The organism is Streptomyces odontomachi (assembly GCF_024435355.1).
Classification (GTDB): Bacteria; Actinomycetota; Actinomycetes; order Streptomycetales; family Streptomycetaceae; genus Streptomyces; species Streptomyces odontomachi.
Genome location: NZ_JAMJWG010000015.1, coordinates 229,911 through 282,060 on the forward strand (window position 1 = coordinate 229,911; position 52,150 = coordinate 282,060).

Consider the following 52,150-nt stretch of genomic DNA (forward strand, 5'->3'; position numbering starts at 1 on the left):
GTCAAGGGCGACGTCGCACGCATGATCCTCTACATGGACGTCCGCTACGACGGCGGCGACGGCTTCCCCGACCTGGAGGTCAACGACAGCGTCGACAACGGCACGAACCCGAACATCGGGAAGATCTCCGTGCTGAAGAAGTGGAGCGACGAGGACCCGCCCGACGCGTTCGAGAAGAACCGCAACGACGTCATCTACAACGACTACCAGCACAACCGCAACCCGTTCATCGACCACCCGGAGTGGGTCGACAGCATCTGGTGACCCAGCACGGCGACGTGAGGTGAGCCCGCGGTTCCGTTCCCCGGGCTCACCCCGTCCGTCGGGTCCACCCCGTCCGCGGGGCTCACCCCAACGGGCCCAGCACACCGGCCAGAACCCTTGACGTCACCGGCGCTCCGCCGTTGAATGCACGTCAGGCCCGTTGGAGAAATCGATTTCATGCCACGGGTTCTCGGGTATTCGGGATTTCGTACCGCCCGCATCGCACACGCACCCCATCCGCCCCGCCAACGGAGAGGGCCCCGCTGATGGCCGGCCGCATCATGGAAGGGGACTCCGCCGACTGCTGCGGCGGATCCGCCTGCTGTACGCCCCAGTCGACCGCACTGCCGTTGCCGAGCCCGACGGCGCCGAGCCGGCGGGGCTTCCTCGCGCTCGGCACCGCCACCGCCGTTGCCGCCGCTGCCGCCAGTCTCGGCATTCCGGCGCAGGGTGCCGTCGCGGTCCCCGCGGAGAAGGGGCTGACCCGGGGGCGGCGGGCCGCGCTCGCCGCCCGGGGTGCCGCCACCCGGTACCGTTCGGCCGCCGCGCAGGCGAACATCGGGATGCCGGTCGGCGGGGCGAACGCAGGGCAGGTCTACCTGTCGGGGGACGGGCGGCCGTGGTTGTGGGAGGTGTTCAACCCGGACGGGTTCCCGTACGGGGGCGCCGACTGGCAGGGGCTGCACTACGCCGACCCGCTCGGGCTCGCCGCGCCCTTCCGTACCGGGTTCGCGCTGCGCTGGAGCGGCGGGACGCGCAGCCTGGACGGCGACGGCTTCCCCGACGTCACCTTCACGGGGCGGTATCCGGTCGGCACCGTCGATTTCGCCGACGGCGACGCCGACCTGCCGGTGTCGGTGCGGCTCGACGCGTTCTCGCCGTTCGTGCCCACCGCCGCGGACGACTCCTCGCTGCCGGCCACCGTCTTCGAGTACACCCTGACCAACACCTCGGACCGCACCGTCGACGTCCAGCTGGTCGGGCTGGCCGAGAACCCGGTCTGCGTGAGCAGCCGTATGACGCAGCCGATCACGCTGTCCGCGGCGGCGTTCGACACCGAGGGTGCCGTCGGGATCCAGCATTCCGCACGCGCCGGTGACCCGCCGGAGCAGCCGCGGGAGGAAATCGTTTTCGAGGATTGGGAGCGCACGGACTACGCGGGCTGGACGGCCTCCGGCACCGCCTTCGGGTCCGGGCCGGTCACCGAGGCCGAGTGCCCGGACTACTTCCGGCGCGAAGGTCCCCTCCAGATCACCGGCAGCCGCTTCGTCACCTCGCACGACTTCCGGGCGTCGAACGGCGACAGCGGCGCCGCCGACGACTACCAGGGCAAGCTGGTCAGCAACCCCTTCACCATCGAGCGGCGCTACGTCGTGGTCAACGTCGGCGGTGGCTCGCAGGCCGGGCGTGCCTGCGTGAACGTCGTCGTCGACGGGACGGCGGTCGCGTCGTTCACCGGCCGCAACTCGGAGACGCTGGCCGAGCGTGCCTGGGACGTCGGCCCCTACCAGGGCAAACAGGCCACCATCGAGATCGTCGACACGGCCACCGGCGGCTGGGGCCACATCAACGTCGACCGCATCCGCTTCACCGACACCCCACCCGCCGCCAAGCCCGTCGACGAACTGACCGACCACGGCACCTTCGCCCTGGCCGCATGCCACCCGGACGCCGTCGCCCGCCCCTCCATCGCCGCCTGGGACACCCCCGACGACTGGTTCGACGCGGCCGACGGGCCCGCGGACGCCGACGGGGTGGCACGGCGGCTGGCCGGCACCGTCACCGTCCCCGTGCGGCTGGCGCCCGGCGCGGCGCAGACCGTGCGCTACGTCCTGGCCTGGCACTTCGACCTCGTCAACCGGGAGAAGTTCAGCCTGCTGGACGGTGCGAGCGAGCTGCGGCGGCACTACGGGACCCGGTTCGCCGACGCGCAGGCCGTCGCCGCGCTGCTCGGTCGGCGTGGCGCGGAACTCTCCGAGGCGACCCGGACGTTCGTGACCACCTGGTACGACGACTCGACGCTGCCGCACTGGTTCCTGGAGCGCACCCTGGTCCCGGCGTCGACGCTCGCCACCAGCACCTGCCACCGCTTCCAGGACGGCCGTTTCTACGCCTGGGAAGGCGTCTACTGCTGCGACGGCACCTGCACCCACGTGTGGAACTACGCCCAGTCCGTCGCCCGGCTCTTCCCCGAGCTGGAGCGCGACACCCGCGAGCGGGTCGACTTCGGCCTGGCGTTCCACGCGGACACCGGCGCCATCGACTACCGCGGCGAGTACGCACGCGAGGTCGCGCACGACGGGCAGGCCGGCACCATCCTGCGGGCCTGCCGCGAGCACCAGATGGCCCCCGACGACGCGTTCCTCACCCGCGTCTGGCCGCGCGTCAAGAAGGCCACCGAATTCCTCATCGGGGAGGACGGCGCGAACGGGCAGGCTGCCGACGGCATCCTGGAGGGCCGCCAGTACAACACCCTGGACTCCGCCTGGTACGGCGAGATCCCCTGGATCAGCGGCCTGTACGTGGCCGCGCTGCACGCCGCCGCGCTGATGGCCGACGACATGGCCGACGCGGACTTCGCCGCCCGCTGCCGCGGCCTCGCCGCCGCCGGCACCAGCCAGCTCGGCGAGCAGCTCTGGAACGCCACGTACGGCTACTTCGAGCAGCACCTCGACCCGGCGCACACCGACGCGATCAACTCCAACCGCGGCTGCCACCTTGACCAGATGTACGGGCAGACGTACGCCTTCCAGCTCGGGCTGCCCCGGGTCTTCCCCGAGGACAGGGCGCACACCGCGCTGAAGAACATGTTCACCAACAACTTCCTGCCGGACGCCCAGTCCTACAAGGACGTCTCCGGGATCCCCGGCGGGCGCGTCTACAGCACCGAAGGGGAGGCCGGGGCGCTGCTGTGCACCTGGCCGTTCGGCGGCTCCGACATCGCGCCGGGCACCGGCGAGGCGTTCGCGATCGGCTACTTCAACGAGGTGTGGACCGGCATCGAGTACCAGTTCGCGGCCCAGCTGATGGCCGAGGGCATGGTCGACGAGGCGCTCGCGGTGACCCGCGCCGTGCACGACCGCTACGCGGCGGACAAGCGCAACCCGTACAACGAGATCGAGTGCTCCGACCACTACGCACGCGCGATGATGAGCCACGCCGTCTACCTGGCCGCCACCGGCTACGCCTACCACGGCCCGCGCGGCCACCTCGGATTCGCGCCCAGGCTCACGCCGGACGACTTCGCCGCCGCGTTCACCACCGCGGAGGGCTGGGGCCGCTACCGGCAGCGGCTGACCGCAGCCGGCGGCACCGCCGCGCTGGAGCTCCGGCACGGCAGGCTACGGCTGGCCTCGTTCGCCACCGGGATCACCGTCGGCGGCGGGGAGCACGGTGAGAGCGCGGCGCGGCTCGCCGCTGCGACGGTGCGGCGGGTCACCTCCGGGGGCCGTGAGGTGACGTTGAGCGGGCACCGGGTCACCGTGTCGGAGGGCCGGGCGCTGGTCACCCTGGCCGAGCGGATCACCCTGGAGAAGGGGGACACGCTGGTGGTGACGGTGGGGTGAGCGGGGCGGTCCTGCCCTCCCGCTCCTGACGGCGCCCGGCGGTCGCCGCGATGGCCAGGCTTGCCGAGGCCCGCCGCCGCCCGCCACGGAGAGCGCCGCCCCGTTGCCGGCACCGACCCGTCGCCGGCACCGACCCGTCGCCGGCCGCGACCGGATGCGTCCGCACGTCCAGGTGCGTCTGCACGTCCAGGGCACCGCCCCATCACCTCGTCGCGCGTCGCGAGCCAGTCGAAGCCCCGCGATTCGTCACCGGACCCGTGCCGCAGCGGCAACCCAACGCCGGCGAGACCGACTGTCGGTGGCGTCCACTAGCGTTCCTGCAACTGCCGCGCAGGTGTCCGCACACGGATCTCCTCCCGGCGGTTCCTGGCTGCGCCGGATTCCTGAATTCCGGCGCGTTGCCACCAATCGAGGAACGGTACGAGAGGCGGGGGCCGATGGGTTGGCTACCGGCGGGTGACGGGTACGAAGTCACCCTCGTGGAGGGGCGGGTGGCCGCCAGGAGCACGGCGGGGCGCTCAGCGGGGCGGCAGTTGAAGACGCTGCCGAAGAAGGTGCGCGAGCATCCCGAGGTGGACCGGCTGCGCCGGCTCGCCGAGTGGCTGGACCGGCACGTCGCGTCCTGCCTGGCGCAGGTGGACGCCTGGATGGTGTCCTCGTTGCCCGTGCCCACCGGGCTGCTCGCCCGGGTGTGGCCGGACGAGGCCTGGCAGTCCGTGCTGCGTGACATGGCCGTCGTCGGGGACGACCCCGACGAGGTCGGCTTCCTCCGGGACGCGACGGAATCGGGCGAGTTGCGGGTGGTCAACCTCGACGGGGAGACGGTCAGGCTGTCGCCGCACACCGTGACTCTGCCGCATCCGGTGCTGCTGCCGGACCTGGACGACCTGCGGGAGTTCGCCGCCGAACTCGGCATCACCCAGCGGGTCGAGCAGATCCACCGGGCCACGTGGGCGAAGCCCGCGGAGGCGGAGCTGAAGAAGAACGCCACGGACGTCGACGAGTTCGCCGGGGGCCGCTTCGCGTCCCGCTTCGGCCTGGCGGCGCGCGCCACCTCGCTCGGCTACCGGGTCTCCGGTGGCTATGCGTCCTGCCAGATCCGGGAGACGGGCACCGCGGGCACGGTCGAGGCGTCGGTGTGGATCGGCGAGCCGTACTGGGACGACGAGGTGGAGACCGGCTCGCTGACCTGGCGCGACCAGGACGGGCGGGCGCTGCGGCTCCGGGCGGTCGGCCCCGTCGCCTGGTCGGAGGGGATGCGGATGGCCGCGGCGCTGTACGCCGGCCGCACGGTCGAGGAGGGGAAGGACGCATGAGCACGGAAACGGGCGGCGGCACCGAAGCCGAGGAACTGCTGAAGGCCGGGGCGGTCCTGCCGCCCGGCACCGACGGCGGCGACCGGGCGGTTCCCCTCACCGCCCGCACCTACCGCCATCCCGCGCTCGACGGCCGCCTGGTCGTGCGGCTGGTCGCGGGCGAGCTGGGCATGGCCGAGGACCTGGCCGCCGGCTTCCTCGGCCTGGAGCCGGACGGCGAGCCCGCCGAGGTCGGGCTCGGGCTGCGCCAGGCCCTGGGCTTCCCCGAGTGGGTCCTCGTGCACCATCCGAAGGACGGGCACCACGCGCTGGCGATGGTGCCCGAGCTGAAGAAGGCCACCCGCCAGATCAAGTCCAAGCCCAAGAACGCCATGGACGCCTGCCAGGCACTCGCCGACCGGCTGGCCGTGGCGGTGCCGCACTTCCTGCCCACGTTCTACGAGGAGGTGGGCCGGGCCTTCCTGGGCGCCGACAACGCCACGTACGCGGCACAGGTGTTCGGCAAGGCACGGGCGGCCGAGGCGTCCCACGGCCTGGCGATCGACGAGGAGCGCCTCGACGCGGTCTTCCTGGAGTTCGCGCTGGCCGGGGCGCTGCCTGTGAAGACGCTTTCGGGATACGCGAAGGAGTTGGCGCGCCGGGTCCCTGCGGACGAGGCGCTGCGCAGGTTCCGCAGGCTGTGCGTGCGCCGTACCGCGGGAGGGCTTCAGCCGTCCGCGCAGATGGCGACCGACCTGCGCCGGCTGGCCAAGGCCGCGGGGACCGACGGCGACACGGAGGAGCAGGGCTACCTCGCCGAGCTGCTGGAGCTGCCGCCGACGATGAGCGCGGCGCTCGGCTGGTGGAAGGCACACCGCGCGGCGCTGGTGGCGCTGGCCCGCCGGGAACCGGGGATCCGCGGGAAACTGCTGGACCTGATGCCCGAGGCCAACGACAGCGATCTGTGCGCCCTGTGGCTGGAGATCCTGGAGGAGTCCGGCGCCACCGAGGGACTGGGCTCCGGCGACATCGCCGCGGAACTGCGGCCCGCGGACGGCACGGCGGGCTGGCTCCGGCGCTTCCACCGGGCCAGGCTCCTCGGATGGCGTGGCTCGGCGGCGCGGCTGCCCGCCCTGTACCCGCTGGTGGAGCGGGTGGCGGACCGGCTGCGTGCCGAGCTGACCCAGGCCGGGGAGGAGCTCGACGTCATCTCCGACCTGGACCTGCTGGACCTGCTGCTCGCCCTGGACGTCCCCGTCCGCACCCCCGGCAGGAACGAGTACCTGCCGCTGGAGCGCTGGGCGGACGGCGAGGGCCAGCGCGACCTGCTGGCGGTCTCGAAGGACGAGCGGTTCGGGCCCGCGTTCCACGGCGCCGCCGAACGGTTCGGCAACGACCGCGACGGCCAGCGGGCCATCCACCGCCTGGTCGGTTCCCCCGGCGGGCGGCCCATGCTGGCGGCGTGGGTGCGCGACGTCGCCGCGCGGCCCCTGGCGGCCGGGCTGCCGGCGCTGCCCGCCGCGATCAGCAGGCTGACCTGGCTGCCCGGCGAGGCGCTCGCGCTGGCGGAGCAGGAGGTCACCGCCGCGGCCTCCGCCGACCTCGCCACCGAGCTGGCCAGGACCCTGCGCGGCGGCCTGTTCGACGAGCTGGGCTGGCCCGAGTGGGACCAGGCGGTCGCCGACCTGGCGCCCGTACGCCACCACCACGGCCAGCGTGTCACCACCGCCGAGGCCTGGCCCCACCTGGTCGTCGCCGGTGACACCCGGGTCCGCGTGCTCGGCCCCGAGGGCGTCGCCCTGGAACACGACCTGCGCGTCAACCGCAGGGAGCTGTCCGGCCAGCCCGGCTTCCACTACGTGGACGGCGAGCTGCTCGTCTTCTGGCGGTACAACTACTACGGCGATCTGCACGGTTACTGGCACACCGCGGCCGGCGAGCCGCAGCGGCTGGAGGGCAGCCACGTCAACGTGTGGCAGCCCCGGGGCAACGACACGATCTCCCTGGCGCTGCCCGGCGGCGGGCGCACCACCGGCGGTGGGGTCCTGCACCGCGGCGACACCGCCCTGCCCGCGGAGCGGCCGGTGGCCACCGACGGGACCTCGTACTGGGTGTGGCTGACGTCCTCGGAATCCGGCGCTGACCGCTCCGGCTGGCACGAGTACGACCCGGCCACCGGCAGCCACGGCCGGCCCGCAGGGCCGAGCTTCCTGGCCGACGCGGTGTCCGGCTGGCTGCGGCCCGCCCCCTCCGACACGCCGTCACCGTTCGGCGTCCCGGTGAACGGGCTGGTCGGCTGGCGTGTCACCCACCTGCCCGACAGATCCGTCGGGGAGGACCTGTCCGGGCGCACGGTCACGGTCGGCAACGCCGAACACGGCCGCTGCACCCTCCGCGCCGCACTGACCTTCCCCGGCGACGACCGGCCCCGTGCGCTCGCCCACTCCTGGCGCAGCCTCAGCATCATCGACCCCGACGGGGTGATCACCGCCGTCGCCGACGAGGGGTCCGACGGTCCCGGCGACTTCAGCGCGGGCACACCCCTGCTGCCGCCCACGGAGTACTGGCACTACCTGCGCCCTCGCGACCCGGATGGCTCCACCGCGCTGCGCCGTGCCGACCGCGACACCGCAGCCGCCCTGCTCAAGGGGGCCGCGGCCGTCAGGGACGACAAGGAGACCGGCCGGGACGGCGCACGCGAGATGCGCGAGCTGATCGCGGTCGTCCGTGACGTGCTGCCGCAGATCGGCGACGCAGCACTGGCGGCGGGCATCGCCGGCGTCGTGCGCTACACAGCCACCGAGCAGGACCACCTGGACCAGACGGCGGTCCGGCTGCGCCGGGCCCTGTCCGGCGAGCAGGACGAGGACGAGCAGGAGACCGGGCCCCGTGACGTGCTGCTCCAGGACGCGCTGGACGGGCTGAGCGGGCAGTACAACCGCTACCAGCGGCAGGGCGAATCCCGGACCGCAGCCGCCCAGTTGCGGATGATCGGCGCGGCGGTGCGCGAGCCCGCCGCGCTGCGCCCCGAAGGCCGCGTTCCGCGCTCCCACTTCGAAGGCCGCGGGCTGCCTTCGGCGCAGGCGGACTGGTCGAAGGCGGCCGGCGGGTGCGCCGCCGTCGCGTTCCGCGCCGCCTCGCAGCTCACCTCCGAGGAGCATCGCGCCGCGCTGACGGAGCTGCTGGGCGAGCTGGACGCGCTGGGCATGACGACGAACACCTCGCGGTGGCGCCGCTGCACGTTCAACCTGGACCACACCCAGATCAGCACCCTCAACGACAACGGCAACTGGTGCGCGCTGTGGCCCACGCAGGGCGCTGACGACACCGCGTTCCTCGCCGTCATCGACACCTACTGGGAGAACGGCGGGCGGGGTTTCACCGCGGTCCACCACGATCCGTCCGGCCGGTTCGACGTGCCGGAGCCGTACCGGATACAGACCGCCGCGCCCCTCGGCGAGGACCGGGCCGAGGGCTGGTGCGAGGCGTTCCTGAACGCGGCCGCCGAGCGCGGTCCCGCGCCCTGGCGCCCCGCGGCGGCGGAGCGGTTCGCCGAGCTGACCGGGGTGACAGCCACCATGGCGCGGCTGGTCGTGGCCGGGCTGCCGTTCGTGGACAGCTACGAGCGCAACTTCCTGCCGCCCGAGGTACGCACCGCCCTCGGGGTCAAGGCGGCCGACGCCGCCGTGGCCCGCGGCGAGCTGCGGGACCTGGCCGTCGAGGTCCGCAGGGCCCTGGTCGGCGCGTTGCTGCCGGCCGACCCGGTCCGGCTCTGGACGGAGGGGCCGGACGTGGACGCCGCGGCGGCCCTGTGGATCGAGAAGGTGGGGCGGCGCGTTCCCGTTCCCGAGGCGCTGCTCGGCGACGCGAGCCGGACGCTGCGGATCGGCTGGCACCCGTCCCACGCGCTGCCCGCCCTGCTGGAGCCCGCGGCGTCCGCGCCGCTCAGCCGGGACCTGAACTGGGGCGTGCGGGGCGACCGGGTGGTCCCGCTGGGCGAGGACACGCGCGGCTTCACCGCGGACACGCTGGTCAGCGTCGTCGCGCTGGCCGCCTGGACGGCGCACCGGCTGCCCGCCGGCGACCCGATCCGGGCCGCCCTCGCGCCGGCCCTCGCCGTGGTGCGCGAGCGCCTGGCCAACCCGACGCTGGCGCTCGACCTCAACCGGTACGTGTCGCTGCCCGAGTTCCGCAAGGCGGCGGGCACCCCCACCGAGACCGGCGACGGCTTCGAGCGGTACGGCGCCGTGCTCATGGCCACCCACGACGACCAGCCGTCCCCCGCGCTGCTCGTCCGCCATCTCGACCCCACCGGCTCCGACCCGTTCCTGCCCGCGCTGCGCGGGGCGGCCCAGCAGCCGTTCCCCGCGGAGGTGGCGCTGCGTGTCGCCCTCGATCCCGGCTTCGCCGAGCTGCTGGGGGACCCTGGCGACCCGGTCGCCGGGGAGCGCGGCAAGGACGGTTCGTGGTGGCCGCAGGACCCGTCCCGTTCGGTGCCCGGCCTGGTCGCCGAGGCGGCGGCCCGGCACCAGCTCGGCGCGGACGCGGCAGCGGTCTACCTGATGCTGCTGGCCATGCCGGACCCGGTGGACCGCAGCGTCGCCCGCTGGACCGGCTGGAAGCCGGCACGCCTCAAGGCCGCCCGCGCCGAACTGGCCGCCACCGACCTCGTCGTCGAGGCCACCCGGACGAGGGCGGGGCGCTCCCTGTTCCTGCCGGGCGGCTGGACGGACCAGGCGAGGGGGCTGCTGCCGCTCGAGCAGTGGAAGCTGCCCCTGTTCGGGCTGACGGCCGGCCAGCCGGCTCCGCTGGGCGTGGTCGTCCCCTTCGAGCCCGCCGCCGCGCTGTACCGGCGGGCCTGGCAGCGCGTCCTCGACGGCGACCCGCCGCGCTACGCGGAGCTGAAGGTGCGCGCCGGCCGCGGGCGCGGCAGGCGCCGCTGAACCACGGGTGGTGCGGCACCGGTCCCGCCGGTGCCGCACCCCCGGCAGCGCACCACCAGGGCCACCACCACCCCCTATGACGATCACGACGGCCCATGACGGCCCATGACGGCCCATGACGGCCCATGACGGCCCACGACGGGCCGTGACGGCCCGTGACGATCACGACGATCCTGACGACGGATCGAGAAGAGAGAGACACCGCATGACCATCGCTGAGCAGGCACCGGCACCGCCGGCTCCCCGGCAGGTGCTGCCGGCAGAGGAACGCCACGCCACCGAGCTCGCCTTCCTCGCCGCCCACGACGACGGGGCCCGCCCGCCCGGCTGGGTGCTCACGCCGCGCGCCGTGGTGACGTTCGTGTGCGGCAGCGACGGCGAGACCCTGGAACTGCCCAGGTCCCGGGCGAAGGCCGCGGGCGCCGACCTGCCCGCCAAGCTGGCGATCACACCGAAGTTCGTCGGTGAGCGTGCCCTCGTCGAACGCTGCGTGGTCACCCTCGCCGGCGAGCGCGGCCTGCTGCTCGTCGGCGAGCCCGGCACCGCCAAGTCGATGCTGTCCGAGCTGCTGTCCGCCGGCGTCTGCGGCACCAGCGCGCTGACCGTCCAGGGCACCGCGGGCACCACCGAGGACGCCTTCCGCTACGGCTGGAACTACGCGCTGCTGCTCGCCCAGGGCCCCACCAGCCAGGCGCTCGTCGACTCACCCGTGCTCACCGCCATGCGCACCGGCCGCGTCGCCCGTATCGAGGAGATCACCCGCTGCCTGCCCGAGGTGCAGGACGCACTGGTCTCCATCCTCTCCGACCGGCGCGTCAGCGTGCCGGAGCTGGCGGGCGGGGACGACGCGACGGTCTCCGCCGCCGCCGGCTTCACCGTGATCGCCACGGCCAACCTGCGCGACCGGGGTGTCTCCGAGATGTCCGCCGCCCTCAAGCGGCGCTTCAACTTCGAGACGGTGCACCCCATCGCCGACGTCGACGCCGAGATGGCGCTGGTCCAGCGGCAGGCCACGGCCACCGTGGAGCGGGCCGGCGCGGCCTTCAGCGTGGACGACGCGGTGCTGGACGCACTGGTCACCGTCTTCCGCGACCTGCGCTCCGGCCGCTCGGCCGAGGGCTGGGACGTGGAGCGCCCCGGCACGGTGATGTCCACGGCGGAGGCCGTCCACGTCGCCGCCTCCCTCGGGGTCGCCGCGGCCTACCTCCCGGGCGGCGACGTTCTCGACCTCGTTCCCGGGCATCTGCTGGGCGCCGTCCGCAAGGACGACGCCGCCGACCACGAGCGGCTGCTCGGCTACTGGGACGGCCCGGTGCGGCGCCGCGCCGAGAGCGGCTCAGCGATGTGGCGGCGGCTGTGGGACCTGCGGGAGAGCCTGCGGTGACGACCAGCCAGGCGACGGAGCCAGCACCGGGGGACGCGGCCGACATCGGCCTGGACCCCCGGGCCGTGGTGGACGCCCTCGCCGGTGCGCAACGGCCCTTCCTGCTCGGCGTGCGCCATCACAGCCCCGCACTGGCCGCCGTGGTGCCGGCGCTGCTCGACGCGGCCGGGGCCGAGACGGTGTGCGTGGAGCTGCCCGCCGACTTCCAGCCGTGGATCGAGCACCTGGGCGACCCCGCCACCCTCGCTCCGGTGGCGCTCGCCGGGTCGGGCAACGACGGACGGCTCGGCTTCTACCCGTTCGCCGACTTCTCCCCGGAGCTGGCCGCGATCCGCTGGGCCAGGGCGCACGGGGCGGAGGTGATCTGCTGCGACCTGCCGCTGTCCGACCCTGGGTGGTCCCCGCCCGAGGCGCCCGGCGGTGCAGGGCCGGACGGTGCAGCCCCGGACGGTGCGACCGCGGGGCCGCACCGCCGGGCGCCCCGTTTCGGCGACGCGCTCGCCGCCGCGGGCACCGGCCGTGCGGGTGACGACATGTGGGACCGCTCCGTCGAGGCGCTGGCCCCCGGCTGCCCGCCGGAAGCGGTGCGGCGGGCGGCACTGGGCGTGGGCTGGGCCCTGCGCCGCGACGCCGAGACCGGCGGCGGCGTCCCCGCCACGGACCGGGCGCGTGAGGCGCACATGCGCCGCACCGTGGCCGCGGCCGCAGCCGCGGGCAGGCAGGTCGTCGCGGTGATCGGCGCGTTCCACGCGGCCGCGCTGGTCGAGCCCGCAGGGGCTGGCGGCGGATCGGCTGGCTCCGCGTCGGATGCCGCCGCGTCGGACGCCGCCGCGCGGGCCGGCGTCTCCTCGGCCGCCGGCGCGCCCGCACGGACCGGGGCGGGCCAGGGCAGCGGTTCCGAGCCGCCCGTCACCTCCCTCGTGCCGTACACGTTCGACCTGCTCGACTCCCGGTCCGGCTACCCGGCGGGCATCCGTGACCCGCGCTGGCAGCAGGCGGTGTTCACGGCGGGCGGCGACCCGGATCGAGTCCACTCGGCCGCCGCCCGGTCGGTCACCGACATCTGCCGGGAGCTGCGGGCCGCCGGGCACACCGCGGGCACCGGGGAGGCCGCCGAGACGGTCCGCCTCGCCAACGACCTGGCCCGGCTGCGCGGGCTGCCCGCCCCCGGCCGCGGCGAACTCCTGGAAGCGGTCGGCACCGTCCTCGGCCAGGGTGAGCCGCTGGGCCGCGGCCGAGCGCTCGCCCGCGCCCTGGAAACGGTCATGGTCGGCACCGTGCGCGGCCGGACCGCGCCCGGCACCCCGCGCTCCGGGCTCGGCCCGGCCGTGGAGGCCGAGCTGGCCGAATTGCGCATGCCCGATCCGCACGCCCCCGACCCCCGCGAGATGCGCCTCGACCCGCTACGCTCCGACCTGGACCGGCGCCGCGAGACCCTGCTGCGCCGCCTGCTGATCTGCGGCGTCGGCTACGGGCAACCGACGCAGGTCGCCGGAACGGGCGACGGCGCCGCGCTGACCACCCGCTGGCAGATGGCATGGACCCCGTCCGTGCCCGCGCTGCTCGACCTCGCGGGCGTGCGGGGGGTCACTCCGGCCCTGGCCGCCGAGGGGACGCTGCGCGAGACGTTCCGCCGCGAGGTCGCGGAGGGCGGCCCCACCAGCCCGCAGCTCATCGGCGGGCTGCGCGCCGCCGCCGAGTGCGACCTGCCCGACCTGGTCGACGACCGGCTCGGCAGAGCCGCCGACGTGCTGCCCGCCGAGGCGTCCCTGCCCGAACTGCTCGACGCCCTCGACCTGCTGGAGTCGCTGCGCCGGCAGCACCTGCCCGGCACCACGCCGGAGAGCCGCGAGGGCACCCTCGCGCTCTCGGAGACGTTGCTGGACGCCGCAACCCGGGCCCTGCCGGGACTCGCGGGCAGCGAGGACCCGCAGGACGCCGCCGCCCTGGTCGCCTTCGCGACCCGGGCCGCCGAACAGCGGCTCGGCCTGAGCATGGACCACGTCCTCGGGCAACTCGTGCGCACCGGCTCCCCGCTCATCCAGGGCGCGGCCTCGGCGGCCCGGGTGCTCCTCGACCTCGACGGCCCCGACACCCTCGGCGCCCGCGCCGCGGGCTGGATCGACACGGCCACGCACGCCGACGCCAGGCTGCGCCTGTGCCGCCTGCTCACCGGGCTGCTGTCCGCCGCCGGCCCGCTGCTCCAGGCGACCCCCGCGATACTCGACCCGGTCCTGGACCGTATCGACCACCTCACCGACCAGGACTTCCTGGACCGGCTGCCCGCGCTGCGCGGTGGCTTCGACACATTGTCGCCGGCCGGGCGCGACCGGCTGCTGGCGACCGTCGACGAACGTCTCGGCGACCGCCTCGACCTCACCCTGAGCGCCCCGCCGGAACTTCTCGCCCTGTGGACCGCCGCCGACGCGGCCGGCCTCGCCGCCCTGGAGGCCATCCGGCGCGCGGCTCCGGAACCGGTCACCGTCGACGGCCATCCGGTGGCCGATGTCGCGACAGGACGGGGGACGGACGAGGCGGACGAGGCAGGCGAGGCAGGCGGGACGGACGAGGCAGGCGGGACGGACGGGACGGACGCGAAGCCGCAGACCGAGTCGCGTGCCGGGTTCCGGCGGCTCGCCCCGGTCGACCGCTGGCGGCTGCTCCTCGGCCGCGAGAGCCAGCAGCTGCCCTCCGGCTGCCGCCGCTACGCGAGCGCGCTCGACGAGCTCTACGGCAGAGGCAGGGGCGAGGGTGCCGCCGACTTCGCCGGTGGCCACGGCGACGGCGGTGGCCGGGAGGCGTCGTTCCCCACCGCGCGCGAGTGGGGCGAGGAACTCCAGGCCCTGTTCGGCTCGGAGATCAGGGAGGAGGTGCTCGCCCGCGCCGCCGACGCCGGGCGCACAGACGTCCTGTACGAGCTGGACCCGGGCGCGGTGCGGCCGTCCGTCGAGCTGCTCACCTCGGTGCTGTCGCTCGCGGGCGGCATGCCCGAACAGCAGCTGGCCAAGCTGCGACCGCTCGTGCGCCGCCTGGTCGACGAGCTGACCAAGGAGCTGGCCACCAAGCTGCGGCCCGCGATGACGGGCCTCAACACCCCCGTGCCGACCCGTCGCCCCGGAGGGCGGCTCAACCTGCCACGCACCCTGCGGGAGAACCTCGCCCACGCCCAGCGGCTGGACGACGGCCGCACCGTCGTCGTCCCGGAACGGCCGATCTTCCACACCCGCACCAGACGGCAGGCCGACTGGCGGCTGATCCTCGTGGTCGACGTCTCCGGATCCATGGAAGCGTCGGTGATCTGGTCGGCGTTGACCGCCGCCGTCCTGGGCGGGGTGCCCACCCTGTCCACCCACTTCCTCGCCTTCTCCACGGAGGTGATCGACCTCACGGACCGCGTCGAGGACCCGCTGTCCCTGCTGCTGGAAGTGCGGGTGGGCGGCGGCACACACATCGCCGCGGGTCTGGCGCACGCCCGTGGCCTGGTGACGGTGCCGAGCCGCACGCTCGTCGTGACGGTCAGCGACTTCGAGGAGGGCTACCCGCTCGCCGGTCTGCTGGGCGAGGTACGCGCGCTGGCCGGGTCCGGGGTGCACCTCCTGGGCTGTGCGGCGCTGGACGACGCCGGTGCCCCGCGCTACTCGGTGCCCGTCGCCCAGCAGCTCACCGCGGCCGGGATGCCCGTCGCCGCACTCAGCCCCCTCGCCCTCGCCCGCTGGGTGGGCGAACGCCTGCGAGGAGACTCCCGTTGAGCACACCGATCACACCGCAGGCATCGACGACGTCAGCCCATCTGCCGCCCGCGGCGCCGCACGTGGTCGCCGCCGCCGTGGAGGCGCTCACGTCCCGGCTCCGCAAGAAGCTGGACGCGGCGGTCGAGAGCTACGCAGCGGCGCCCACCGAGACCGGCGCCGACGGCGACGGCGTCGTCCGCGTCACCTGTGGCGCCGACGCCGTGGTCACCCTCTCCCCGGGGCCCTCGGGTGCGGTCACCGGCGAGGACGAGGCGACGTGCAGCTGCCTGCTGGCGCCGCGGTGCCTGCACCGGGCGGCCGTCCTCAGCGCCTGCCCGGTGGCCGACGCCGATGAACTCCCGCGGCCGGACGAGGGCCCAGGGCCGGAGACGACCGCCGGGGCGGGCGGCGAGCGGCAGCCCGCATCCGGCGCCGAAGCGACCACCACGTCCGAGTCCGAAGCCACCACCACGTCCGAGTCCGAAGCCAGGACCACGTCCGAGTCCGAAGCCAGGACCACGTCCGAGTCCGGATCCGAGTCCGGATCCGAGTCCGGATCCGAGTCCGGGGCCGGATCCGAGTCCGGGCCCGAGTCCGGACCGCCCGTCCGTGTCGAGCCGAACCCCGCCCAGCGGGCCGCCGCCACCGCCGTGTGGTCGGCCGCCGCTGCCGTCCTCGCCGCCGGGGTGCCCGCCGCGGGCGCCGTGGCCCAGGCCGAACTGCTCCGCGCGGCGCACGCTGCCCGGCTGGCCGGCCTGTACCGGGCGGAGGCGGCCTGCCTGCGGGTGGTGCGTGGCCTGCGTGCCGCACGTGACCGCCGCGACGACCACCGCCTCGCCCACCTGGTCGCCGCGCTCCACGAACTGCTGCTCGTCTCGGGCCTGGTCGCGGCGTCCGACGGCGACCCGGCGCTGGTGGGCGTCGCCCGCCGCGGCTACGAGGCCGGCGGCGGCCTGCGGGTGTACGGGGTCTGCCGCGAGCCGGTGATCAGCGCCACGGGCTACGGCGGCGTGGTCACCCATGTGCTGTCCGACGACGGCCGCTGGTTCTCGATCTCCGATGTGAAACCGGGCGGGCTCGCCCGCGCCAGGGGAGCGGCCACGGCCCCGGTCGCGATCAGCGGCGCTGCGATGGACCATCGCAAGCTCTCCCGAGGCGGCCTGCTGATCAGCGGGGCCACCGTCTCGCCGGACGGCCGTCTCGGCGCCGGCAGGGGAGTGCGGGCCAACGCCGTGGCCGGGCTGCCGTGGTCCGGCACCACGGGGCCGTTGGCGGAACTCTTCGGCCGCCCGCTCGCCGAGGCGGTGGCCGCGCGGCTCGCGGAGGAGGGCGCGGGGTCCGAGGACACCGGCTCCGGCCTGGTCGGCTGCGATCTGACGGTCGTGGGTGGCATGGGCGAGTACCTGCTCGCCAGGCAGACACCGGCGGCATCGGGCGACGCCCCGGACCGCGAGCCCTTCGGCCCGGTGATCCGGCTGGCCGCCGCCAACCCCCATCCGGAACTCGCCCACACCCACAACCTGCGGCAGTTGGCCGCCCGCCCCGGCCTGCGGATCAGGGCCGTCGGCAGGCTCGACCCGAGCCGCGCCGTCACCCTGTACCCGCTCGCGGTCGGCCCGGTGCCCGGCGCCGGGAACACGCTGCGGCTGCCCGACGCCTGGTCGGGGCACGCGGACCTGGGATACGACCGGCTCCAGGGCGCGCACTTCCCGCCGGGCGAAACGGGGACGCCACCGGTCACGGCCGTCGCTGACCTGCTGGCCGACTCCCCGCTGTGGCGGGCCCGGCGCCTGATCGAGCTGGCCGTTGCGGGCGGGCGGCGGCCGGTGGCGGAGTCGGCGCGCGCGGCCGGTGCCCGCGAGCACATCGCGTCGCTGCACCGGGCGGGCTTCCGTACGGCGGCGGAGCTGGCCACCGCGCTCGCGGCCGAGGCCGACCGCCGGGAGCGTGACGTCTTCGGGCGGCTCACCGACGCGGGCTCCGGCAACGACCGCTACGCCTGGGCCTGGCTCGCCGCGGTGGCCCACCTGGCGGCCACGGAGCGCGCGTTGGTGCAGTCGTCCTGGCAGGCCGCTCCGGCCGTGGCGGTGCCCGCGGCCACCTGAGGACCCGGGTGGCCCACCCACCTGGTGGGCCACCCCGTCAGCTCCCCGCCCGGCCGACGGGGTGCAGCCGGGGTTCAGTCCGACGGATGCAGCCGCAGCCACGGGTCGGCGCGTTCGGCGTGCAGCTCGCGGCCGAGGCGCCGGTACGCGTCGCGCATCACGCCCACCGTCGCGCGGTCGTACGTCGTGAACGACTTGAGGACGGCCAGCGCCGAGCCGGGTCAGTCGGTCGTGCCGGGGGCGACGACCCAGCGGGTGGTCTGGCCGGTGACCGTGGCGATCATGTCGTAGTCACCGTCGTAGTGCAGGACGACGGCACCGTGCCGCTCGGCGGTCGCCGCGATGACCAGGTCCGCCACCGGGAGAGCCCGCCAGTTGCCGGAGGCGATCAGCTGCGTCCGCACCTCCAAGGCGCGGTCCCACACCTCGTCGGGCGTCGCGAGCCAGTCGAAGCCCCGCATTTCGTCACGAATGCGTTCCGCGTCGGCCTTCGAGCGCGCACCGTGCAGAACCTCAAGCTCGACGGCGCCGCATACGGCAAGCAGGCCCGCAGCGTGCAAGGGGTCGATCACGGCGCGCACGGCAGGCTTCGGGTAACGGGCGAGGGCGGACTTGTCGATCAGGAAACGCTCGGTCATGCGGCTCGGTGGTTGTCTCCGGAGGCGTCGACGGGGCCGGTGAGGTCCGGCAGGCCTCCTTCGGCGAGCCAGCTCAGGAAGGAGGCACGCTTGCGGCGTTTGATGGCGTCCTCCAGCGCCGCGTTGACCGTGGCCACCTTGGTGGTGGTGCCGAAGATCTGCGCCGCTTCGGCCAGCATCTCGTCATCGACGTCGATCACTGTTCGCGCCACGGAGTCCTCCTTCGACCGGCACCACGGCCTCATGATGTCAAATCTTGGGGAACTCGATATCGAACGGCCGCACGGTGCCGGGCGTGCGTCGGGGGCGAGGCCGTCCATGAGGAACCCGGCCGGCGCGACGAACGGGGCCGGTATCCGGAGTCGTCCGACCCTCCCGGGGCGCCGATACGGAGTGGCGGATTCCGTTCCCAGTAGGGTGAGCGCGTGGCCGAGGCCCGCCCCCCGACGGTGAACGATCCGCCGCAGTCCGGCGCGGGGCTGCGCGTGCCCGTGCAGCGGCGTGGCCGCCGCCGTGGACAGGGCGCGGTCGTCGCGGTGGTGTCCCTGGGCGGCGCGATCGGCGCCTGCGCACGCTACGGCGCCGCGCTGCTGTGGCCGACCGCGACCGGCACGTTCCCCTGGACGACGCTGGGAGTGAACGTCGTGGGGTGCGCCGTCATGGGCGTCTTCATGACCGTCATCAGCGAGGTGTGGGCCGCCCACCGGCTGGTGCGGCCCTTCTTCGGTACCGGGGTGCTCGGCGGGTTCACCACGTTCTCCACCTACGCGGTGGACATCCAGCGGCTGGTGGACGACGGCCACCCGCGCGTCGCCGTGGCGTACCTGGCGCTGACGCCGTGCGCCGCGCTCGCGGCCGTGTGGGGCGCAGCGGACGCCAGCCGGCGCGTCATCCAGTGGAGGCAACGATGAGCAGAATGCGACTGACGGGGCCCGCGCTGCGCCTGACGGTCTACGTCGGCGAGCACGACACCTGGCGCCACAAGCCGCTGTTCGCCGAGCTGGTGCACCGCGCCCACCAGGCCGGTCTCGCCGGCGCCTCGGTCTTCCGCGGCATCGAGGGCTTCGGCGCCTCGTCGCTCATCCACACCAGCCGGCTGCTGTCGCTGAGCGAGGACCTGCCCGTCGCCGTCGTCATCATCGACACCGCGGAACGCATCCACGCCTTCCTGCCCCAGCTCGACGAACTCGTCACCGAGGGCCTGGTCACGCTCGACGAGTGCCGGGTGATCCGCTACGCCGCACGCGGTGCGGAGCCGCCCGGCGGGGCATCCGGCGGTACGGCCCGCGACACTCCGGGCGGTCCCACCAACGGGGGAACGCCACGGTGAACTGGCTCCTCGTGGTGGCCGGCGCCATGGTCGGCGCGCCGCTGCGCTACCTGACCGACCGCGGCGTGCAGGCCCGGCACGACACCGTCTTCCCCTGGGGCACGTTCCTCGTCAACGTGGCCGGCAGCCTGGTGCTCGGCCTGGTCACCGGCGCGGCGCTCGCGGGCGCCGCGTCCGAGCCGGTCCGCCTGCTGCTCGGCACCGGCCTGTGCGGCGCCCTGACCACGTACTCCACCTTCTCCTACGAGACGCTGCGGCTGGCCGAGGACGGCGCCCGGCTGTTCGCCGTGCTCAACGTCGTGCTCAGCGTGGCGGCCGGGCTCGGCGCGGCGTTCGCGGGGGCGGCGCTGGCCGCGGGGGCGTGGGGCTGAGCCGGATCCCGTCCCACCGTCGGGACCCGGCCGCCCGGTCCATCTCCTGTTCCCCTACTCCGCTACTCCACCGCGATCTCCGCCGCCGAGCAGAACGAGCCGCCGCTCGCCGACGTCGCTTCGAGGCGGACGTAGCGGGCCGTGACGGGGTCGAAGTCGGCCGTCTTCAGGCGGGCGTCGGCCGGCCAGGTGCCGTCGGCGACCTTGGCGAAGTCCTGGCCGTCGGTGGAGACGTAGACGTTGTAGGCGGTGATGGTGCCGTTCAGGTTGCCGTCGAAGCGCGGCTGGTAGGTGAGGGCGTGGATCTGCTTCGGCGCCTTCAGGTTCACGGTGATCGACTGGGGCAGCGGGTGCGGCGGGGAGTACTCCGAGTGCCAGAAGGTGTCGATGTCGCCGTCGACGGCGTCCTCGGGCGGCCGCCCGGGGTGGTAGCTCGTCGCGATGGCCGGCGCCTCCGTGCAGTCGGCGGGCAGCGACACCGTCACGTCGGTGCGTACGCCGCCGACGGTCACCGTGACCTGTCCGGTGGTCGGGTCCTCGGCGGTGTTCGTGGTGCCGCCGGTGCCGTCAGCGCCCTCGTAGGGTGCCGAGATCCGTACGGGCAGCGTCGCCGCCTGCCCGGCGGGCACGGTGAGCGTGCCGGTGGCGGGCTCGACCGTCAGGGGCGCGGTCGCCGTCGCGGTGACCTGGTCGGTGAGGTCCTGGTCGGTGTTGTTGACCACCCGGGCGAGCGTGGCGCCCTTGCGGACGCCGAGTTCGCAGTGGTCCAGGGTGACCCTGCCCGGCACGGCCGCGCGGGTGATCGGCTGCCCGGCCGTCAGCACCGCCCAGCCGAACGGCGCGTCGGCGTAGTAGTCCGCCCGGCACCGCGCGGACGCCTCGGCGGACCGGCCGGCGTCGAAGTCCGCCTTGCACGCGGCACGGTCCGGCAGGTCGGCGGCGTACGCGGTGTCCACGTGGGCGTCCTTGACGGTGCCGTGCGCGAAGACGTACCCGCTCTGGCGCACCGTCGCGGCGGCGGAGCGCGAGAAGAACGCGTCCTCGTAGCCGTAGGTCTCGGTCAGCGTCGTCCAGAAGGCGCCCGCCGCGCAGTCGACGGGTTGGAGGGGCGCCGGGTCGACGCACCGCCCTGAGCGGTAGTCACCGCCGAGCACGGGCACCGTGTCGATGCCGTCGCTGTCGTCGCCCTTGCCGGCGCCGCCGCCGCTGCCGTCGACGACCGCGTGCAGGGCCCGCACCGCGGGCAGCGGGTCACCGGCGGCGTGCGCGGCGACCACCGGCAGCCGCAGCCGGGTGCCGTGCCGGGCGAGTACGGCGTACGCCTGGTCCTCGCTCTGCACCCGTACGAAGCGGCCGGGCTCGACGGTGTCCATCGTCGTGGTGTTGACGACGATCGCCGACTCGCGCACCGAGGCGTCGGAGGCGAAGACGCTACTGCCGGGCGCCACCAGCGCCGTGTAGCGGTCGCCCGTGGCCTCGCCCAGCGCGCGGGCGAGATGGCGCGCGCCGGGGCCCAGCACCTCCGTCAGCAGCAGGACGTCGGGTGGGCGCGGGGTGCCGGCGGTGAGCCGGCGCACGAAGGTGTCCAGGTCACGGGTGTCGGCGGCGTCGGCGGGGCGGAGGGCGTCCTGGAGGTCGGCGGAGACCACCAGCGCGTCCCCCGAGGTGCCCGCCGGCTCGCGCGCGGCGCTGAGCGGCCAGTGCACCGTCGCCAGGCCCGTCGTGGCGAGCACCAGAGCCGCGGCCACCAGCGGCACGAGGACGGCGGCGTGGCGTCTGCGGCCGCGGGCCGCCCGCCAGGCGCCGCGGATCGTTCTCTCACGCATCCTGCACCCCGGCCCTTCCCGCCTCGACGACGAACGACCTGCGCAGCGAGGTGGTGCCGCCCGGCTTGGTCACCTGGTCGACGACCAGGTAGTCGGTGGTCCACAGCTGCGGGGTCACCCGGCAGCGCAGATAGCCGCGCTGGTTGTTGAAGAACTTCAGATGGGCGTTGGACGCCAGCCACTCCCGGCCGCCCTCGGTCATGTCGGTGCCGTTGCCGCCGGAGGTGACCGAGGTGCCGAGGAACTCCGTCGCGACGGGCCTGGCGTCGGGGTCGTCGAAGTCCAGCTTCAGGTCGGCCGCGCAGTTCACGTGCGCGTCGCCGGACATGACGATCGGATTGGCCACCCGGCGCTCGACGACGCCGTTCAGCAGCCGGCCGCGTGCCGCCGCGTAGCCGTCCCAGGTGTCCGGGTTGAGCTGCTGGAGGCCCGGGTCGGTGAGCCGGTCGAGCTGGAACATCATCACCTGGTTGGCCAGCACGTTCCAGGTGGCGTGCGAGGAGCCGAGACCGTCGAGCAGCCAGCGCTCCTGGTCGGTGCCGAGCATCGTGCGGTCCGGGTCGGTGCGCCGTCCGATGTCCTCCGGGCTGCGGTACTGCCGCTCGTCCAGCACGAACAGGGAGGCCAGCGCGCCGAAGTCGAGCCGCCGTGCGAGCGGCATCGTGAAGCCGCCGGGCAGTGCGGCCGGGGCGAGCGGCAGGTGCTCGTAGAAGGCGCGGAACGCGGCGGCCCGGCGGCGCAGGAAGTTCTCCGGGGTCGCCCCGGTTGGCTCGCTGTTCCCGGCCCAGTTGTCCTGCACGTCGTGGTCGTCGACGAGCGTCACGAAGGGCGCCGCCTGGCGGGCGGCGATCAGGTCGGGGTCGGAGCCGACCAGCGCGTGCCGCAGCCGGTACTGCTCCAGCGTGACCGTCTCGGCGCCGTGCGCGGGGGACAGCGGGACACCGCGCACCCCGCCGGACGTGCCGATGCCGTTCTCGTAGATGAAGTCGCCCAGGTGGACGACGGCGTCCAGGTCCTGGTCGGGCAGGTGCCGGTAGGCGGTGTAGAAACCGGCGTCCCAGGCCTGGCAGGAGACGAAGGCGAGGTTCAGCGGGACGGTGGCGCCGGGCGGCGGCGCGGTCCTGGTGCGGGCCACGTCGCTGAGGTGGCCGCCGGCGGAGAACCGGTACCAGTACACGCGCCCGGGGCGCAGACCCCGGACCTGCACATGGACCGCGTGCGCCAGCTCGGGACGCGCGGTGGCCGTGCCACGGCGCACCACCCGGTGCATCGCCTCGTCCTCGGCGATCTCCCAGCGCACCGGCACCGACCGCGGGGGCATCCCGCCGAACCCGTCGTCGGCGAGCGGCTGCGGCGCGAGCCGCGTCCACAGCACGATGCTGTCGGGGCGCGGTTCGCCGGAGGCCACCCCGAGCGAGAAGGGGTGGTCCGGCAGAACCGCGGTGCCCTTCCGCCGCCCCTGCGCCTGCGCCAGCGGTCGGAAGGCCAGCAACCCGGCGGCGCCGGCGCCCAGGGCGAGCAGTGACCGGCGGGGTAACGGGGCGCCCGTGCCACGCATGTGCATACCGACTCTCCGTTCGCCGAACTGTTGGGTGCTGCGGTGGTGGTGCCGTACGACCGGGAAAGCGCCGGCGGACGGCCCGTCAGCCCTTCACGCTGCCCTCCGTCAGACCCGTGCGCCAGAACCGCTGGAGTACCACCATGGCGGCGGCGAGCGGGACGACGGAGACGAAGGCGCCGCCGATGGTGAGCTGGTCCATCTCCGGGATCCGGTCAGCGGTCGCCTGCCAGGTGGTCAGGCCCAGCGTGACCGGGTACTTGGAGTCGTCGGAGAGCATCACCAGCGGCAGGAAGTAGTTGTTCCAGATCCCCACGAACTGGAAGAGGAAGACCGTCACCAGTGCCGGGGTCATGATCCGCAGCACCAGCGTGAAGAAGATCCGCGGCTCCCCGGCGCCGTCCACCCGGGCGGCCTCCAGCACCGTGTCCGGCACGGCGGCCTCGGCGTAGATCCGGCACAGGTAGACGCCGAACGGGCTGACCACGCTGGGCAGCAGGATGGCCCAGTAGGTGTTCGCCAGGTGCAGCCGGCTGAACATCAGGTACATCGGCAGGGCCAGCGCCGTGGTGGGCAGCAGCACCCCGGCGAGCACGCTGCGGAACACCGCCTCGCGCCCCGCGAAGCGGTACTTGGCCAGCGCGAACCCGGCCGAGGCGGCCAGCAGGGTCGCGGCCACCGCGCCGACGCCCGCGTACAGCAGGCTGTTGAGCACCCAGTGCAGGTAGATGTGGTGGTCGTAGGTGACCACCGACGACAGGTTGTGCCACCAGCGGGGGTGCTCGAACCAGAGCCCGAAGGTGCCGAAGAGGTCGCCGGTGGACTTGGTGGAGGCCACCACCAGCCAGTAGATGGGCAGCAGGAAGTATCCGGCGCCCGCCGCGAGGGCGACGTACAGCAGGACGCGGGACGGGTGCACCCGGGGGCGCCCGGCGGCGGGCGCGGCACCGGCGCGCGCGGGGGTGCGCCCGGTGCCGTCGGCGCTGTCGGTGCTGCCGGCGCTGTGAGCGCTGCCGGCGGGAGGGGTCGTGGTCGCGCTCACCGCTTGCTCCTTCGGCTGCTGCGGTTCACCAGGGCGAGGAAGCCGAACGACAGGACGCAGGCCACGAGGGCGAGCAGCACCGACTCGGCGGCGGCCAGGTAGACGTTGTTGTTGGCGAACGCCTCGTTGTAGGCGGCCAGGTTGGGCGTGTAGTGCATGTTCACCGCGGACGTCAGCGGCTTGATCACCAGCGGTTCCACGAACAGCTGGAGGGTGCCGATGATGGAGAAGACGGTGGTGAGCACCAGGGCCGGGCGGATCAGCGGCAGCTTGATGTGCCAGGCGACCTGCCAGGCGTTCGCGGCGTCGATGCGCGCGGCCTCGTAGAGCTCCTGCGGGATGGACTGCAACTGGGCCGTCAGGACCAGCATGTTGTACCCGGCGAACTCCCAGATCACGATGTTGGTGATGGACCACAGCACGCCGTCGTAGCCGAGGAAGTCGGGCTCGAGACCGATGTGCCCCAGGATGTCGCTGATCGGGCTGACCCCGGGCACGTACAGGAAGCCCCACAGCACGGACGCGATCACGCCCGGCACCCCGTACGGCAGGAAGTAGGCGGCCCGGAAGAACTGCGCCCAGCGCTGCGAGGCGGCCTGGAGCAGCAGCGCCAGCGCGGTGGACAGCACGATCATCAACGGCACCATCACCACGCCGAACAGCAGCACCCGGCCGAAGCCCTCCAGGAAGTCCTGCTGGGCGAGGGCGAGCCGGTAGTTGGCCAGACCGCCGAAGCCGACCGTGCTGTGCCCGAGCCCCTGCGGCCCGGAGCGGTGCACGGTCAGCAGGCTCTGGTACACCGCGTAGCCCACCGGCGCGGCGAAGGTGAAGGCGAAGAGGGCGACGAAGGGTGCGAGGAAGCCCCAGGCGGCGCGGTCGGGGCGGCGCCGGCGGGGCGTGTCGCCGCTCCCCGGCGGCTTGCCGGTCGCGGGTGCTGCGGTGTCCGGTGCGGCGGTCGTGGCACTGTCGGGCCGGCTCATGCGGCGCTCCTCGCCTTCAGTCCCTTGGCCAGCAGGTCGTCCACCGCGCGTGCCTGGACGTCGGCCAGCGCGTCGGTGAACGTGCCGTGGCCCGATGCGGCCTTCTCCAGGGCGTCGGTGAGGTGCGAGTAGAGGGCGTCGGTGGTGGGTGGCCACTTCCAGGAGGTGTCCACGTGCTTGTCGGACGCGGCGAAGACGGTGTTGTAGCGCTGGCCGCCGAAGAACGGGTCGGGCTTGTCGAGCGCGGACCCCTGGAAGACGTCACGGGCGGCCGGCCAGCCGTATCCGGCCGGCACCAGCAGGTCGATGCTGTCCGGGTCGGTGTTCAGCCAGTGGGCGAACCGAAGGGCTTCCTCGGGGTGCCGGCTGCCCTGGAGGATCGCGGTGGAGGAGCCGCCCCAGTTCGCCGAGGCGCTCTGCCCGGCCCGCCACTGGGGGAGCGTGGTCACCGCCCACTTGCCCGAGGTGCTGGGGGCGTTGCCGCGCAGCAGCGCGTCACCCCACTGCGCGGCGAGCCAGGTGAGGACCCGGCCGTCCTGGAGGTCCTTGTACCAGCCGCTCTGCATGTCGGGCTCGACCAGCACCAGGCCGTCGCCGACCATGCGGTCCCAGTAGCCGGCGACCTGCCGGGAGGCGGCGTTGTCGATGTCGACGACCCAGGTGTCGCCGTCGGTGCGGATCCAGCGGGCACCGTTCTGCCAGGCGAAGGCGATGAACCAGCTGGCCTGGTTGGGCGGGAACGCGCAGATGTACGACCCCTTGCGGCGCACCGCGCGGGCCGCGTCCTCGTACTCCTGCCAGGTGGTGGGCGCCTTGACGCCCCAGCGGGCCAGCAGGTCCCTGCGGTAGAACATGCCCATCGGCCCGGACGCCTGCGGAATCGTGTAGACGTGGCCGCCGAAGACGCCCTGCTGCCACTGCCAGGGCACGTAGTGGTCGCGCAGCGCGTCGGCGCCGTAGGCACTGAGGTCGGTCAGGCCCTGCACCAGCATGAAGGCGGGCAGTTCCTGGTACTCGACCTGGGCGAGGTCCGGCGGGTTGCCGGCGCGCAGCGACGAGTACATCTTCTGGTAGCCGCCGGTGGTGTTCGCCGGGATCAGCTGCACCTCGACGTGGATGTCGGGATGCGTGCGGTTCCACAGGTCGACGGCCTTCTGCAACGGGACCCAGGTCCAGAAGACCAACTCCACGCGGCGGCCCGGGCGGTGCGGTGCCTCGGAGGTCATGCGCGCCGCGCTGGCCGAACCGGCACAGCCGGCCAGCGCAGGGCCGGCGGCGAGCGCGGCGGCGCCCAGCCCCAGCACGGACCTGCGGGCCGGTCGGTTGTGCTCCATGGAACTCCCTCGTTCGATGTCACCACGACCGGTACGGCGCTTTCCCGGGGGATGCCGTGGTCCACAGTCGCTCCGCGACGGGCCGGACCCCCAGCCGAAGAGCAGGCCGGCCGGGGTGACCGGCGCGGAGCGCGCGGGAAACCTAGGTAAAAACATTAATTATTATTTTGGCCACGCAACCTAAGGTGTCACCCGCGACAGGTCAACCCCTCGAACCCCGCCCAGGGCACGCCGAGCGCCCCGACCATCTGCCACCCCCGCCCGGTCACTTCACCGCCCCGGCGGCGAACCCGGGGCGACCAAGGGCAACCACACCCGTATGGCGCCCTCCGACCGTGCAACTGGCGCACCACATAGCGGAGTTCGGTGCGCCCGGTACTGCGGACGTGCGCGACGGCGGCCTGAAGGCATACGACAGGAAAAGGATTTCTTAACTTTCCCCGCTGGAGGCTAGGGTGGCCCTCCGGGAGGGTCAAGAGAGCCTCTCTGGGGAAGCCGCAGAGGCCCTCGCCATGTTCGGAATTTCGTACGACCGTGCGCTACGCTCGGCGCGTCCCCCCGCCTCGTCCCGCTGGACCATGGCCCCGGCAGCCCGGGACCGGTGCGGTGTCCAGGCCCGACTCAGCAGAGGAAAAGGGTTGCCGAGAAGAGTGGAAGAGGCCGCGGAAGTGCCCGACGCGGCTTCTGCGTCGGCACCGGCGTCTGCACCGGCGTCGGCGCCGGCACCGAGGGCGGCCGGGGGTGCCGCACCCGGCGGCCGTGTGGGGCGCCCGCGCCACGCCGGCACCTCCGGCGTCGCACCCGTCACCATCACCGACGTCGCCGCCCGTGCGGGCGTCTCCGTGGGTACCGCGTCCAAGGCCCTGAACGACCGGGGCAAGCTGCGCGCCGAGACCCGCGAGCGGGTCGCCGCCGCCGCCCGTGAACTCGGCTTCCGGCCCAACGCGATGGCGCGCGGCCTGCTGGCCGGCCGCAGCTTCACCGTCGGACTGCTCACCACCGACCATGTGGGGCGCTTCAGCCTGCCGGTCCTGCTGGGCGCTGAGGACGCGCTGGGCGCGGGGGAGATCTCGGTCTTCCTCTGCGACACCCGGGGCGACGCGATCCGTGAGCGCCACTACCTCCAGGCGCTCGCCTCGCGCCGGGTGGACGGGATCATCGTCACCGGCCGCCGCACGGACCCCCGGCCGCCGTTGCCGGTACCGCCGCAGGTGCCGGTGGTGTACGCGATGGCGCCCTCGGCCGACGAGGACGACATGTCGCTGGTCCCCGACGAGGCGCAGGGCGCGAGCATCGCGATCGACCACCTGGTGGCCGGCGGGCGCCGGCACATCGCGCACATCACGGGACCGGCCCGCCACCACTCGTCCCGGGTGCGGGCGGCCGCCGTCGAACAGGCCCTCTCCGCCGCGGGCCTCGAACTCGCGGGCGGGCGGGTGCTGTACGGGGAGTGGAACGAGCCCTGGGGCCGGCAGGCCGTCCATCAGGTGCTGCGTGCCGAGCCGAAGTGCGACGCGATCTTCTGCGGCAGTGACCAGATCGCCCGCGGGGTGGCCGAGAGCCTGCGCGAGTGCGGGCGCGTCGTCCCGGACGACATCGCGCTGGTCGGCTACGACAACTGGGACGTGATGGCGACCGCCTGCCGCCCGCCGCTCACCACCGTCGACATGGACCTCGGCGAGTTGGGGCGGGCCGCGGCGGTGCGGTTGCTGCGCGCCATCGACGGCGAGATCACGCCCGGGGTGACGCACCTGCCGTGCCGGCTGGTCGTCCGCGACTCGACGGGGCCGTAGCGCCCCGTGGGGGGCGCCTCTTCCGGGTTTTCCGGTTTCGGCCGGTGGCCGGGTGCGGCCGGGTGCCCCGTTGGGCGGCTTGGGGCGGTCTGACGGTTTGTCGTGGTTGTTGCGCAGTTCCCCGCGCCCCTTGGGAGCGCTGGTGCGCTCTTGCGGGGCGGTGCCTTTCGGGTTCTGGTTCATCGGTGGTGAGGCCGCTGTAGCTGGGTGGGTGGGTCGGTGCCGTGGGGGTATGTACGTGCTCGGGCCGGCGCGATTGCCCCAGTCCGTCGGGTGTGCGTGCGTCCTGCGGCGGTCCCTGCGCGCGCACATACCCCCACGGCACCTTCTCGCCGTCCGCGGCTTTCCCCCGATGGTCATTTTTCTCCTTCACCCTTCCCTGGGGTGTCGCCCTATCGGGCGCAGGAAGGGGTCTTATGGAGGCGTGTCACCGGGGCGCAGCCGCGTACGAGGCGGAAGGGGGCGTGGGGGATGTGCGCGCGCAGGACCGCCGCAGGACGCACGGTGCGCTGACGGTCCAGGGCAATCGCGCCGGCCGAGCACGTACATCCCCCACGACCCCGACCCACGTCGAGACACGAGGCGCCCCAGCAGCCCTCACACTTCGGCCGAAGCACAGGAAGCCGTGGCAGTACGGATTCGAGGGCGCGCAGGCGCCTCACAAGGGGCGCGGGGCAGTGTCGATATGCGGCTCCGCCGCGCGGGCGCGCCCAGCCGCAACGAAACCGTCAGGTCGCCCCCGTGCCCAACGGGGCACCCCCAACCGCGAGTGGCGCCGTCGCGGGCGCCGTCCGTCAGTCGGGCGGAAGCGGTACCTCCCACGTCAGTGTGGTTCCGCCGCCCCGGGGCGCCGTCAGGCTCAGCGAGCCGCCGAGCTGGTCGGCCCGTTCCGCCAGGTTCCGCAGGCCGCTGCGGTGCACCCCGGGCGGGATGCCGACGCCGTCGTCGGTCACCGTCAGGGCGACCACGGCACCGTCCGTCCGCACGGACACCTCGGCCCGCTCGGCCCGGGCGTGCCGGGCGACGTTGCTCAGGGCCTCCGACAGCACCGCCATCACCTGGTCGGCGACGGCGCCGGGCACCCGGGTGTCCAGCAGGCCCTCCATCCGCACCGCGGGGGCGAACCCCAGCACCCCCGCCGCCTCGCCCACCTCGTGCACCACCCGGCTGCGCAGCCCCCGCCCGCCCGGTCCGCCGGACTCGTCGTGGTTGCGCAGGCCGAAGATGGTGGAACGGATGATCTTGATGGTCTCGTCGAGGTCCTTGATGGCGCCTTCGACCCGCTCGGCGCCCTCCGGGCGCTCGATGAAGCGTGTCGCGCTCTGGAGCGTCATCCCCGTCGCGAACAACCGCTGGATCGCCAGGTCGTGCAGGTCCCTGGCGATCCGGTCGCGGTCCTTGAGCAACGCGATCTGCTCCGTGTCGCTGCGCCGGTCGGCCAGCTCCATCGCCACCGCCGCCTGCCCGGCGAAGGCGAGCAGCAGCTCGGTCTCCTTCGTGGAGAAGACCGTCTCGCCCGCCGGACGCGCCAGCAGTACCACCCCGCGGATGCCCGCACCGCTGCCGATCGGCACCGCCACCGCGGGACCGAGCCCGGCGAAGCGCGCCGGACCCGCCGTCGCCCGGACGTCCTCGGCGACGTTCGCGCTGACCACCGGGGCACCGGACGTGAACGCCGCGCCCATGAAGGTGCCGCGCACCGGCAGCACCAGGCCGTGGTGCTCCCGCGTCCGGTCGCCGATCGCCAGCTCCACCGCCAGCGTCTCGTGGTCGCTCGTCGGCACGGCGACGACGGCCAGCGAGGCGACCATGATCTCCCGGGCTCGTTCGGCGATCAGCCCGAGCGCGTTCTCGCGCGGGCTGCCGGACAGCAGGGCGTAGGTGATCTCCGCGTTCGCCTGCAACCACCGCTGGCGGCGTTGCGACTCCTCGTAGAGCCGGGCGTTGTCGATGGCCACCCCGGCGGCGACGGCGAGGGTGGACAGCACGGATTCGTCCTCCTCGTCGAAGAGCGCACCGCCGCGCTTCTCGGTGAGATAGAGATTGCCGAAGACCTCGTCACGGACCCGGATGGGAACTCCGAGAAAGGTGTTCATGGGCGGATGGTGCGCGGGGAAACCATACGACGACGGGTGCTCGGAAATCTTCGGCAGACGCAGCGGCCGTGGATTCCGGATCAGCTCACCGAGGATTCCGTGCCCCTCCGGATAGTGACCGATCGCCGCGATGTCCGCCTCGCTCACGCCCGCGGTCAGAAAGTCCGAGAGCCGTTTCCCGTCCGGCGCGATCACGCCGAGGGCGGCGTAGCGCGCGTCGACGAGCACGGCCGCCTCCTGCGTGATGCGCCGCAGCACCTGCCGCAGGTCAAGCTCGCGCCCGACGGACAGCACCGCCTCCAGCAGCCGGTGCACCCGGTCCCGGGTGCCGCGGGCCGCGTCAAGACGGGCCTGCAACTCGTCCAGCAGCTCATCGAGACGCAGCTGCGGCAGCGGTACGGGAATGCCCTCCGAGCTCTCCACGGCTGATTCCCCTGATTCCTCACGGGCCGGCGGTGATTTTCGCTGCGGGGCGTATGGCCGACGGATTCCGGAACGCTTTCCACGCTACCCGCAGGGCGCTGTGCGGTCCTGTTCGGCCGGATCTGGCCGGCGGCGAGAGGTGTGTGGCATGAGGCGGCTCGGGGTGGTTCCATGGAAAGTGACGGGAAGAGCCCGGAAACCGACGCGGAGAAGCGGACGCATAACCCGCGCACCGCGCAATCAGGACCCGCGAGAAGTGGGTGGGACTCTTCCCGCCTCCGCGGCTCCGAGCAGCCGGCCGAGCGCGGCGAGCGCCGCCGGCTCGGCGCGGTAGTAGACCCAGGTGCCGCGCCGCTCGGAGCTGAGCAGCCCGGCCTCCTTGAGCTTCTTCAGGTGGTGGGAGACGGTCGGCTGGGAGACGCCGACGTCGGAGATGTTGCACACGCACGCCTCACCGCCGTCGTACGCCGCGATCAGGGAGAACAGCCGCAGCCGCACCGGATCGCCGAGCGCCTTGAACATCCGCGCGACCGTCTCGGCCTCCGCGCCGGTCATGGGCCGCTCGGTCAGCGGCGGGCAGCACGGCAGCCCCGTGGCCGCGGGCACGACGGGCGCCACGCGCATCGGCGGCCTCGTTTTCGACATACGTCTATGTTGACATGCTTCGATGCAGCGAGGGCGACGCGACGAGGGGCGGCCTGACGAGGGACGACGCGGCGGGGTGACCGTGGCGTGCCCTACGGCTGCCGCCGTCCCGAGAACGTCTCCACCAGCGTCACCAGCGCGGAGTGGTCCAAATGCCCCTCGCCGCGGGCGTTGAGGGCGGCGATCAGCTGGGCGACCAGCGCGGTCAGCGGCAGCACCAGCCGTGCGTCGCGGGCGGCGGACTGCACGATGCCCAGGTCCTTGTGGTGCAGTTCGGCGCGGAAACCGGGCTGGAAGTTCCGCTCCCGCATCGCCGCGCCCTTGCGGGCGAGGATGGTGCTGCCCGCGAGGCCACCGCCGATGACCTCCAGCGCGGAGGCGGTGTCCACCTCGTGCGCCTCGAGGAACACCAGGGCCTCGGCGAGCATTTGGAGGTTCCCGGCGGTGATCAGCTGGTTGGCGGCCTTGACGGTCTGGCCGCTGCCGGCCGGGCCGACGTGCACGATGGTCGTGCCCAGCGCGGCGAGCACCGGCCGCACCGCGGCGAAGTCCTCGGGCGTCCCGCCGACCATCACCGACAGCACCCCCTCCTTGGCGCCCGCCTCGCCCCCGCTGACCGGCGCGTCGAGCACGGGGATGCCGCGCTCGGCACCGGCCTCGGCGAGGCGGCGGGCCACGTCCGGGCGGATCGTGGACATGTCGATCACCCGGGTGCCGGGACGTGCCTGGGCGAGGACGCCGTCGGCGCCGAGGACGACGGACTCCACGTCCGGCGAGTCCGGCAGCATGGTGAAGACGATCTCGGCTTCCCGAACCGCGTCCGCCACGCCGGCCGCCGCCTCACCGCCCGCCGCGACGAGCCGGTCCACAGCGGGCCTGCTGCGGTTGAACCCGATGACCCGGTGGCCGTGCCGGACCAGGTTGGCGGCCATGGGGCCACCCATCACGCCGAGCCCTATGAAGGCCACGGTGCGCGGGGTGGCGGAGCCGGGGACGGCAGCGGAGTCGGCGGCGGTGGCTTCGGGGGCGGTGGGCTCCGGGGCGGTGCTCATGGGGTCGGACTCCTGACTCCCGGGGGACCGGGGAGTGACGGACGCGGCAGGCCCAGGGTAGGCACCCGGGGCCAGGCGAGACCGTCGAGCTGCAACCGGGGAGGGCACGGAGCAAGGGGAGGGCCCGGAACGACTGGAAGAGAGAAGAGAATCGCGCGAGTCAGATCTGCGAGTCAGGTCCGTAGGTCAGGTCCGTAGGTCAGATCTGCGAGTCAGGTCCGTAGGTCAGGTCCGTAGGTCAGATCCGCGAGTCAGGTCCGTAGGTCAGGTCCGTAGGTCAGATCCGCGAGTCAGATACGCGCGTCAGATACGCGCGTCAGATCCGTAGGTCAGATGCACGCATCAGATACACGCATCACATACGTGCATCAGAAATACGAAGGGAAACCGCGTCCGACAGGACACGCGAAAGAAAAAGACGGGAGAGGTGCCTGACAGCCCTCGTCTCCCGCCAGTAAAAATCTATAGCACACAGGGGGGCTTGCGGCAAGGCCCCCGTTATGTCGCAGAATCGCTGGCCCATGCCAGCCGCTGCGTAAACGGGAGTTTGCCGAAGTGCGTGTGACCACCAACGCGTTTGACCTTTCCGATCATCTGGCTCCCAAGGCGGACCCGGCGCTGATCGCCGCCGACGAGCGGCATTTCGCGGCCATCGCGGAAAGCCTGGAGCAAACGATCGCCGAACTGTCCGAGCGTCTCGACGCCGTGCTGAAGTCGCCGGGCGGCATCGGGCGGCAGGCGATGGACCGGGACGTGGAGGTGCACCGGCTGACCGGCCGGCTGCGCGCCCTGCGTCGCTTCGGTCTCGACCTGTGCCTCGGGCACATCGTCAGCACGGACGACCCGCAGCCCGTGTACATCGGGCGCCTCGGCCTGACCGACAGCACGGGGCGCCGGCTGCTGCTCGACTGGCGTTCCCCCGCGGCCGAGCCGTTCTTCGCGGCGACGCACGCCCAGCCGATGGGGTTGGCAAGCCGCCGCAGATACCGCTGGACCGGTGGGCGGATCAGTGACTACTGGGACGAGGTGTTCACCGCCGACGGTCTGGAGGGCCATGCCGCGCTCGACGACCAGTCCGCCTTCATCGCCAGCCTGGGCGGCAGCCGGTCGGCGCGGATGCGTGACGTGCTCGCCACCATCCAGGCCGACCAGGACACCGTCATCCGGGCCGGCTCCCGTGGCGCGCTGGTCGTCGACGGCGGCCCGGGTACCGGGAAGACCGTCGTCGCCCTGCACCGCAGCGCCTACCTGCTCTACTCCGACCCCCGCCTCGGCGGTCACCGGCGGGGCGGCGTGCTGTTCGTCGGGCCGCACCAGCCCTACCTGGACTACGTCGCCGACGTACTGCCCAGCCTCGGGGAGGAGGGCGTGCAGACCTGCACCCTGCGGGACCTCGTCCCCGAGGGAGCCGGGGCCGCGGTCGAGGCCGACCCGGAGGCGGCCCGCCTGAAGTCGTCCGCGGACATGGTGAAAGCGATCGAGGCGGCGGTGAGGTTCTACGAGGAGCCGCCCGCCGAGGGCATGACGGTCACCACGCACTGGTCGGACGTCTGGCTGAGCGCCGACGACTGGACCCAGGCGTTCGAGGCGCCGGAGCCCGGTACTCCGCACAACGAGGCGCGCGAGCAGATCTGGGCGGAGCTGGCCGCCATCGTGCTGGACAAGCTCGACGGTCTCGGCGCGGAGGTCTCGCCCGAGCTGCTGGGCAGGTCGTTGCGGCACGACGAGGAGCTGGTCACCACCCTCAACCGGGCCTGGCCCCTGATCGGGGCGGCCGACCTCGTCGGGGACCTGTGGTCGGTGCCCGCCTACCTGCGGATGTGCGCGCCCTGGCTCAGCGCCGACGAGGTGCGCAGGCTGCGGCGCAAGGCGGCGCCGCAGGCCTGGACGGTGTCCGACCTGCCGCTGCTGGACGCCGCTCGGCAGCGGCTCGGCGACCCGGAGGCGGCCCGCCGCATGCGCCGGCAGGCGGGCATCCTCGCGGCCCAGCAGGAGCAGATGACGCATGTCGTCGACAACCTGATCGAGGCCGCGCGGGACTCCGGCGCCGACGGTGACGACGGCGAGGGCCTGGTGAGGATGTTGCGGGGGCAGGACGCCCAGGTCAGCCTGGTCAACGAGGCCGAACTGCCCGACGCCGACCGGGACCGGCTCGCCGGCCCGTTCGCGCACGTCGTCGTCGACGAGGCCCAGGAGCTGACCGACGCGGAGTGGCAGATGCTGCTGCTCCGCTGCCCGTCCCGGAGCTTCACCATCGTCGGCGACCGCGCCCAGGCCAGGCACGGGTTCACCGAGTCATGGCAGGAACGGCTCGAACGCGTCGGACTCGATCGGATCACCGTGGCCTCCCTGAGCATCAACTACCGGACGCCGGAGGAGGTCATGGCGGCAGCCGAGCCGGTCATCCGCGCGGTGCTCCCGGACGCCAACGTGCCGACGTCGATCCGCGGTAGCGGCGTCCCCGTCGGCCACGGATCCGTCGCGGACCTGGCAGCGATCCTCGACACCTGGCTGTCCGCACACGACGACGGGATCGCCTGCGTCATCGGCGATCCCGACTTCCGGGCGACCCCCCGGGTGCGCTCCCTGACCCCGCAGCTGGCCAAGGGCCTCGAATTCGACCTCGTCGTCCTCGTCGACCCGGAGGACTTCGGGGAAGGCGTCGAAGGGGCGGTCGACCGTTATGTGGCCATGACCCGAGCGACCCAGCAGCTCGTCGTCCTCACGAGCTGCTGAGTCGGTTGGGCTGGGCGCATGAGGCGCGCCCCAGCTCCCCTGCCGGTCGCGCCGGAGGCACCTGAAAAGGGGCGCGGGGAACTGCGCGATCAGCCCCCACCGGCCGGTGGTCCGGATGCGACAGAAACAGCCCCTTCGGGTCGGTGGCGAACTGCAAGGTCGCGTCGTGGCTGGTCGCGCCCACGCGGCGGAGCCGCACAATGTCACAGCCCCGCGCCCCTTCGTGCGTGCCCCCGGCCGGCGGCCGACCGCTCAGCCGGGCTCCCGGGTTGGTGCGCACCCCCGGCCGGAGGCCCGGCGCCTAGCCGGCCTCCCGGGCCCGCGCCGCCGCGGCCGCGGGCACATCCGCGGGCACGTCCGCGGAGGGGGCGGCGCCGGAGCCGACAGGGGCACCGCCCGGCTCGGGCACCGTACGCTCCAGCTGCTCCAGACGGTGCTTTCCGGTGCGTGGACCGAAGACGCCGACGGCGAGCGCGACGATCGTCCAGCACGCGGCGATCCAGACGAACACCGGCTTGTAGCCGTAGCCGTCGTAGATGCCGGCGATGATCAGCGGGCCGACGATGTTGCTGAGCCGGCCCAGACCGTAGACCAGGCCGTTGCCGGAGTTGCGCAGCTCGGTGGGGTACAGCTCGGGCGTGTACGCGTACAGCAGCGCCGCGAAGGTCTGGATGAGGGCGTTGACGCAGAAGCCGAACACCACGATCGCCACGTAGTTGAACGTCAGCCCGTACGCCAGGCCGCACACCGCCACCCCGATCGAGACGATCACGATCGGTGCCTTGCGGCCGAACCGGTCCGAGATCGGCCAGGCCAGCAGGGCGCCGGGCACCGCGCCCAGCGTGGTGAGCGCCGAGAACATGAGGCTGTGCTCGAGGTCGAAGCCGTGGTCGGCGAGGAGGGTGGGGACCCAGGCCACGAAGCCGTAGAAGCCCAGGGTCTGGAAGATCCACGCGACCGCGAGCAGCAGGGTGCGGCGGCCGAGCCCGCCGCGCAGCAGGGCGCGGTAGCCGGCCCTGGCGGCGGGGGCACCGCCGTCGGCCTCGGTGGCGGCGGGTTCCGGCAGGGTGCCGCCGGCCGCCTCGATGCCCGTCTCGATGCGCCTCAGCACCGCCTCGGCGCGTTCCGCGTCGCCGTGCCGCATGGACCAGCGGGGGCTCTCCGGCAGCCGCGCGATCAGCGGCAGCGCCAGCGCGCCCACCGCGCCGAAGACGAACACGAACCGCCAGCTGTCCGTGGACAGCGGGATCACCCCGCGCGCGGTGAACGACATCACGGGGATGCCGAGCAGACCGATCGCCATCACGCCGGCCTGCATCCGCCCGCGGTGCGCGGCGGGCATCACCTCGGAGATGTAGGTCGTGGCGGCCACCGTCATGGCGGACAGCCCGAGCCCGGTCAGCAGCCGCGCGGCGGCCAGCGTAGGAACGCTGGACGCGACCGCGTTGAGCAGCGAGAACAGGGAGAAGAAGGCCACCGACAGCAGCAGCGCACGGCGCCGCCCGACCCGGTCGGCGAACCGTCCGCCGCCCACCGCCCCGAGGAACATCCCCAGGAACGACGCCGAGGTGACGAAGGCGATGTCGTCGACGCTCAGCCCCACGTGTTCCTTCAGCGCGGGGGCCACGTAGGCGAAGGTGTTCAGATCGCCGAACTCGAAGACGAAGGCGACGGCCAGCGCGTAGAGCACCGTGCGGTGGAACCGGCCGATCGGGAGCCTGTCGAGCCGTGCGGCGAGTTGTGCAGCGCTCATGGTGCGTCCTCCTTGACGAAGATGAGCGTTCTCCTTTTGCGGGGTGTGCTCCTCGCGAGGGGCCGTCAGCGGGAACCACCGGCCGCCGAGCGCCCGGCCCGGCGGCCGAAGACGGAACCGGCGGTGAGTCCCGAACCGCCGGGATAGTTGAACCAGAACAGGCCGCCGACCAGCTCACCGGCCGCGTACAGGCCCGGCAGCGGGCTCCCGCCGGTGTCCAGCACCCGCGCCTCGCGGTCGATGTGCAGCCCACCGAAGGTGAACGTGACCCCGCAGGTCACCGGGAAGGCCGCGTACGGCGGGGTGTCCAGGGCGCGTGCCCAGTTGGACTTGGGCGGGGTGAGCCCTTCCGTGCGGCAGCCGTCCTTCACGGTCGGGTCGAAGTCGCCGCCCGGGGCGATCGCGGCGTTGAACCGCCCGACGGTCTCCACCAGCCGGCCCTCGTCCAGGCCCAGCTGCTTGGCCAGACCCTCCAGGGTGTCCGACTCGACCTTGGTGACGCCTTCGGAGGCGTACTCCTCGGGGCGCAGCAGCGGCGCCGACCGGGCGTCGAAGATCTGGTAGGCGATGCCGCCGGGCTGCCGCAGGATCTCGGCGCCGTACTTGGCGTAGGTGTAGTTGCGGTAGTCGGCGCCCTCGTCGACGAAGCGGCGGCCCTCGGAGTTGACCACGATGCCGAACGGGTAGCCGCCCCGGGTGAGCTGGTTGGTCAGCTCCCGGTCGCCGGTGGGCCGGGCCCCGCTGTCCCAGGCCACCGAGTGGCAGCCGCTCCAGTGGCCGTACGGCCGTGCACCCGCCGCCAGGGCCATGCGCAGGCCGTCGCCGGTGTTGTGCGGCGTGCCGCGCACCAGGGCGAGGTCCCAGCCGGGGCCCAGGTAGGCGGCCCGCATCTGCGCATTGGCCTCGAAGCCGCCGCTGGTCAGCACGGTGCCGCCGGCTTCGATGCGGGAACCGTCGGCGAGCACCACGCCGCCCACCGCGCCGCCGTCCACGATCAGGTCCGTGACCGGGCTGTCGAACCGGACCTCGATGCCGGCCCGCTCGGCAGCGGCCAGGTGCTGCTCGATCATGCCCTTGCCGCCGCCGACGACGCCGACCGCGAGACCGCCCCAGAAGCGGTACCGCCCGTCGACCTCGTAGGCCTGCCGGTGGAACATCAGCTCGAAGCGGAGCCCCAGCTCCCGCAGCCAGGTCATCGTCTCGCGTGACTCTTCGGTCAGCAGCTCGGCCAGCTCCCGGTCGGTACGGCCCCGGGTCACCCGGACCAGGTCGTCCAGGAAGTCCTGAGCCGGGTACGGGCCGAGGTCGACGCGTCCGGCGCGGTCCGCGGGCAGCGGCTCGACCAGCGTGAGCAGGTCGTCGAGGCCGCCGTGGCCGGTGCGCATGGCCCCCGCGGTGAAGTACGAGTTGCCGCCGGCCCAGGCCCGGGGGGCCTTCTCCAGCAGCAGCACCCGTGCACCGCCCTGGCGGGCGGACTGTGCCGCGCTGAAGCCGGCGTTTCCCGCGCCGACGACGATGACGTCCCACTTCTCGGTCATGGAGGGTGTGCTTCTTTCTGGTGGTGCGGGTGGATCGGGTGGATCGGGTGGATCTGGTGATCCAGGGTCTTTCAGGTGGTCCACGGTGATTCAAGTCGGTATGGGGAGTTCATGGCGGTGCGGGCGGCCCGGTCAGGCGGGCGCGTGCACGGGCGTCGTGGCGGCGGCCTGCGCCTGCCGTGTCCCCAGCGGTACGTAGAGCTCCGCGACCGCGATCCGGCGGGCCGCCCGGGGCATGGTGACCGCGCGCACGGCGCCGGAGCCGTCGTCCTCACGCTGCACCGTGACCACCCCGACCGGCGTGCCGAGCCGCAGGGTGGCCGACTGCCCGGGACGGGGAACGCGGGGGAGCGCCCGTGCCACCACACCGCCGGGCACCCCGGCGGCGGCGGCGATGGCGACGGCCGAGGTCAGACCGATCGACGGGTGCGGCGCATGCATCGACACCATACGCACGGCGAGGTCGTACGCGTCCTTGCGGACCAGGGTGCCTTCGGTGGTGCGGTAGTCGGCGGGCGGGCCGACCAGGCCCACCTTCGGCACCGCATGGCTGACCGGGTCGCTCTCCTTGGCCAGCCCCATGGCGAGCGCTGCGGCCCGGCGCAGCCCGGTCAGCTGGGGCAGCAGCGTGGCGATCGACGCGATGGCGCTCCAGCCGACCGCAGCGGCGTCGATCAGCGCGGCGGGCGCACCGGCGTCCACCAGCGTGGCCGGGACCCGGCTGCCGCCGGACTCCACGGTGTCCACCGGGTTGCCGGTGGGCAGCAGCAGGCCGGTGGTGGTGCCGGCCGGTGCCACGTACGTCAGGTCCACCGGGACCCCGCCGATGTGCACCCCCGGCACCGTCGCCGCCCCCGACTCGGGGACCCGGCCTCCGGGGGTGGCGACCGTGGTGGTCAGCCGGGCGCCGGTGTTGATGTTCCGCATCCGGACGGTGGTGCGGTCGCCGTGCGGCGCGACCATGCCGGTCTGCACCGCGTACAGGCCGATCGCGGTGGCGCAGTTTCCGCAGTCGCTGCCCCACTCGACGCTGTCCGCGCCGATGCCGACCTGGGCGAAGGCGTACGCGACGTCCGTGTCGTGGTCCGTGGCCCGATGGATGATCGTGGCCTTCGACGTGGTGGACGTCGCACCGCCCACGCCGTCGATCTGCCGCGGGTCGGCCGCCCCGAAGGCCGCCGTCAGCACCGCGTCGAGTGGCGCCCCGGCCGCCGCGACGTCCTCCGCCGTGAACAGCCAGCACTTGCTCGTGCCGCCGCGCATCCAGGTACCGCGCAGTGTCAGCATGCTCGCCCTTCCTCCCGGCCGGTTACGTGCGGACGCCGGAATGGCAGGATCCGGTAGCCGGTGAGACGACGATGCGCCACATGGACCCATCAGTACAATCGGCAATATCTGAAGGGCCTTTTAGTTCTGCTTAAGCCTCTGCCCGGGTCGCCTGGCCCGAGCTGCTGCCGAGGGCTCTGCTGAGGCCTCCGCCGAGGAGATCGGGAAGGGCGATGACGTTCGACGTACGGCGCATGCTGCTGCTGGCCGAGGTGGCGCGACGGGGCTCCCTGACCGCCGCCGCCGACGCCCTCAGCTACACGCCTTCCGCGGTGTCCCAGCAGATCAGCCGCCTGGAGGCGGAGACCGGCCAGCCGCTGCTGGCCCGGCACGCCCGCGGGGTCACGCTCACCGAGGCAGGGCGCGCCCTGGTCGAGCACGCCGAGCGCATCGACCGGCAGCTGCGCGCCGCCCGCCGCTCCCTGGACGACATCGCCGGCCTGCGCGGCGGCACCCTGCGCATGGGCACCTTCCCCACCATCGCCGCGTCCCTGCTCCCGCATGTGGTGCGGGCCTTCCGGGCCGAGCACCCGCACATCGAGCTGACCGTGCAGAGCGCGCGCAACGCGGGTCTGATGGAGCTGCTGGAGAGCCATGAGATCGAGCTGTCCCTCATGTGGGACTACCCGTGGCGCCGGCTGGACGACTCCGTGCTCGCCGTGACGCACCTGCTGGACGACCAGACCGCGCTGGTGGTCGCCGCCCACCACCCGCTCGCCGGGCGCCGGCACGTCTCCTTCGAGGAGCTGGCCGAGGAGCACTGGATCGTCCGGGCCGACCACCCGGTCGCCGAGCTGCTCGACCGCAGCTGCCACGCCGCCGGTTTCGAGCCGCGCATCGCCTACCGCGCCCACGACTACCAGGAGGCGCAGGCCATGGCCGCCGTCGGCCTCGGTATCGCGCTCGCCCCCCGGCTCGCACTGGCCACCCTGCGCGATGACGTGGTCACCGTCGGCCTGGGCCCCACGGCCCCGGCCCGCCGCATCCTGCTGACCCGGCTCCGGGAGTCCCGGCCGACACCGTCCGCCGAGGTGATCAGCGCACTGTTCGTGCAGGTGGCGGAGGGGACGCGGCGGGAGGCGGCCGGCCTGGAGAGGTAGCACCTTCGGCGCCGCTCGAGCCGCCCGGAGACGGCTGAGGGCGATGCGCCGCGCAGGCGTTCCGGATGCGACGCTGCGTTGCGGAACTCTGACGGGGTGTCACGTCACCGTTCCTGCGCAAACCGTTGCTCTGCAATCTACTTATAAGTAACTTCAGGCCGGCGCTGCCGCGTTGCCGCGCTGCTGCCCTGGGTGTCCGCCCGGGTGGCCCGCGTTCGGCTTCGAAGGAGATGCAGATGTCGATGCGTGCTCTCACCGCGGGTCTGGCCGCCGCGATCGTCACCGCCGCCGGTCTGGCCGCCGCCCCGGCGGTGCAGGCCGCCGATTCCCTGGAGTACGTGGCCCTCGGGGACAGCTACAGCGCGGGCTCCGGCGTCCTGCCCCTCGATCCGACGGCATCGCTCCTGTGCGCGCGCTCCACGGCGGACTACCCGCATGTGCTCGCCACCCGTACCGGCGCGCACCTCACCGACGTGACCTGCGGCGGCGCCGAGACCAAGGACTTCGGTGAGGCGCAGTACCCGGGCGTCGCGCCGCAACTCGACGCGCTCGGCGCCGACACCGACCTGGTGACGCTGACCATCGGCGGCAACGACAGCGGCACCTTCGTCGACGCGCTGCTGGCCTGCGCCTCGGCCGGCATCGTCACCGCCGGGCAGGGCCACCCGTGCAAGAGCCTGTACGGCAGCTCCTTCACCGACACGGTCGACACCAGTACGTACCCCGCGGTGAAGTCCGCCCTCCAGGCCGTCCACGCCAAGGCGCCGAACGCCCGCGTCGCCGCCCTCGGCTACCCCTGGATCCTGCCGCCCACCGCCGACCCCGGCTGCTTCCTCAAGATGCCGATCGCCTCCGGTGACGTGCCGTACCTGCGTGACCTCCAGACCCATCTGAACGACGCCGTCCGGCGCGCCGCCGAGGAGACCGGTTCCGGCTACGTCGACTTCTCGAGCGCGTCCGAGGGGCACGACGGATGCCAGGCGAGCGGCACCCGCTGGATCGAACCCGTACTGACCGGCACCAACTTCGTCCCGGTCCACCCGAACGCGCTCGGCGAGACCAGGATGGCCGAGCAGGCCATCGGGACGCTCGGCCTGGGCTGAGGGTTTCGGGCGTCGAGCCGTCGGGTCGTCGGGCCGTCGGGCCGTCGGGCCAAGGAATCGCAATGGTCTAGTCCAGACTCTTGACTTGGTCTAGACATGGCCGGATGCTGATGCCCCCTTACACCCCTCCGGGAGGCCTCGACATGAGACGCCTTCGTGCCCTCCTCTGCGGTATCGGCACCGCCGCGCTGGCCACCGCCGGGCTCACCGGCCTGGCCGCCACGCAGGCGACCGGCGCGCAGGCCGCGGCGGACCAGCTCGCCAACCGCTGGTACGCCGCGGCGCCGTATCTGATGCCGCTCGACAACGATCCGCCCGACGCCACCGCCATCATGGACGCCACCGGCCTCAAGGCGTTCCAGCTCGCCTTCATCCTCGCGCCCGGCGGCGGCGGGTGCACCCCGACCTGGGACGGCACCGCACCCGTCGCCGGCGACACCGCAGTGGCCGGGGTGATCGACGCCATCCGCGCCAAGGGCGGTGACGTCTCCATCTCCATCGGCGGCTACAACGGCACCAAGCTCGGCCAGGCGTGCGGCACCCCCGAGGCCACCGCCGCGGCCTACCAGCAGGTCATCACCAAGTACGGGCTGCACGCCATCGACTTCGACCTGGAGGAGCCGGAGTACGAGAACACCGCGGCGATCCACAACGAGATCGGCGCCGCCAAGATCCTCCAGCAGAACAACTCAGGCCTGTACGTCTCCGTCACCACGGCGGGCACGTCGGCGGGCACCGGCTGGTTCGGCCAGCAGATGCTGAACGAGGCCAAGGCGCAGGGCTTCACGCCGAACAACTTCTCCATCATGCCGTTCGACGGCGGCTTCAACGACGCCTCCGCGCAGACCGCTGCGCTCACCGCCTTCAACGGCCTGCTCCAGACCACCTTCGGCTGGAGCCAGGCCACCGCCTACGCGCACGAGGGCTTCTCGGGCATGAACGGCCGCAGCGACACCGGCGAGATGTTCCCGCAGAGCGCGTTCCGCACGGTGCTCGACTACGCCACCTCGCACGGCATGGACCGGTTCACGTTCTGGTCGCTCAACCGGGACCGCCAGTGCAACCCGCCCGACAACGGCGGCCGCACCTCGGGCACGTGCAGCAGCGTGACGCAGAACTCCTGGGACTTCGCCAAGTTCTCCGTGGAGTTCGCCGGCGCCACCCCGCCCACCGATCCGCCCACCGACCCGCCCGGCAGCGGCACCTGCACCGCCGCGGCGTGGGACAGCACCGTCGCGTACACCGGCGGCCAGGAGGTCACCTACCAGGGGCACCTCTGGAAGGCCAAGTGGTGGTCGCAGGGCGAGGCGCCGGGCAGTACCGGCGAGTGGGGTGCCTGGCAGGACGAGGGCCCCTGCTGACGTCCGTGGCCCGCTCGTCGTGCAGCCGTGGTCCGCTGCGGGGCTGAGCCCCGTCCGAGCGGCCCGGCCGCCGCACGACACGGCCGCCGTCACCCGGGACCGGGGGGATCCGGGGGCGGCGGCCGTTGCTCGCGCGTACCGTGCGGCCACCGCGGGCCTCAGCCCATCAGCTCCGACGCCGTCACCGCACGCAGGCCCCGCACGCGCAGGCCGTCCAGGATCCCGGGCAGCGCGGCCCGGGTCCCGGCGTGGCCGAAGTGCAGGCTGACCACCGAGCCGGCCCGTGCCCGGTCGAGGACCGCGCCGCGCACCGCGTCGGCGCCCGGGTCCTCGAAGTCATGGGAGTCGACGTCGTAGGACAGCACGTGCGGATAGCCGGCGCGCTCGGCCAGCCGGGTCACCAGGTCCGTGGCGAGGCGGGTCTGCGACGGCCGGAACCAGCCGCCGATGCCTCCGGTCAGCCGGCGCAGCCGGTCGGCGCACTCGGTGATCTCCGCGTACGCCTGGTCCTCGGGCAGTGCGCAGACGGCGCGGTGCCGCATGGTGTGGTTGCCCAGTTCATGACCGCCGTCCAGGACCCGCCGGGCCATCTCCGGGTACGCGTCGAGCCAGGTCCCGACGGCGAGGACGGTGAGCCGTGCGCCGGCGCGTTCGGCCTCGGACAGGATCGCGCCGGCGAGCTTCGGATCGCCCTGGCCATGGAAGGTGAGGGCCACCGCGTGCCCGTCACGCGGCCCGTGCTCGATCTGGGTGGGGCGCCCCGGGTAGCGTCGCGGCACCTCGGGGCGCCCCGGCTGCCGCCCGGCGGAGGCGGCGGGCGTGCCGGGAGCGGAGCCCCGACCGGCCGGGGACGTCGCCGCCGAGGCGAGCGGTTCGGCGGGGGAGGCGGGCGCGCCGTGGCCGCAACCGGCGCAGCACGCCGCACCGGCCACCGCACCGCCCGCCGCACGGGTCACGGCGCCGCCCGCGGACCGCAGGACGTCACGTCGGGAGAGGGAACTCACCTGATCATTAGACACCTTTCCACCGTCTTGCGGGTGTTTGCGCGCCCGCGCCCCGTGCGTGTCCGAAGGGCGGTCACGTCGCCTACGGTGGAGTGCGTGATCACCTGTGTCGTCCACTACGTCATCGACCCGTCGAAGACGGAGGCGTTCGAGCGCTTCGGCCGGCGCTGGATGGAGCTGGTGGCGCGGGAGGGCGGCGTGCACCACGGCTACTTCCTGCCTGCCGAGGGGGCCAGCGACGCCGCCATGGCGCTGTTCAGCTTCCCCAGCCTCGCGGCGTACGAGCGCTACCGGTCCCTGTTCGGCAAGGACCCCGCGTTCATCGAGGCGGACCGGATCCGCGACGAGAGCGGCTGCGTGCTGCGCTACGAGCGCACGTTCATGCGCCCGCTGCTGCCGGACGGGGACTGACGCCGGCCCTCGGACGGGTGGGGACCCGCGGTCGACCGCCGCGCCGTGCACGCCCCCTGGCATAGTGCCCGCATGCTCCGACGGATACGGCTCACCAGACGCCCGGCCGCCCTGGCGACATCTCTCGCCGCCGTGCTCGCCATGGCTTCGGTGCCCGCGGCGGCGGCCGGCTCCGGCGAGGTCGAGCTGCGTCCGCAGGCCCCGGCGACGTTCCGGATGTACCACGCGGACGAGGGTGCGAAGGCCACGAACAGCGACTTCGTCATACCCGTCGCGGTCAGGCGGAGCAACGGCGGCCCGGCCCGCAACGTCAAGGTCGTCGTGGACACCTCGGGGCTGGCGGGCGTCGCCCGTGCGGAGCCGGGGGGTTACGGGAACTGCACCGCCAAGGGACCGGTGTTCACCTGCACGTACGGCAATGTGCAGAACGGCGACGGGGAGTCCAACGCCCCCTTCACGCTGCACGGCATGGACGGCGTCGAGCCGGGCGACAGCGGGACGGTGACGTACACCGTCACGGCGGACAACGCGGCACCGGTGCACGGCACCACCCGCATGACGGTGGGCGGGCCCACGCTGCAATCGCCCGCGGCGGAGAAGGCGGTGAAAGGGGTGGAGCCGGGCAGGTCCGAGTCGTTGACCCCCAGGTTCGCCAACCACAGCCGGTTCGCCACCGAGCACGGCGTCGTCCTGCACATCACCGCGCAGGACGGTCTGCTGCTGACGTCGCGCCCCGGCAACTGCGCGTTCGACGCCACGTTCACCTCGGCGTGGTGCACGTTCGCGACGCAGGCCGCACCGGGCACCGCGTACCGCACCAGCGCCCCGATCCGCTACACGGCGGCGCCCGGGAAGCTGACGGGCACCCTGTCCTACAGCTGGTCGTCCGACCCGCAGGAGCCCGACGGCCGCACCGTGCGCGGCAAGGGCGCCCCGCTGACCCTGACCAGGACCACCGACCGCGGCCTCACCGGCATCAACGGCAACATCAGCGTCGAGACGACCGTGCAGGTCGACTACGCGCCGGTGACGGCGACCGTGCGGGGCCGGGTCGGCGACACGGTGCACGTACGGCTCGGGGTGCGCGACCACGGGCCCGGCCGGCCCGAAGCCTCCGAGGCGATGGGCGGCTTCGAGGTGGTCCCACCGGAGGGGACCACCGTCACCTCGATCCCGTACACCTTCGAGGAAGACGGCGGCCCATGGGCGTGCAAGCGGCCCAAGAAGGCCGGCGGGGCGTTCGTCTGCGACATCGGCTACGACGACTTCTACGAGGTGCGGCACGAAGGGGGCACGACCGTCATCGACTTCCACATCCGCATCGACCGGCAGGTCCCCGGCGCGCAGGGCACCATCCGCACCTACAACCCCTTCGACCGCACCCCCGGCAACGACACCGCCGTCATCCCCCTCGACGCATCACCCGCCCCGGCCTACCGGAAGCCCGTCTGGTGGGTCGCCGGAGCCGCGGGCGTCGTGGCGGCGGTGGTCGTGGTGGCCCTGTACCGGCGTCGGCGGCGCGTCACGGAGGAGCGGTAGACGCAGCCCGCGTGAGCCGGCACCGCCACGACTCCGTCGGCCCGGCCGGCGGCAGCGCGGCGGATCACCTCCGGCTCCCACCCGCGACCGTTCCAACCGCGACAGCGGCTGCCGCGTGGTGGCGGACGCGGACCCCTGAGGGCCGGAGGCAGCCTGGGCCGGCGTCCTATCGGCGGCGGGCGGTCGGTGAGGAGAGAGGAGTCGGCCGCGAGCAGTGAGGGGGCCCGGCCGGCGGCAGTCCTCGGCTCAGCCCGGATGGCGGCTCAACGGAGCCCCGGCGGGGCGGGCCGGGGTGGTGAGCGCCGGAAGGCGGGCCGCCAGCGCGTCCGGCAGCGACAGATGGCCGCCGAGCTGGCGACCGGCGACCGTGACCGGGTGCAGGTCGCCGGGCAGGCCCAGCGCGCCGCGCAGCGCCCTCGCCTCGGCCCGTGCCCGTGTCGCGACGGCCGAGTCGGCGCCGCTGATCGCGGTGTGCACCTGCGCCAGCAGGTCCAGGGTGCGCGAGGTCCAGTAGGGCGTGCCGAGCCGGCGCCAGATGGCCAGCGACGAGCGGACCGCCTCCAGGGCCAGCGCGAACCGTCCCGCGTGCAGGTGCAGATCGGCCAGGGCGCGCAGCGTCAACGCCTCGCCGAACCGTTCGCCGAAGCGGCGGTAGGCCGCCAGGCACTCCTCCAGCATCTGCTTGGCGCGCAACGCGTCCCCCGACACGTCGACGATGTGGCCGAGCCACTGCTGGGCGTGCACCGCGCCGACCTGGTCGCCCTGCGCGAGCGCCATCCGCTCGGCGAGCTCCATGCGCTGCGCCGCCTGCGGCAGCCGGCCGGCGGCGAGTTCGGCAAGGCCCAGCACGCGGTGCACCGCGTACTCGCTGTTGCGGTGCGGGGCGCGGCGGTAGACCTCCAGGGCGTGCCGCAGCTCCCGCAGCGCGGTACCCGGCTCACCGCGTTCGAGGTGCACGCTGGCCAGCGCCGAGCGCGCATACACCTCGGCCCGGGTGTTCCCGGACTCCTGGGCCCCGATGACCCCGCGGCGCAGGCAGGCCACGGCCTCGCCGTACCGGCCGCGCAACCGCAGCAGGACACCCAGGCCGATGCCGATCACCGCCTCCAGCACCTCGGCGGCATCCGGGTGCCCCGCCGGCTCGGCGGTGCGGAAAGGGTTCTCCCCGCGGTGTTCCGCGCACCTCTGCAACGCCTGCTCGAACGAGGCACCCGCATCGGCGTACCGATCCTGCACGGTGCCCAACTCGCCGAGGTTGCGGTGCATCACCGCCTCACCGAGCCGGTCGCCGGCCGCACCGGCCGCCCCGAGCGCGATCCGGTGGGTGTGCCGCCAGTCGTCGAAGTGCCCGCCGATCTCGAAATAGGGGGCGAGCGCCGCGGCCAGCCGCCAGGCCATGCCGGGCTCACCGAGGCCCGCGGCCTGCCGCACCAGCGCGCACACCGTGGTGCGCTCCGCGTCCAGCCAGTTGGACGGGGCGGCGTGCAGCCGCGCGACGAGCGTGGCCGGCGGTCGCCAGGCCGGCACGGGCACCGGATCGGGCAGCGGCCCCAGGAACCCCGCGTCCAGCTCCGCGTCCGCCCGCCGGACCAGGTCGAGATAGGCGCCGCAGAGCCGGACCAGCGCGGCCCGGCGCTCGTCCGCCGGCTCCTGCGCGTCGGCCTGCTCGCAGCCGTACAGCCGGACCAGGTCGTGCAGCCGGAAGCGGGGCTCGCCGGTGGCGTCCACGGAGTCGACCTCCAGCAGGTGGTGGTCGACCAGGGTGTCCATCACCCGGTCGCCGGCGCCCTGCGGGCAGTCCAGCAGTACCCCGGCCACCCAGCCCGGCACGGTCGGCGCCGCCACCGTGGCGAGCAGCCGGAACGCCCGCTGCTCACGGGCGTCCAGCGCCTCGTAGCTGAGCGAGACGCTGGCCCTGACCTCCAGGTCGCCGGCGACCAGCTCGTCGAGCCGGTGCCGCTCGTCGACGAGGGCCGCGGCCAGCCGGCTCGCGGACAGGTGCGGGCGGGTGGCGAGCCGGGCGCCGAGGATGCGCAGCGCCAGCGGGAGATTGCCGCAGAGCCGGATGATGCGGTGCGCGCACGCCGGATCGCGGCGGGTCCGGTCGTCGCCGGTGGCGCGCGCGAGCAGCTCCAGCGCCTCGCCGTCGGGCAGCACATCGAGCCCCACGCGGTGCGCCCCCTCGATGCCGGCGAGCGCGCTGCGGCTGCTGACCAGGACCGCGCTGCCGCCCGCACCGGGCAGCAGCGGCCGGATCTGCCGCTCGCACGTGGCGTTGTCGAGCACCACCAGCATGCGGCGCTCGGCGAGTTCGGCGCGGTAGCGGCGGGCCCGTTCCTCGACGCTGTCGGGGATCTGGGCGCCCGTCAGGCCCAGCTCCCGCAGCAGCGACGCCAGCACCTCGGCGGGCTCGGCCGACCGGCCACCGCCGGCCCGCAGATCCGCGTAGAGCTGGCCGTGCGGGAACGCGGGGCGCAGCAGGTGCGCCACATGGACCGTGAACGCGCTCTTGCCGACCCCCGCCTTCCCGGTCACGGCGACGGTGCGGGTCGTCGGGGACCCCGCGCCGCCCGCGTCCCCGTCCGCCGCCCCGGCGCCGTGGGCGGCCGGTGCGCCCGGGCCGCCGAGGAGGGCGAGGACCTTGACCACCTGTGCACGGCGGCCGGTGAAGTCGGGTACAGCGGTGGGCAGATGGCACGGGGCGGCGGGCGGTGCGCCGGGTGCCGCGGCGGAGGGCGTGGCGTCGGACGGGGCGCCGGTGCCGGCCGGGGAGACGCCGGTGCCGAGCGGGGCGAGCACCAGGCCACCGGCCGTGGCACCGGCGGACGCGGCCGCACCGACCGGGCCGGCGGGGGCGGGCCCGGCCGCGGCGGCGTCGGTCAGCTCGGCGTCGTCGAGGATCAGACGGTGCAGCCGGCGCAGCTCGCCGCCCGGTTCGACGCCGAGTTCGTCGGCCAGCGCGCGGCGTGCCGTGGCGTACGCGTGGAGCGCGTCCGAGCGGCGCCCCGACCGGTGCAGCGCCGTCATCAGCATCACCCACAGGGGCTCGCGCAGTGGCTGCTCCGCGAGTAACGGGCGCAGGTCGGCCGCCAGTTCCGGGTGCCGCCCGCAGGCCAGCTTGGCACGCGAGAGGTCCTCCCAGGCGACCAGCCGGCGCTCGTCGAGCCGATCGGCCTCCGCCAGCACGGCCGGCGTCGTCGGCACCCCGGCCAGGGCCCGGCCGCGCCACAGCGCCAGCGCCTCGGTCAGCGACTCGACCGCCGCGTCAGGCCGGTGGTCGGCCAGCGCCGTGCGGCCGGCGTCCGCGAGACGGCTGAAGCGGTCGGCGTCGACGTCACCCGGCTCCGTCACCAGCTCGTACCCGCCGGGCCCACTGTGCAGGTGGTGCGCCGACGTGCCCAGCGCGCGGCGCAGCCGGTGCACGTAGACCTGGAGCGACTTGGCGGCGGACGGCGGCACGCGCTCGCCCCACAGCTCCGTGATGAGGCTGTCCGCGGACACCAGACGGTCGGCGTGGATGATCAGAAAGGCCAGCAGCGAACGCCACTTGGCGGCGCTCACGCGGGTCCAGGCCTGCCCGTCCCAGACGTCCAGCGAGCCAAGGATCCGGTAGCGCATCTATCGCTCCCTCGACGAGCGGCCCCCGTTCACCCGACCGGTTGCACCGCACGTTACTGGGGCGTCACGGCTTGCGGTAGGTGCATCGGGCGCCGGTCCGGGCGGATCGAGGTGCCGCGGGGTGACCGAAAAGGGCGCCCTTTGACGCACCGCCGGCCGGCCCACCCCCTGGGAGGTGCGCAACCGTCACGCAACCGGCGCGCTACGCGCATCACGTACTGATGGGGCCAGTGCGGCCGGAAGGGCCGATGAGAAGCCGGTGTTCACGACGGCGTTCGACCAGCGGCCGACGGCGAGCACGGCGCACGGGAAGGGGGAAGAACTCCATGCCACTGCGACGCAGATGGGCGTCCCTGGTGGGCGGCGTGATCACCACGGGCGCCCTGATCGGCGGCTCCGCCACGGCCACCGCGGCACCGTCACCCGACACCACCCGCACGGTCACCTACCACGGCTACCAGGTCCGGGTGCCCGCCGACTGGAAGGTCGTCGACCTCACCCGGCACCCCGACGCCTGCGTGCGCTTCGACACCCCCGCCGTCTACCTGGGCCACCCCGGGGCCACCCCCGACTGCCCGTCCGGCCTCGTCGGCCGCACCGCCGGCCTGGTGATCGAGCCCATCGACGGCCGGTCGGCGCCGCACGTGACCGCGGACGTGGCCAAGGCCCCCGAGGGCTCCGCCGCCGCCCCGACCGGGGTCGTCTCGCGGGACGGCACCATGCAGGTCGCCGTCGAGGACGCGGGCGTCCTGGTCACCGCCGAGGTCATGCCCGACACCGAGGCGTCGGTGCGCGGCATCCTGCACTCCGCGACGCTGCGGCCCGGCGGCACGCCCACCGCGCTGCCCGAGCCCGCCGCCACCCGCGCGCCGGCCCTGTCCGCCAATCCGGTGCAGCCGGGCGACTACACCGGCAAGGGCTTCGACGCGTGCGCCGCCCCGTCCCAGTCGACCATGACCGCCTGGGGCGCCTCGCCATACCGGGCGATCGGCGTCTACATCAGCGGCAGCTTCCGCGGCTGCTCGCAGCCGAACCTCACCGCGACCTGGGTGTCCACCCAGGTGTCCAAGGGCTGGCACCTGATCCCCATCGAGGTCGGCCGCCAGGCGCCGTGCTCCAGCCTCTCGTACAAGATGTCCTCCGACCCGGCCACCGCCCGCAGCCAGGGCTCGGACGCCGCCGCGAACTCCGCGTCCGTCGCCGCATCGCTGGGCATACCGGCGGGCAGCGTGCTCTACAACGACATCGAGGGCTACTCCAGCACCGCCAGCTGCCGGGCCGCCGTGCTGTCCTTCCTCACCGGCTGGACGGAGCAACTGCACGCGCACGGCTACCTGTCGGGCGTCTACTCCAGCGCCGGATCCGGCATCAAGGACTTCGCGAACGCCTACAACGACACCTCTTACACGCGGGTCGACCACATCTGGTTCGCCTGGTGGAACGACGCGGCCGACGTCGACACCGGCTCGTACGCGTCGGCCAGCGTCTGGGCCTCCCACCAGCGCATCCACCAGTACCACGGCCCGGTGACCGAGACCTACGGCGGCGCGAGCGTCAACATCGACCGCGACTACGCCGACGTCGCCGCCGGCACCCCGCCACCGCCGGACGCCTGCGCCGTCGCGGACCTGAACTTCACGTCGTACTCGAAGCTGTCGTCGGGCTCGACCGGCGCTCAGGTCACGGCCGCCCAGTGCCTGCTGAAGACCGCCGGGCACGCCACCGGCAGCGGCGACCCGAGCGGCACGTTCGACGACGCGACGGTGGCGGCCACCAAGGCGTTCCAGCAGGAGCACGGCCTGACCGCCGACGGCGCCGTGGACTCCCACACCTGGACCGCGCTGCTGTCGTACGGCTCCACGCCGACGCTCCAGAACGGTTCGACCGGGAGCGCCGTCAGCCGCCTCCAGCGTGCCCTCATCGCGGCGCTGTCCACGTCCCTGGACATCGACGGCCAGTTCGGGCCGGCGACCACGTCGGCCGTGAAGAGTTACCAGTCCTCGCGCGGCCTGGACTCCGACGGGATCGTCGGGCCCGCGTCCTGGGCGGCGCTCCAGGCCGGCAAGTAGCCCTTGCCGTCTCTCCGGTAGCCCCCCCGGGGGCGCTGCCCCCTCAGCCCCCCCGGACCGGCACCCGGCCCCTTCCGCCCGCCCGGCGCCCGCCCTCCCACCGCGGACGCCGGGCGGCCGCCTTTGTCGGCCTTGACGGCCTCGTCCTCAATTGCCGGACGGGCTTTGATGTGCGCGGCGTGTGCCGGTGCGCGTTGCCGAGTGCGGGTGGGCCTG

At 73.7% G+C, this 52,150-nt stretch carries 33 protein-coding genes (1 of these 33 running past the window's edge); 18 read left to right on the forward strand and 15 right to left on the reverse strand.

Features of this window, described 5'->3' with window-relative positions; translation table 11 throughout:
- From NQO67_RS28365 to NQO67_RS28395, 7 genes are all read left to right on the forward strand, one after another.
- A protein-coding gene (locus NQO67_RS28365) for an endonuclease I family protein (RefSeq protein WP_255953126.1) crosses the window boundary here: on the forward strand, window positions 1–264 show its 3' portion. The gene continues 579 nt to the left of window position 1, outside the view; only the last 264 of its 843 coding nucleotides appear in the window; its start codon lies off the left edge, out of view; its stop codon occupies window positions 262–264.
- A 266-nt stretch (window positions 265–530) separates the two neighbouring features.
- Entirely contained in the window at window positions 531–3,830 is a 3,300-nt protein-coding gene (locus NQO67_RS28370; RefSeq protein WP_255953127.1) for a GH116 family glycosyl hydrolase, read from the forward strand.
- Between the two features lie 437 nt (window positions 3,831–4,267).
- Window positions 4,268–5,146 (forward strand): DUF4132 domain-containing protein, encoded by an 879-nt coding sequence (locus tag NQO67_RS28375; protein WP_255953128.1) that lies wholly within the window; start codon window positions 4,268–4,270, stop codon window positions 5,144–5,146.
- Window positions 5,143–10,068 carry a DNA-binding protein gene (locus NQO67_RS28380; protein ID WP_255953129.1) on the forward strand — a complete coding sequence of 1,642 codons (4,926 nt, stop codon included), beginning with the start codon at window positions 5,143–5,145 and terminating at the stop codon, window positions 10,066–10,068. Before NQO67_RS28375 ends, NQO67_RS28380 begins: the two co-directional genes overlap by 4 nt.
- A gap of 205 nt (window positions 10,069–10,273) precedes the next feature.
- A complete protein-coding gene (locus NQO67_RS28385; protein WP_255953130.1) occupies window positions 10,274–11,452 on the forward strand; it encodes an ATP-binding protein in 1,179 nt (392 codons plus the stop codon).
- On the forward strand, window positions 11,449–15,201 hold the full coding sequence (locus tag NQO67_RS28390; protein WP_255953131.1) for a vWA domain-containing protein: 3,753 nt from the start codon (window positions 11,449–11,451) through the stop codon (window positions 15,199–15,201). The genes NQO67_RS28385 and NQO67_RS28390 overlap by 4 nt, the downstream gene beginning before the upstream one ends.
- Window positions 15,198–17,288 (forward strand): SWIM zinc finger family protein, encoded by a 2,091-nt coding sequence (locus NQO67_RS28395; protein WP_255953132.1) that lies wholly within the window; start codon window positions 15,198–15,200, stop codon window positions 17,286–17,288. Before NQO67_RS28390 ends, NQO67_RS28395 begins: the two co-directional genes overlap by 4 nt.
- 221 nt (window positions 17,289–17,509) lie before the next feature.
- Here the strand turns inward: NQO67_RS28395 and NQO67_RS28400 are convergent, their stop codons facing one another.
- Window positions 17,510–17,926, reverse strand: coding sequence for a PIN domain nuclease (locus tag NQO67_RS28400; RefSeq protein ID WP_255953133.1), 417 nt, complete (start codon window positions 17,924–17,926; stop codon window positions 17,510–17,512).
- Entirely contained in the window at window positions 17,923–18,138 is a 216-nt protein-coding gene (locus NQO67_RS28405; protein WP_255953134.1) for a type II toxin-antitoxin system VapB family antitoxin, read from the reverse strand. Before NQO67_RS28405 ends, NQO67_RS28400 begins: the two co-directional genes overlap by 4 nt.
- A 213-nt stretch (window positions 18,139–18,351) precedes the next feature.
- Here NQO67_RS28405 and crcB (NQO67_RS28410) point away from each other — a divergent pair, with 213 nt between their 5' ends.
- The 3 genes from crcB (NQO67_RS28410) to crcB (NQO67_RS28420) are packed head-to-tail and all read left to right on the forward strand — an operon-like array spanning window position 18,352 to window position 19,627.
- Complete coding sequence (crcB, locus tag NQO67_RS28410) at window positions 18,352–18,837, forward strand: fluoride efflux transporter CrcB (RefSeq protein WP_374119178.1); 486 nt, start codon at window positions 18,352–18,354, stop codon at window positions 18,835–18,837.
- Between the two features lie 5 nt (window positions 18,838–18,842).
- On the forward strand, window positions 18,843–19,256 hold the full coding sequence (locus tag NQO67_RS28415; protein ID WP_255953175.1) for a DUF190 domain-containing protein: 414 nt from the start codon (window positions 18,843–18,845) through the stop codon (window positions 19,254–19,256).
- Window positions 19,253–19,627 carry a fluoride efflux transporter CrcB gene (crcB, locus tag NQO67_RS28420; protein WP_255953135.1) on the forward strand — a complete coding sequence of 125 codons (375 nt, stop codon included), beginning with the start codon at window positions 19,253–19,255 and terminating at the stop codon, window positions 19,625–19,627. Before NQO67_RS28415 ends, crcB (NQO67_RS28420) begins: the two co-directional genes overlap by 4 nt.
- A 62-nt stretch (window positions 19,628–19,689) precedes the next feature.
- On the opposite strand, the gene NQO67_RS28425 is transcribed toward crcB (NQO67_RS28420), so the two are convergent.
- The 5 genes from NQO67_RS28425 to NQO67_RS28445 form a co-directional block, all read right to left on the reverse strand.
- Entirely contained in the window at window positions 19,690–21,453 is a 1,764-nt protein-coding gene (locus tag NQO67_RS28425; protein WP_255953136.1) for a discoidin domain-containing protein, read from the reverse strand.
- Entirely contained in the window at window positions 21,446–23,017 is a 1,572-nt protein-coding gene (locus tag NQO67_RS28430) for an alkaline phosphatase D family protein (protein ID WP_255953137.1), read from the reverse strand. Before NQO67_RS28430 ends, NQO67_RS28425 begins: the two co-directional genes overlap by 8 nt.
- A gap of 79 nt (window positions 23,018–23,096) precedes the next feature.
- A complete protein-coding gene (locus tag NQO67_RS28435) occupies window positions 23,097–23,930 on the reverse strand; it encodes a carbohydrate ABC transporter permease (RefSeq protein ID WP_255953176.1) in 834 nt (277 codons plus the stop codon).
- 119 nt (window positions 23,931–24,049) lie between these two features.
- Entirely contained in the window at window positions 24,050–25,033 is a 984-nt protein-coding gene (locus tag NQO67_RS28440) for a carbohydrate ABC transporter permease (RefSeq protein WP_255953138.1), read from the reverse strand.
- A complete protein-coding gene (locus tag NQO67_RS28445) occupies window positions 25,030–26,367 on the reverse strand; it encodes an ABC transporter substrate-binding protein (RefSeq protein WP_255953139.1) in 1,338 nt (445 codons plus the stop codon). Before NQO67_RS28445 ends, NQO67_RS28440 begins: the two co-directional genes overlap by 4 nt.
- A gap of 761 nt (window positions 26,368–27,128) precedes the next feature.
- On the opposite strand from NQO67_RS28445, the gene NQO67_RS28450 reads away from it, so the two are divergent.
- On the forward strand, window positions 27,129–28,160 hold the full coding sequence (locus NQO67_RS28450) for a LacI family DNA-binding transcriptional regulator (RefSeq protein ID WP_255953140.1): 1,032 nt from the start codon (window positions 27,129–27,131) through the stop codon (window positions 28,158–28,160).
- Between the two features lie 794 nt (window positions 28,161–28,954).
- Here NQO67_RS28450 and NQO67_RS28455 read toward each other — a convergent pair.
- From NQO67_RS28455 to NQO67_RS28465, 3 genes are all read right to left on the reverse strand, one after another.
- Window positions 28,955–30,679: a sensor histidine kinase gene (locus NQO67_RS28455; protein ID WP_255953141.1), complete on the reverse strand. Its 1,725-nt coding sequence runs from the start codon at window positions 30,677–30,679 to the stop codon at window positions 28,955–28,957.
- Window positions 30,680–30,919: 240 nt separating this feature from the next.
- Window positions 30,920–31,324 carry an ArsR/SmtB family transcription factor gene (locus NQO67_RS28460; RefSeq protein ID WP_255953142.1) on the reverse strand — a complete coding sequence of 135 codons (405 nt, stop codon included), beginning with the start codon at window positions 31,322–31,324 and terminating at the stop codon, window positions 30,920–30,922.
- Between the two features lie 92 nt (window positions 31,325–31,416).
- A complete protein-coding gene (locus NQO67_RS28465) occupies window positions 31,417–32,376 on the reverse strand; it encodes a 2-hydroxy-3-oxopropionate reductase (protein ID WP_255953143.1) in 960 nt (319 codons plus the stop codon).
- 555 nt (window positions 32,377–32,931) lie between these two features.
- Between NQO67_RS28465 and helR the strand changes: the two genes are divergently transcribed.
- Window positions 32,932–35,112: an RNA polymerase recycling motor ATPase HelR gene (helR, locus tag NQO67_RS28470; protein ID WP_255953144.1), complete on the forward strand. Its 2,181-nt coding sequence runs from the start codon at window positions 32,932–32,934 to the stop codon at window positions 35,110–35,112.
- 301 nt (window positions 35,113–35,413) lie between these two features.
- Here the strand turns inward: helR and NQO67_RS28475 are convergent, their stop codons facing one another.
- The 3 genes from NQO67_RS28475 to NQO67_RS28485 all read right to left on the reverse strand — a co-directional run bounded on the left by NQO67_RS28475 (window position 35,414) and on the right by NQO67_RS28485 (window position 39,690).
- A complete protein-coding gene (locus NQO67_RS28475; RefSeq protein ID WP_255953145.1) occupies window positions 35,414–36,865 on the reverse strand; it encodes an MFS transporter in 1,452 nt (483 codons plus the stop codon).
- A 65-nt stretch (window positions 36,866–36,930) separates the two neighbouring features.
- On the reverse strand, window positions 36,931–38,403 hold the full coding sequence (gene tcuA, locus NQO67_RS28480) for an FAD-dependent tricarballylate dehydrogenase TcuA (RefSeq protein ID WP_255953146.1): 1,473 nt from the start codon (window positions 38,401–38,403) through the stop codon (window positions 36,931–36,933).
- A 132-nt stretch (window positions 38,404–38,535) separates the two neighbouring features.
- Window positions 38,536–39,690, reverse strand: coding sequence for a PrpF domain-containing protein (locus NQO67_RS28485; protein WP_255953147.1), 1,155 nt, complete (start codon window positions 39,688–39,690; stop codon window positions 38,536–38,538).
- A 212-nt stretch (window positions 39,691–39,902) separates the two neighbouring features.
- On the opposite strand from NQO67_RS28485, the gene NQO67_RS28490 reads away from it, so the two are divergent.
- The 3 genes from NQO67_RS28490 to NQO67_RS28500 all read left to right on the forward strand — a co-directional run bounded on the left by NQO67_RS28490 (window position 39,903) and on the right by NQO67_RS28500 (window position 43,293).
- Entirely contained in the window at window positions 39,903–40,829 is a 927-nt protein-coding gene (locus NQO67_RS28490; protein ID WP_255953148.1) for a LysR family transcriptional regulator, read from the forward strand.
- A gap of 236 nt (window positions 40,830–41,065) precedes the next feature.
- Window positions 41,066–41,932, forward strand: a complete 867-nt coding sequence (locus tag NQO67_RS28495) for an SGNH/GDSL hydrolase family protein (RefSeq protein WP_374119179.1) — start codon at window positions 41,066–41,068, stop codon at window positions 41,930–41,932.
- 143 nt (window positions 41,933–42,075) lie between these two features.
- Complete coding sequence (locus tag NQO67_RS28500; protein WP_255953149.1) at window positions 42,076–43,293, forward strand: carbohydrate-binding protein; 1,218 nt, start codon at window positions 42,076–42,078, stop codon at window positions 43,291–43,293.
- Window positions 43,294–43,451: 158 nt separating this feature from the next.
- Here NQO67_RS28500 and NQO67_RS28505 read toward each other — a convergent pair whose 3' ends face one another.
- The gene (locus NQO67_RS28505; RefSeq protein ID WP_255953150.1) at window positions 43,452–44,297 is read right to left on the reverse strand and encodes a polysaccharide deacetylase family protein; all 846 of its coding nucleotides are present in this window, start codon (window positions 44,295–44,297) and stop codon (window positions 43,452–43,454) included.
- A gap of 96 nt (window positions 44,298–44,393) precedes the next feature.
- Between NQO67_RS28505 and NQO67_RS28510 the strand changes: the two genes are divergently transcribed.
- On the forward strand, window positions 44,394–44,708 hold the full coding sequence (locus NQO67_RS28510; protein WP_255953151.1) for an NIPSNAP family protein: 315 nt from the start codon (window positions 44,394–44,396) through the stop codon (window positions 44,706–44,708).
- Window positions 44,709–44,780: 72 nt separating this feature from the next.
- Window positions 44,781–46,247: a hypothetical protein gene (locus tag NQO67_RS28515; RefSeq protein ID WP_255953152.1), complete on the forward strand. Its 1,467-nt coding sequence runs from the start codon at window positions 44,781–44,783 to the stop codon at window positions 46,245–46,247.
- Window positions 46,248–46,493: 246 nt separating this feature from the next.
- Here the strand turns inward: NQO67_RS28515 and NQO67_RS28520 are convergent, their stop codons facing one another.
- On the reverse strand, window positions 46,494–49,865 hold the full coding sequence (locus tag NQO67_RS28520) for an AfsR/SARP family transcriptional regulator (protein WP_255953153.1): 3,372 nt from the start codon (window positions 49,863–49,865) through the stop codon (window positions 46,494–46,496).
- Window positions 49,866–50,191: 326 nt separating this feature from the next.
- Between NQO67_RS28520 and NQO67_RS28525 the strand changes: the two genes are divergently transcribed.
- Window positions 50,192–51,934: a glycoside hydrolase domain-containing protein gene (locus NQO67_RS28525; RefSeq protein WP_255953154.1), complete on the forward strand. Its 1,743-nt coding sequence runs from the start codon at window positions 50,192–50,194 to the stop codon at window positions 51,932–51,934.
- Window positions 51,935–52,150 lie beyond the last annotated feature (216 nt).

Excerpts from the sequence above, each read along its gene's own strand:
- NQO67_RS28370 (WP_255953127.1), top strand. The coding sequence starts at position 531 with ATGGCCGGCCGCATCATGGAAGGGGACTCCGCCGACTGCTGCGGCGGA.
- NQO67_RS28425 (WP_255953136.1), bottom strand. The coding sequence starts at position 21,453 with ATGCGTGAGAGAACGATCCGCGGCGCCTGGCGGGCGGCCCGCGGCCGC.
- NQO67_RS28460 (WP_255953142.1), bottom strand. The coding sequence starts at position 31,324 with ATGTCGAAAACGAGGCCGCCGATGCGCGTGGCGCCCGTCGTGCCCGCG.
- NQO67_RS28525 (WP_255953154.1), top strand. The coding sequence starts at position 50,192 with ATGCCACTGCGACGCAGATGGGCGTCCCTGGTGGGCGGCGTGATCACC.
- NQO67_RS28500 (WP_255953149.1), top strand. The coding sequence starts at position 42,076 with ATGAGACGCCTTCGTGCCCTCCTCTGCGGTATCGGCACCGCCGCGCTG.
- NQO67_RS28400 (WP_255953133.1), bottom strand. The coding sequence starts at position 17,926 with ATGACCGAGCGTTTCCTGATCGACAAGTCCGCCCTCGCCCGTTACCCG.
- NQO67_RS28415 (WP_255953175.1), top strand. The coding sequence starts at position 18,843 with ATGCGACTGACGGGGCCCGCGCTGCGCCTGACGGTCTACGTCGGCGAG.
- NQO67_RS28445 (WP_255953139.1), bottom strand. The coding sequence starts at position 26,367 with ATGGAGCACAACCGACCGGCCCGCAGGTCCGTGCTGGGGCTGGGCGCC.
- NQO67_RS28515 (WP_255953152.1), top strand. The coding sequence starts at position 44,781 with ATGCTCCGACGGATACGGCTCACCAGACGCCCGGCCGCCCTGGCGACA.
- NQO67_RS28495 (WP_374119179.1), top strand. The coding sequence starts at position 41,066 with ATGTCGATGCGTGCTCTCACCGCGGGTCTGGCCGCCGCGATCGTCACC.
- NQO67_RS28385 (WP_255953130.1), top strand. The coding sequence starts at position 10,274 with ATGACCATCGCTGAGCAGGCACCGGCACCGCCGGCTCCCCGGCAGGTG.
- NQO67_RS28375 (WP_255953128.1), top strand. The coding sequence starts at position 4,268 with ATGGGTTGGCTACCGGCGGGTGACGGGTACGAAGTCACCCTCGTGGAG.
- NQO67_RS28475 (WP_255953145.1), bottom strand. The coding sequence starts at position 36,865 with ATGAGCGCTGCACAACTCGCCGCACGGCTCGACAGGCTCCCGATCGGC.
- NQO67_RS28430 (WP_255953137.1), bottom strand. The coding sequence starts at position 23,017 with ATGCACATGCGTGGCACGGGCGCCCCGTTACCCCGCCGGTCACTGCTC.
- NQO67_RS28520 (WP_255953153.1), bottom strand. The coding sequence starts at position 49,865 with ATGCGCTACCGGATCCTTGGCTCGCTGGACGTCTGGGACGGGCAGGCC.
- NQO67_RS28465 (WP_255953143.1), bottom strand. The coding sequence starts at position 32,376 with ATGAGCACCGCCCCGGAGCCCACCGCCCCCGAAGCCACCGCCGCCGAC.
- NQO67_RS28490 (WP_255953148.1), top strand. The coding sequence starts at position 39,903 with ATGACGTTCGACGTACGGCGCATGCTGCTGCTGGCCGAGGTGGCGCGA.
- NQO67_RS28380 (WP_255953129.1), top strand. The coding sequence starts at position 5,143 with ATGAGCACGGAAACGGGCGGCGGCACCGAAGCCGAGGAACTGCTGAAG.
- NQO67_RS28485 (WP_255953147.1), bottom strand. The coding sequence starts at position 39,690 with ATGCTGACACTGCGCGGTACCTGGATGCGCGGCGGCACGAGCAAGTGC.
- tcuA (WP_255953146.1), bottom strand. The coding sequence starts at position 38,403 with ATGACCGAGAAGTGGGACGTCATCGTCGTCGGCGCGGGAAACGCCGGC.
- NQO67_RS28440 (WP_255953138.1), bottom strand. The coding sequence starts at position 25,033 with ATGAGCCGGCCCGACAGTGCCACGACCGCCGCACCGGACACCGCAGCA.